Here is a 55,681-nt window from a genome sequence, read left to right as displayed (position 1 = left end):
TCCACAGGGGGAGGGTCCTCCGCGCGGGGCCAATAGGCCACCGCCCAGGCGAGGTTGGCCGCGAAAGTCATGGCGTAGCAGGTCAGGGCACTCAGCCAGGCCGATCCGGGTACCGGCCCCGGCCCGGACAGGAGGCGTATGAGGAGGAGTTGCTGGATCACGGAGTAGGGCAGGGTGATCACGTAGGGGATGAGCAGGTAGCCGGTGAGTTCCAGGCGGCCGGCGAAGCCGATGGCTCCCGGTCTCCAGAGTTCGGGCAGGCGGGTGATGGCGCTCATGTGGCCCTGGGCCCAGCGGGTGCGCTGCCGCAGCAAGCGGCGTGGATCGGTCAGCCCCTGCTGCGATACGAACGCCCCCGTACTGGAGACCACCTTCCAGCCCCCGGCCGCGAGACTGATCCCCAGGTCCAGATCTTCGGTCAGCGACGCCGACCACGGCTCGGGGCCGACGCTGTCGAGGGCCGAGAGGCGGGCGAACTGCGCGTTTCCCGCCATGCTCACGGTGCAGGTGGCGATCCTGCCGAGCTGAGTCAGCGCGCTGAGGCCCCAGAACTCGAAGTCCTGGATCCGCAGCGCCCAGTGGCTTCGCCCCCGGATGCTGACGACCAGCTGGGCACCGCGGCACCATCGGCTCCGCCTCCCCTGAGCCCGACGGCGGCGGGGCCGCCGTCGGGTCCGGCGGTCAGCAGGAGTAGTACTGCGTGACCTGGGACGTCGCCGCGTAGACGCTCGGTTCGAACGCGCCCTGTACGTTCATGTCGTACCACTTGCTCGGCCACATCGTCGGGCTGTCGTACGTCGTGGTCCTGTAGAGCTCCTGGCCGTTCGCGTTCTTCAGGGCGAAGCGTGCGTGCCAGATGTCACCGCTCAGCGTGAAAGTCGTCTGCGTCCTTGCGGTGAAGGTGAGTTTGCCGTCCGAATAGAGCTTCAGCTCGCCGCCGCTCTGGTGGCAGTCGCCTGCGCTCAGGTCGCCCCAGGTCCACCATTTGTAGTCCGCGGTGATGCCTTGCTTGACGGTGCCCGCGGTGGCGGGGCCCGTGTCGGCCGACGCGGTCGGCGCGGCGAATGCCGTGAAGAGGAGCGCTGCCGCCAACAGCTTTTTGAGGGAACGCATGGTGTTCTCCGTTCGGGATGTGTCAGCCCCTCGGAGTGCTCAGCCGGAGCCGAATCCCACGGAGCGGGCCGGCCGGGGTGGCGGACCTGTCTCGTCCCAACTGCCGCCCGTTCCGACGATCGCGAGAAGCTGCGTGCAGGCGCCGTCGGCGTAGACGAAAGCGGTCGCGTCGGTGTCGTTACTGGCGTGGGACGCGCCGCCGTCGAGCGGGAGGCAGCGGTCGTTCGGAGGGTCGGAAAGCCCGTCGAGGGTTCCCGTGTCGAACCTCATGTACGTGAAGGTGCCGCTCGCCGCCCGGGCGTTGGCCGGTACGGCCACGAGCAGCAGCAACGCGCCGCCTGCGGCGAGAGCGGCTCTGCGGAGGTGCATGGCTGTGGTGATTCGTCGGGGCGCGTGCATGTGTGAACGTTCCCTTTCCCTTAATGGGGGTGGAAGGGGAGCGTCCATCTTTTTGGGGAGTTGGGGAAGGGGTGTTGACGTGTGACCACTCGGATGGGCGATTGGGATTATTTATCGGGAGTTCAGGTCACCGTGAATGAGGGCGTGGGAGAAGGAGTGGTATGCGGTTGAATTGAAGTGGAGGGTGGGGCTGTTGGGGTTCTTGGAGTCGCGTATGGCTATGACGGTGGGGGAGAGGGCTATCTCGACGCAGGTCTCGTGGCCGGAGCTGTAGCTGCTCTTCCTGAACGTGATCAAAGGGTCTCCTTGATGATCCTTGCGATGAAAGAGCGATACGCGTCCGGGGGGAAGTGGAGGATGGGGCTATTGGGATTCTTGGAGTCCCGTATGGACATGAAGTCGTCGGCGTGGCATATTTCCACGCAGTTTTCGACGGTGGAGCTGTAGCTGCTCTTCTTGAACGTGTTCAAAGGGTCTCCTTGATGATTTTTGCGATGAAGGAGCGGTACGCCTCAGGAGGGAAGCGCAGCATGGGGCCGTGAGGGATTTTGGAGTCACGTATGGCTATGACGTCATCGGAGTCGGATATCTCCACGCAGTTGTCTCCGCCGTTGCTGTAGCTGCTCGTCCTGAACGTCATCCTCAAGTCCCCTCCCCGGCGATCCTCTGGATGAAGTCGCGGGTCGCATCTGTGTCCAGCGCGCGTGCTCGCAGGTGGTTGAACGCGGCGTCGTATCGCCCGATGTGGGCATCTTCTTCCAGGTAGATGCAGGTCGTCAGCGGCTCTACGGCGATGACCGGTTCACCTGCGTCGAAGTGGAAGACCGTGTACGAGCCGTCGATTCCAGTGTGCGCTCCCGAGTCGAACGGGAGAACCTGCACGTCAATATTCGGCTGCTCCGACATGCTGAGCAGGTGCGCGAGCTGCTTCTGGAGCACCTCGGGGCCGCCCACCTTGCGTCGTAAGCATGCCTCGTCGAGGACGCACCACATGGAGAGAGGCTCCGTCGCGAATTCTTCGGCTGTGCGGTTGTTCAGGACGGCCTGTCGCTTCATGCGGAGTTCGGTAAAAGTCCGCACTTCACGCGAGGTACTCCACTTGCTGCTTCCTTCGATGACGGCGTAGGCGTAGTCGGAGGTCTGCAACAGGCCCGGAACGATCGAAGCCGCGTATACATCGGCACGGGTCGCGATCTCCTCCAACTCGATGAAGTCGGCGAACGGCGCGCGGATTGCATCCTTGTACTGCGTGAACAGGTTCTTCTGTCGGCTGGTGGCCGCAAATTTCGCGATCTTCCTGGTCTCCGCGATCTGTACGGGGTCCGTAACCCCGTACACGTCGAGAAACTTGTCCAGGTCCGGTCGCTGCTTCCCGTGCTCGATCTTGCTCAGCGTCGGTGCTCCGGACAGGCCGAGCAGCTTGGCCGCATCCACCAAGGTCAAGCCGGCTCTCGTGCGCATCGTCTTCAGGATCGAGCCCAGCCGACGGCGCATCAGTGTTGGCGTGGCATCGGACACGTGATCACCTCCTCCGAATCGTGACTCTATCGACAGCAACGTGCCTGCCAGATGCAGCCGTTCACTCAGTCGTGGCAAATTGGGGTAGAAAACTTGCGCCTCAAATATTCAGGTTCCATCGTGGTGTGTGGGCCGAGCTGCAACTACGGCCTCGGCCGGACGAGTTGGGGATGGGGTGCGGTGATGGCGTATCGAAACGGTGTCTTCGTGGTGGACACGCGCGAGGGACGGATCGTGCAGGTGATCGACAGCGTCGGTAAGCGCGTGTTCGTGCGGGCGCCGGGCGGCGGCGCCGAATGGGAAGTGCCCTTCTCTGCCCTGCGGTTGGCGACCCGGGAGGAGCGGGACGAGGCCGGGCTCTGGCCCACCGGGACCTGGTCGCGGAGTCGTTGCCCGGAATGCCCGGTCCTGGAGCGAGCCTGGCGGGAGGCCGCCGCCGGAGGCGACAAGATGAGGGAGGCGACCGTGCTCGTCGCGCTGCGCGGGCATGAGCGGGTGGTGCACATGCTGCTGGGGGTGCGGGCGTGAGCGCGGGAGTGGCGTGCCCGCACAACGGGGGTTGGGTGCACGCCAACGGCCTTGTGCAGTGCCGCAGTTGCGGCGTCCGTCGGTTCGCCGACTACCGTGCCGTACGTCCGCCAGGGCTCGCCGAAGCCGTCACCAGCCCCCGCCCGGAAGCCGCGAACGCGGACCGCGCGGCCGCGCAATGGCTGATGAGGCGCACCCGGCGGCGCCAACCACCCGCATACGACAAGTGGTTGATCTCACCCGTTTGGGTGGACGAAGTGTTGATCAGGTGTAATTAGGGGGCGATATCGGGAAGTTACCCGGCTGTCGGAGCTGTGACCCGGGGAGGGAAGCCGTCGTGGAGCAGGAAGAAGAGCCGTACGAGCCACCGGAGTTGATGGAGGTCGGCGAGTTCGTCGATCTGACGCTGGGCACATCCACCGGGACGTACTTCGAAGGCGGTTACGCCCCCTGGTACGTGCGGCCGAGCTGACCGGGCGATGAGCGGAGAGATGTGGTTCGCGGTCGTTCCCGACGGAGAGTCGGGGGCGGCCGTGGCGGGGGCGTTGCGCCGTCGGGCCGCCGAGGTGATCGACCACCACTCCGGGCGGCCATGGCTGGTGGGGAGCTGGCCGGCCGGGCAGGCGGTGGTGGCCGCGGTGGGCGAGGCGCGGCTGGCGGTGATCGGGCGGTGTCCCGTCACCGCCGAGGCGCTGCGGGTCCGGCTCGGACGGGTGCGGGAGATCGCGGACGTCGAGGGGGCGCTGGCGGGTCTGGAGGGCAGCTTCCACGCGGTCGCCTCCGTCGGTGGCCGGGTGCGGGTGCGGGGGAGTGCCTCGGGGGTGCGGCGGGTGTTCCGCGCCCGGCTGGACGGGGTCACGGTGGCGGCGAGCCGTGCGGACACGCTGGCGCGGGCCCTCGGCTCGGGTGTGGACGAGCGGAGGCTGGCTCTCCACCTGCTGTCGTCCCCACCGCCCTGCCCGCTCGACGCGGGGCCCAGCCTGTGGCGGGGTGTCGAGGCGCTGCCGTCCGGGAGCTCCCTGCTGATCGAGGAGGACGGGCGCGCCGAGGTGCACCAGTGGTGGAATCCTCCGGAACCCCATCTGCCGCTGGCCGAGGGGGCCGTGGAGGTGCGGCGGGCGCTCACGGCGGCCGTGGACTCCTGCACGGCGGACGCCAAGGCCGTGAGCTCGGACCTCTCCGGCGGCATGGATTCCACGAGCCTGTGCTTCCTCGCCGCCCGCGGCCCGGCCCGTCTGGTCACGTTCCGCTGGGAGAGCGTCGACGCGGCGAACGACGACGCGGCCTGGGCGCAGCTGGCGGCCGCCCGGCTGCCGGGCACGGCCGAGCACGTCGTTCCCGAACGGTCGCGCGCACCCCTGTGGTTCAGCGGTCTGACCGACCTCGGGGCGACGGCCGACGAACCGGGCAGCTGGGTGCGGGACGGCACCCGGCTCACCACGCTCGTGGAGCTGATGACCGAGCGGGGTTCGCAGCTGCATCTGTCGGGCGGTGGTGGGGACGAGCTGTTCTGCGCGCTCCCTCCTTACGCGCGCGACCGTTTCCGTCGCCACACGCTGCCCACGCTCAGCCTGGTGCGCAGGCCGCGCGCGCTCCGCCGGTGGCCGCTGTGGTCCCTGTTGCGGGGGCTCGCGGACCGCAGCACGTTCAGCCAGTGGCTCGCCGCCTGGGGCGACGGGCTCACGCAGGGCGCCCGTTCGTCCACGGCCTGGGGGCCGGCCCTGCGCATGCCGCCCTGGGCCACGCCGGACGCGGTCCGGGCCGTGCAGTGCCTCCTGCGCGCGGCGGCCGCCGACGTCCCGGAGCCGCTCGCGGCCCAGCGCGGCCAGCACATCGCGCTGTCCTGCGTGCAGGCGTGTGGGCGCGGCTTCCGGCAGGTCGACCAGGTGACGGCGGCGCAGGGCCTGCCGTACGCCGCGCCCTATCTCGACGACCGCGTGATCGAGGCCGCCCTCTCCGTACGGATCGCCGAGCGCGGCGCCCGCGACCGCTACAAACCCCTGCTCGCCACGGCCATGGCCGACCTCGTGCCGGACACCGTCCTGGCGCGCTCCACCAAGGGCGAGTACAGCGCCGACTTCTACCTCGGCCTCCGCCGCAACAAGGCCGAACTCGCCGAGATCGTCACCGAGTCCCGCCTGGCCCGCGCGGGCCTCCTGGACGCGTCGGCCCTGCGCGCGGGCCTGCGCCACCCCGAACTGTCACCGGAGGTGATGCGCTCCCTCGACAACACCCTGGCCTGCGAGATGTGGCTGCGGTCGGTTCTCGACGGCGGTGGGGCGCCGAGTGGGCCGTAGCGCGCGTCAGTTATCCGCTGACCGTGGTCCCGGTGGGGCTCGGGGGAGCGTGGGTGGCGCCGCGTCGCGCGCCGGGCGTCGCGCGCCTGGTCGCGTTCCGGGCCCGGTCCCGCAGCCAGCCGGTGCGCGCGCCGAGTACGCCGAGGCCGAGGGCCACCAGGTGCCCGGCGTCGGCCAGTTCGTGATCGACGACCCAGGCGACGGTGAGCAGCGCGGTGAGGGCCGGCAGCCCGTAGCGGCGGGCCCGGCGCCCGCCCAGGGCGAGCAGGCAGGAGGCGGTCGCCACCAGCCCGTAGCTGATCCCGACGTCACGCGCCCTGGCCAGGACGCCCGGCAGGTGCGCGAGGTGCATAAGCCACATGGCGCCCTCGGTCAGCAGGGTCGCCACGAGGTGGCCCAGCAGGAACACCCCGAACCCGCGCAGCGTCCCCCACCGCCACTCCGCCAGCCCGAGCACGGCGGCGACGGCGGCGATCCCGAGCAGCACGGGCACCCCGTCGACCACCAGCCCGCTGGTGAACAGCGTCCACCACTTGCCGACTTCGAGGTGGTGGATGTTGCTGCTGTTGTGCCGGATGAACCGGGCCTGCTCGCGTCCCGACTGGCTCGACATCCACGCGGCGGTGGCGAGCAGCACGGCGACGTACGCGTAGGTGGCGGGCAGCCGCCGTAGGGCCTGCCCCATGTTGTTCCCGGCCATCCACTTCACCCCGTATGCCTTCTCGGACCGGGGAACTGTAGTCCAGTGGGCTGTCGTGGCGCGGTAAGGAGGGGTGTGACCTGGGGAAAAGGGTTTGGGGGTGGGGCGCCTGCGGAGCTAGGTTTGGGCGGATAGTTCGATTCGTGGGGTAAAGGGATTCAATGCGCAAGATCATGGGGGGTGCGGTGACCGCCGCGCTCACGGTCGCGGTGCTCAGCGGCTGCTCGTCGGCCGACTCGTCGGCGGAGGACAAGGAGAGCGGCAAGAAGAGCGAGGCGGCGGGGGCTCCTTCTTCTTCCGCACCGGCTCCTTCCGCCGCGTCCTCGTCCGGTTCCTCCTCGGCTCCGAAGGCCAAGGACTCCGGCGAGTGGAAGAAGGCCGACACCAGGATCGGGAACGCCGGAACGGCCTGTGAGCTCCCGGTGTCGTTCATGGCGACGAAGGCGTGGAAGCCGTCGTGCCTCTCCCGCGAGGACGGCGAACTGCTCGGCAAGTTCTCGGGTCACAAGACCTTCCGGGGCGCCCTCGAACTCAGCGCGAAGCCGGCGGGCAACATCGGCTTCATCCGCGTGTGGACCGCGGACGCCATGAACGACAAGACGCCGCGCCAGGTCCTGGAGGCGTTCATGTCCGAGGAGAAGAAGGTCAAGGACCAGGAATACACCGAGACCAAGGCCGGCGAACTGCCCGCGGCCGAGGTCCTCTACAAGGTCGACAGCATCCTCTCGGACGGACCCAAGCAGGAACGCGCCCTCGCGGTGACGACGCCGAAGGGCGTCATGGTCTTCCACCTCGGCGGGTTCGACACGCAGGAGTACCAGGAGATGCTGCCGGCGTACGAGACGGCGAAGAAGACGATGACGCCGGCGAGTTAGGGCGTACCCGGGAGCCTTGCCGCTCGCCCCCGGGCGCTGACTAGGTCGCCGACGCCAGGGTTTGGACGACGGACGCGACGGTCGTGAAGAGGGCGTCGGTGACGCCGCTGTCGTCGGCCGCGTGGTCGGCGGCCAGGGCATGGGCGGGAGCGGCCAGGACGATGGCTCCCAGGGTGAGGGCCGCGATGGTGGCGGCACGGCGGATGATCTTCACAGAGGCACTCCTGAACGGGAACGGTGACCGGTACTCCGGATCGCCAGGCGAGGCTGCCCCACCCGCTGAGCCGTATGCCTCCACCCGGGGGCGCGCGGGGGCCTGCCAGGGCGTGTCCGTCCCATCGGACCGCTCGCCTGCCCGCGAGGCGCTTCCCGGGTGCGTTCCATGGGTGCGGCCTCAGCCGCCGGACGGCCGGCGCCGGCCGTACCCGATCACGGCAGCGTCAGGATGCGCGGGCCCTCGTCCGTGATGGCGACCGTGTGCTCGATGTGGGCCGCCCGGCTGCCGTCCGTCGTGAAGAGGGTCCAGCCGTCGTCGCCCGTGCGGTAGCTGTCGCGGCCGCCCGCCATGAGCATGGGCTCTATCGCCAGGACCAGGCCGTGGCGGAGGGGGAAGCCGCGGCCGGGGCGGCCGCGGTTGGGGACCGGGGGGTCCTCGTGCATGGCACGGCCGATGCCGTGCCCGCCGAAGTCGGCGGGCATGCCGCAGCGGGCCGCCTGGGCGACCGTGCCGATGGCGTGCGCGATGTCGCCCATGCGGTTGCCGGGGACGGCGGCGGCTATGCCGGCGTCGAGGGCCCGCTGGGTGGCGTCGATCAGTTCGAGGTCGCCGGGCCGGGGCGTGCCGACCGTGAAGGTGATCGCGGCGTCGCCCGTCCACCCGTCGAGCCGCGCGCCGCAGTCGATACTGACCAGGTCGCCGTCCCGCAGCCGGTAGTCCGTGGGGACGCCGTGCACGACCGCGTCGTTCACCGACGCGCAGATCACCGCCGGGAAGGGGGTGGGCGCGAACGACGGCCGGTAGCCGAGGAAGGGCGAGTCCGCCCCGGCCTCGCGCAGGACCGCGCGGGCCGCTCCGTCCAGCTCGCGCAGGGACACCCCGACGCCCGCCGCCTTCCGCACGGCGGCCAGCGCGTGGGCCACGACGCGCCCCGCCTCGCGCATGGCGTCCAGCGCCTCGTCGGTCTTGATCTCCACCATGTCCGTGCGGCTCCTCGTTCTGTGGGGTCTTTGCCGTCTCGGCTGTCGCTGCCGTCTCGTCGTTCCTGACGAAGCGTTATTTCTATACCGGTATTAGTATCACGGTCATGGTGAGAACTCCTTTGACTCCCTGGGAACGCGAACGCGGCGAACGCTTCGGCGCGCTCCTGCGCCGTACGCGCGGCGACCGCAGCATGGTGGAGATCGCCGCGGCGGCGGGCGTCTCCGCGGAAACCCTCCGCAAGATCGAAACCGGCCGCGCGCCGACCCCGGCCTTCTTCACGGTGGTGGCCCTGGCCGCGGCGCTCGACGTATCCCTCGACGAGCTGGCGGCGGCGTCGGTCCCGGAGGAGGAGTGGGAGGCGCTCTCGGCTTGAGGGGGGTGTGTCTCCCCCGGCTACCGTTGGGAGGTGCCCCCAGCGGCGGGCTTTTCCGCTGGCCCGCTGCTTCCTGGCTGCGTCTGATGTGGGGCTCCGCCACGTGGGGGGGGCGCTGCCCCAGCCCCGAGCTGCGGGCCCGTCAGCGCCTGCGGCGGGCTCTTTCCCCCACCCCGCCCCTTCCCGGCTGCATCTGATCTGCGGCTCCGCCGTGTGGGGGGCGCTGCCCCAGCCCCCGAGCTGCGGGCCAGTTTGGCGTCTGCGGCGGGGCGCCCTTCGGGCGCGTCCTCAAACGCCGGACGGGCTGAAAGAACGGCGCACCCGGCGAAAAAGAGAGACGCCCCCCGACGGTCTACGCACCCACCGGCCGTGAACGTACCCACCGGCGGAGGGGGTGGGGCCGGAGGGTGAGGTTCTGGAACGCGGTGCGTTGTCACGGCACTCAATGCGTATGGCAGTGCCATGCACCGCGTTCCAGGTCCTCAGCCCGGAGGTCACACCCCCGGTCCAGCCACAACCCAGCCCGGCCGGCGTTTGAGGCCGCCCGCCGCAGGCGCAACGAGCCCGCAGGCGCAACGAACCGCAGGCAAAGGCGCACCCGCATACAAAGGCGCACCCGCATACAAAGGCGCACGCCTCACCCCGCCGCACAAACCACATCCCCCGCCCGATCCCCCCGCACCAAGAACCTCGTCACCGCCGCATCCCCACACGCATTGCCGCCGTCCAGATAGACCCCATGCCCACCCCCGTCCACCGTCACCATCCGAGCCCGCCCGCCGAAGGCGGCCCGCATCTTCAGGGCGCCCGCGTACGGCGTCGCGGGATCGCGCAGGTTCTGGATCATCAGGACGTTGGACGGGCCGTCCGGTGTGATGCGGGTCGGCTTCTCGGTCGGTGGGGTCTTCCAGAAGGAGCAGGGGGTGATGCCCGCCGGCATGCCCGCCGTGAGGGGGTGCCGGGCGCGGTCCGCGGCGACGGCGCGGGTGTAGGCGGCGACCGAACGGGGCCAGTTGGCGACGTCGTTGCACAGGACGCCGGTGGCGACGGCGGCGTCGGCCTGGGAGAGGGGCTTCGGCATCGGGTCGGGGACGGTGAGGGGGCCGGTGCCGCGGGCGGCGCGGATGAGGTCGGCGAGCTTCGGGAACGCCGCGTCGGAGTAGAGGCTGTTCTGCATGACCTGCCGCAGGAGGTTCCCGGTCAGCTCATGACCCGTGTCGGCGAACTTCCGTGGCGTACGGTCGAGTTCGGCAGCCAGCGCGAGGAACATCGGCCGTACGTCCGCCGCCTTCGCGGCCAGCCGGTCCGCGCCGCGCGCGGGGTCGGACGCCCAGGCGGCGAAGTCGGGGAAGCGGTCGTCGGCGCCGCGGGACATGTTCGCGAGCCAGCCGCGCTCCACCCGCTCCGGGTCGGGGTCGCCGCTGCTGTCGAGGACCCAGCGGTCGGTGTGCCGGGGGTACTTCTGCGCGTAGACGGCGCCCACGTACGTACCGTAAGAGACGCCCCAGGCCGACAGCTTCTCCTCGCCCAGGGCCTGGCGGAAGCGGTCGATGTCGCGGACCTCGTTGGCGGTGGAGAGGCTGCGCACGAGCGCGCCGCCGTTGCGGGCGCACGCGTCGGCGATTCGGCGGGCGCGGGCGACGGTGGCGCTGATGTCCCCGTCGCTGCCGGGCCAGGGGCGGAAGTCGACCAGCCGCCGGTCGTCCTCGGGGATGCCGCAGTCGGCCTGGGTGCTGTCGCCGGTGCCGCGCGGGTCGAGGCTGACGATGTCGTACGCGCCACCGGTCTCCGTACGCAGCCGCTTGCCCGTCCCGGCCAGCCACGCACGCCCCGAGCCGCCGGGGCCGCCGGGTATCAGGAGCAGGGTGCCGCGCCGCGCCTGCGGGTGGTCGCTGCGCAGGCGGGACACGGCGATGTCGGCGGTCGGGCCGTCGGGGTCGCTGTAGTCCAGCGGCACTTGAAGGGTGGCGCACTCGCGGCCGTCCTTCTCCGCGCAGGGCTGCCAGGCGAGTTGCGGGGCCTGCGCGGCGGCGTGGGCGGGAGCGGTCAGCGTGGCGGCCAGGGCGGTCGCGGAGAGCGTGGTCAGGAGAGCCTTACGGGTCATCGGTCGCATGGGGGGAAGCCTGCTGCGCGGGAGGGGACTTGCCCATCCGGCCAGCCATTCCCCTAAGGGTGGGGAGAGCCCCAGGAGACCCCCCTGCGCCGATTCCATGTCCGATGGGTGCACATTCAACTCACTTGCCAGTAGCTTGTGTTCGAACGGGGGAAGGGGAACACATCATGGAACGGACACCCTCCGGGCTCACCGGAACAGTTCGTGCGCTGGCCGCGGGTGACGTCACCTCGCGCGCGCTCGTGGAGGAGGCCCTGCGGCGGATCGAGGAGACACAACCCGTACTGAACGCCTTCCGGCGCTTACGGGCCGAGGCCGCGCTCGCCGAGGCCGACGCGGCGGACCGGCGGCTGGCCGCGGGGGAGCGGGCCCCGCTGCTGGGCGTGCCGCTGGCGGTGAAGGACGACATGGACGTGGCCGGGCTGCCGACGGCGTTCGGCTGCGCGGGCCGCTTCCCGCCGCGGGCCGCGGACAGCGAGGCCGTACGCAGGCTGCGCGCGGCGGGCGCGGTGATCGTGGGCAAGACGAACGCTCCGGAACTGGGCCAGTTCCCCGTCACGGAGGGCCCCGCCTTCGGCGCCACCCGCAACCCGTGGAACACGCGGCACACACCCGGCGGTTCGTCCGGCGGGGCCGCGGCGGCCGTCGCCGCGGGCCTGGTGCCGGCCGCGCTGGGCTCGGACGGCGCCGGATCCCTGCGCATCCCGGCGGCCTGGACGCACCTGATCGGCATCAAGCCGCAGCGCGGCCGGGTCTCGACCTGGCCGGAACCGGAGGCGTTCCACGGCATCACCAGCCACGGCCCGCTGGCCCGTACGGTCGCGGACGCGGCGCTGCTGCTGCACGTGGTGAGCGGCTCGCACCGCGGTGACCTGCACCGGCCGCCCTCCGTCGGGCTGCTCGCGGCGGCGGGACGGGAGCCGCGGCGGCTGCGGATCGCGCTGTCCTTCCGGCCCGCGTACGCGGTGGCACGGCAGTGGCTCGACCCGGCCGTACGGGAGGCCACGCTGCGGGTCGCCGGGCGGCTGGCGGCGCTGGGGCACGACGTGGTCGAGGAGGACCCGCGCTACGGGCTGGTCGGGCTGAGCTTCGTGCCGCGCTCGATGGCCGGTATCCGCGACTGGGCCAAGCGGGCGCCCGACCGTACGCTGCTCGATCCCCGCACGCACGTGAACGCGCGGAACGGGCTGCTGCTCGGCGGCCCCGTCCTGCGGGCCGCGCGGGCGGCGGAGGGGCCGCTGCGCCGCCGGGTCGGCGAGATCTTCGGGCGCTTCGACGTGGTCCTGACGCCGACGACGGCCGTGCCGCCGCCACGGATCGGCGCGCTGGACGGCCTCTCCAGCCGGGAGACGGACGCACGGACGATCGCGGCGTGCCCGTACGCCTGGCCGTGGAACGTCCTGGGGTGGCCGGGGGTGAGCGTGCCTGCGGGGTTCACGGCCGACGGGCTGCCGCTGGGGGCGCAACTGCTCGGCCCGGCCTCCGGCGAACCGCTGCTCATCTCGCTGGCCGCGCAACTGGAGGCGGACCAGCGGTGGTTCGAGCGATGGCCGCCGGGGGCGGGGGCGCTCCGGGCGGTGCGGGAGGGGGCGTCCTGAGGGGGGCCTGTCGGAGGCTGGTCTTGTGCTTCGGGTGCGGGCCCGGTGGGGGCTTCGTTTCCCCTGCCCCGCCCCTTCCCGGCTGCGTCTGATATGCGGCTCCGCCGCGTGGGGGGGCTGCGCCCCAGACCCCGCAACACGCTTCGCGCGTTGTCCTCAAACTCCCCCAGCTACCTCCCCCGGACGGAGTCTGGGGGAGGTAGCTGGGGGAGGCGACGATCCACCGCCGGAAGCCGTGCGCCGGAGACTCAGCCCACCCGCCGTACTCGCCCCTCCCCGCGGTCGTCCGACGTGGCGAACGCGACGGCCCCGGCCAGGAAGCGCCCGACGGCGTCGTCGGTCATCCACGCCATGTGCGGTGTGACCAGCGCGTCCGGGTGGTCGCGCAGGAGGTCGCCGGCGGGCAGCGGCTCGATGTCGAAGACGTCGAGCGCCACCCCGCCGAGGAGCCCGTCGGCGAGGCGCCGGCGCAGCTCGGCCATGTCGATCAGCGACGCGCGTGCGGTGTTGACCAGCAGCGTCCGGGGGCCGAGCAGGGCGAGCCGGCGCGCGTCGACGATCTCCCGGTTCCCCGGTGTGGCCCGCAGGTGCAGGCTCACCGCGTCCGCGCCGCTCAGCAGGGTGTCGAGGGGCATGAGGGCGACTCCGGCCGCGCGGGCCGTGGCCTCGTCCAGGGACGGCGACCAGGCGGCGACCCGCATGCCGATGCCCTGTGCGAGGCGGGCCACCCGGGAGCCGATGCGCCCCCAGCCGACGACCCCCAGCAGTTGCCCGGACAGGTCGCGCCCGGCGGCCGGCCGCCAGCCCCGCGCGGAGCCGACGGCCGTCGGCACCCGGTGGGCCAGCGCGAGCAGCATGGTCAGCGTGAACTCGGCCACGGAGTCCGCGGCGAGGCCCGGGGTCTCGTAGACCGCGATCCCTGCGGACCGGGCCGCCTCGACGTCCACCGCCCGGCCGACCGGCCCCGCGACCACGACCTCGCGGGGCCGCTCCGCCAGCAGCACCCCGGTGTCCAGCGGCCGGCCGCGGAAGAAGTGCACGACGGTACGGGCTCCGCGGATGCGCTCGGCGAGCCGCGACGGAATGGTGCACGGATCGGTGAAGATCTCGATCGCCTCGCTGCCGGGGCAGCGGCGGACGATCTCGGCCAGTCGCGGATACCCCTGGCACTCGGGCATCACAAGGCGTCCCACGGGTGATTCCTCCCCTCCCCGTACGCGTACGGTGCCGCGCGGCGGATCAGCGCGTCGCGAGGCGGACGCGGCAGGTCCACCACCACGTCGACCGGTCGGTCATCCGGCGCCCGGCGACCTCGCGCAGCCGGGTGAGGCCCAGCGCGTCCTCGTCGACACCCTGCTCGCGGAGGGCGGGGATGCCGCCCTGGCTCGCCGCGAAGTCGACGAAGCGGTCGGCGCCGCCGGTCTCCTTCATGTGCAGGCACACCTCGTTGACGTGCCGGAAGAGGCCGCTGTCGCGCAGCCGCCCGAGGTGCTCGCTCTTGGCGAGGAAGGTGGGGCGCAGGCCGCGCTCCCGCTCCAGCGCGGTGTGGGTCGCCTCGAACTCGCGGTAGGCGGCGTCGACCTCGGGGTCGACGGCCGGCGGCCAGTCGAAGTCGAAGGCCGCCAGCACCGCGCCGGGCCGCATGATGCGGGCGATCTCCGGGAAGGCGCGGGCCGGGTCGAACCAGTGCAGGGCGTGGCTCACGGTCACGATGTCCGCGCAGGCGTCCGGCAGCCCGGTCTCCTCGCCGGTCCCCTCGACGACCTTGATACCGCGCCGGGCGGCGACGGCCCGCATCTCGGCCGAGGGCTCCACCCCGGTCACCTCGGGCCAGATGGTGGACGACAGACCGGTGCCGCAGCCGAGGTCGACCACCGACGGGTTCTCGGCCCCGGACCACTGCCGCAGCAGATCCGCCAGCTCCTGGGGCGGCTTCGGACGGACCCGGTCATAGAATTCCGCGAACTTGCCGAAACGCTCCGTGGATTCGGGAATTGAATTCGTCATGAAAATGACGCTAACACAGGCCGTAGGTGGCCCCCGCGTGACGATGGGAATAGTCAAAATTCCGTCAACTGATGCATGGATACGGCTCGTTGAGGAACCCCCGTGGAAATTGGCGGCCGGTGATTTCAGGATTTCGATAATGCCGTGAGGTCAGTCCGACAGGCGCAGCATGGCCTCGTGGTCGGGCGTGCCCGGCGGGGCCTGATAGACGACGAGCCGCTGGCCGTCGCTGCGCGCCACGTCGAAGGCCTCGTACGTCAGGGTCATCAGCCCCACCGCCGGGTGGCGGTGCACCTTGCGCCCGTTGGTGCGCGCCTGCACGTCGTAGCGCTGCCACAATGCGGCGAATTCCGGGCTCTGCGCCGTGAGTTCGTCGACGACCTCGGTGATGTCCGGCGCGCCCGGGTGCACGACGACCGCGGCGCGCAGATGGGCGACGACGCCGTGGGCCACGTCGTCCCAATTCTCGTACAGGGCACGGGCGGTGGGGTGCAGAAAGGCGTAGCGCGCGGTGTTGCGCTCCGGCTCGGGCCAGTCCTCGATGCCGGGGAAGAGGCGGAGGCCTGGCCGGTTGGCGACCAGTAGTCCGCTTGAACGGCTCAGCAGGCAGGCCGGGTAGGGGTGGGCGATGCCGGGCATGCGGCGTACGTCGTCGCGGACCGTGCGGTGCGCCTCGCCCGGCCGGGCCCCGGGCGCCGGTGTGCCGCGCCGCCCGAGCGCCGCGAGGTGGCGCCGCTCGTCCTCGGTGAGGCCGAGGACCCGCGCGATGGCCTCCAGGACCGCGGGGCTGGGCCGTTGCTGCTTGCCCTGCTCCAGGCGCCGGTAGTACTCGATGCTGACGCCCGCGAGGATCGCGACCTCCTCGCGCCGCAGCCCGACGGTGCGCCGGCGGCCCGCCGACGGGGGCAGGCCCGCCTGCTGCGGGGTGACCCGGCCCCGCCGGCTCCGCAGGAAATCGCCCAGTCCGGTTGTGGTCCCCTCCGGCGCATGACCCATAAATGCATTATGCATTGACCGGTGCGGGGGAAGGGGGCCCTGTCAGGGCCCCTCTTGGCCGGGTCTCCCCGCCAACTGTGCTCCGGCGGCAGGCTGGGCGCACCGCGGCGATCCGCGGACCCGGCGACGACGGGGCGCGAGGCCCCCGGAGAGAGGACGGTGGACAGACCATGTCCACTCAGGCTGAACTCACCCGTAGAGGACGGACTCTCGTCCTGGCGGTCTGCTGCACGAGCGTCTTCATCGGCAACCTCAACAACACGGTGCTCAACGTGGCGCTGCCCGCGATGCAGCGCGACCTGCACAGCTCGCTGTCGGGGCTCCAGTGGACCACCGACGCGTATCTCATCGTGCTGGCCGCACTGTTGATGCTCGCAGGATCCGCCGCGGACCGGCTCGGCCGCCGCCGCGTCTTCCGGACCGGCCTGGCCCTCTTCACCCTCGGATCGCTGCTCTGCGGACTGGCGCCCGGCCTGAACTGGCTCATCGGCTTCCGCGTACTCCAGGCGGTCGGCGCCTCGATGCTCAACCCGGTGGCCATGTCCATCATCACCAACACCTTCACCGAACCGCGCGAGCGCGCCAAGGCGATCGGCGTCTGGGGCGCGGTGATGGGCGTGGCGATGGCGCTGGGCCCGATGGTGGGCGGGGCGCTCGTCCAGGGCATCGGCTGGCGGTCGATCTTCTGGATCAACCTGCCGATCGGCCTCGCCGCGCTGATCTGCGCCGCGCGCTACGTGCCCGAGTCGCGCGCACCCCGGCCCCGCCGGGTGGACCCCGTGGGGCAGATCCTGGTCATGGTGCTGCTGGGCAGCCTGACGTACGCCATCATCGAGGGCCCCGGCACCGGCTGGACCGCGCCGCGCACCCTCGCCTGCGCGATCGCCGCGCCGGTCGCGCTCATCGCCCTCGTCGCCTACGAGAAGCGGCGCGTCGAACCCCTCGTGGAACTGCGGGTGTTCCGCAGCGCCGCGTTCAGCGGGGCGAGCGTCATGGCGGTGTGCTCGTTCTTCGTGCTCGGCGGCTTCCTCTTCCTCAACACCCTCTACCTCCAGAACAACCGCGGCATGTCCGCCCTGCACGCCGGCCTCTACATGCTGCCCATGGCCGTCATGAACATCGTCACCTCGCCGCTCTCCGGGCGGCTGACCGCCGGCCGCGGCCCCCGGCTGCCGCTGCTGCTCGCCGGTGCCGCCACCACCGCGGGCGGGGCGCTGCTCGCCGCCGGTGCCGCCTTCACGACCGACGGGCTGCTCTTCACCGCGTACGTCCTGATCGGCATCGGCGCCGGGCTCGCCAACACGCCCATCACCAACGCCGCCATGGCCGGCATGCCCAAGGAGCAGGCGGGGGTGGCCGCGGCGATCGTCTCCACCGGCCGGCAGTTCGGCCAGGCGCTGGGCGTCGCGGTGCTCGGCGCGGTGCTCACCACCGGGCTGCGCGACGGCGGTACGGGCTACGCGCAGGCGGTGCGCCCGGGGTACTGGATCGTCACCGCCTGCGGCGTGGCCATCCTCGTCCTGGCCCTGGTCGCCACGCGCCGCACGGCGCCGCGGGCCGCGGCCGCCGTCCCGGCGGGCGGGTGGCAGCAGCCGGCGCCGGCCGCAGTCACCGAGGCGCGGCGCTGACGAACGGGCGGCGGTGCGCGCGGGTCCGGCGGGGCGGTCGCCCCGCCGGACCCTTTTACAGCACGGCTGGCTGTGGGGTTTTACGGAGCCAGGACGTCCAGCTCCGCCATCGCGCCCGCCGTGATCTCGCGGGTGAGGGCCTCGGCCCGGACCGGGTCGTGTTCGCGCACCGCCTCCGCGACGCGTACGTGCAGGGTCACCGCCGCCGGGTCGGGGTCGGTGAACATCACCTCGTGCCGGGTGCGGCCGGTGAGGACCTCGGCGACGACGTCACCGAGGCGCGCGAACATCTCGTTGCCCGAGGAGCGCAGGATCACGCGGTGGAAGGCGACGTCGTGCACCAGATAGCGGTCCAGCTGCTGGCCGCGCGAGGTGGCGACCATGCCCAGGGCGTGCTCGGTGAGTTCGGCGCACTGCGCCGGGGTGGCGAGGCGGGCGGCGAGACCGGCCGCGACGGGCTCCACGGCCGAGCGCAGCACGGTGAGCGAGCGGAGCTGGCGCGGCCGGTCGGCGCCGGCGAGCCGCCAGCGGATGACCCGCGGGTCGTAGACGTTCCACTCCTCGGTGGGGAGTACGGTCACGCCGACGCGGCGCCGCGAGGTGACCAGCCGCATGGACTCCAGGACGCGGACCGCCTCGCGGATGACCGTGCGCGAGACCTCGAACCGCTCCTCCAGCTCGTCGGTCCGCAGGACCGTGCCCGGTGCGTACTCGCCTGCCGTGATCGCGGGCCCGAGGGATTCCAGCACGCGCGCGTGCAGCCCCTGCCCCTGGTTTTCCATAGGGTCAGCCTACGGTTCGCGAGGACCGGCAATTAAGTATGACTTTTAGGTCACAGGGGCTTGAATACGTCGTACCAATGAGTTTGAGTGGGCCGCGTCGCCGATGGCGTCGAGGTCGCCGAAGACAGCGAGGTAGCGATGCAGGCCCCCCACGCCCCCCACGTCGTGGCCGTCATGGGAGTGTCCGGCACGGGCAAGACCACGATCGGCCCCCTGGTGGCGGACGCCCTCGGCGTCCCCTACGCCGAGGGTGACGACTTCCACCCGGCCGCCAACATCGCCAAGATGTCGTCCGGCGTCCCGCTGGACGACGCCGACCGCGCTCCCTGGCTGGACGCCGTCGGGGCCTGGGCGCACAGCCGCGCCGGGCTGGGCGGTGTCGTCAGCTGCTCCGCCCTCAAGCGGGCCTACCGGGACCGGCTGCGCGCGGCCGCCCCCGGCATCGTCTTCCTCCACCTCAGTGGCGACCGCGCGCTGATCGCCGGGCGGATGGCCGCCCGCAAGGGCCACTTCATGACGGGCCGGCTCCTGGACTCGCAGTTCGCGGCCCTGGAGCCGCTCGAAGCGGACGAGGCGGGCGTCGTCGTGGACGTCGAGCCCGCGCCCGAGGCCGTCGCCGAGCGCGCGACCGCCGCACTGCGGCGGCTGTAGCCCCCCGCATCCCCCTCCCACCCCTTTAGGAAGCCCCGTGAGCACTCTCAGCGTCGAGATGCTGGCCGCGGCCCCCGCCGGACCGATCACTTCGGCGGGTCACGCACAGCTCGGGATCGCCGTAGTCGTCGGCATCGCCGTCATCGTCCTCCTCATCACCCGCCTGAAGCTGCACGCCTTTCTGGCCCTGACCATCGGCTCGCTGCTGCTCGGCGCGACCGCGGGCGCCCCGCTGGACAAGGTCGTCACCAGCTTCACCAACGGGCTCGGCGCGACCGTCGCGGGCGTCGGCGTCCTGATCGCGCTCGGCGCGATCCTGGGCAAGCTGCTCGCCGACTCCGGCGGCGCCGACCAGATCGTGGACACGATCCTCGCCCGCGCGAGCGACCGGACCATGCCCTGGGCGATGGTGCTGATCGCGGGGATCATCGGGCTGCCGCTCTTCTTCGAGGTCGGGATCGTGCTGCTGATCCCCGTGGTGCTGCTGGTCGCCAAGCGCGGCAACTTCTCCCTCATGCGCATCGGCATCCCCGCGCTGGCCGGGCTGTCCGTGATGCACGGCCTGGTGCCGCCGCACCCCGGGCCGCTCGCCGCGATCGACGCCATCGGTGCCAACCTCGGTGTGACCCTGGCCTTCGGCGTGCTCGTCGCCGTGCCGACCGCCGTGATCGCGGGGCCGCTCTTCTCCCGCTTCGCCGCCCGCTGGGTGGACATCGCGCCGCCCGAGAAGCTGATCCCGCAGCGCCCCTCGGAGGAGCTGGAACGCCGCCCCGGCTTCGCCGCCACCGTCGGCACGGTCATGCTGCCCGTCGTACTGATGCTGGCCAAGGCGCTCGTCGACATCGTCGTCGACGACCCGAAGGACCACGTCCAGCGCGTCACCGACGTCATAGGCTCGCCGCTGATCGCCCTGCTCGCCGCCGTGCTCGTGGGCCTGTTCACCCTCGGCCGCGCCGCCGGCTTCGGCCGGGACCGGCTGGCCACGACCGTAGAGAAGTCGCTGATCCCCATCGCCGGCATCCTGCTGATCGTCGGCGCGGGCGGCGGCTTCAAGCAGACCCTGATCGACGTCGGCGTCGGCCGCATGATCCTCGACATCTCCCAGGACTGGTCCGTCCCCGCGCTCCTGCTGGCCTGGCTGATCGCGGTCGGCATCCGCCTCGCGACGGGCTCGGCGACCGTCGCCACGATCTCGGCCGCGGGCCTGGTCACCCCGCTCGCCGCCGACATGAGCACCACCCACACGGCCCTCCTGGTCCTGGCCGTCGGCGCGGGCTCGCTCTTCTTCAGCCATGTGAACGACGCGGGCTTCTGGATGGTGAAGGAGTACTTCGGCATGGACGTCGGCCAGACGATCAAGACGTGGTCACTGATGGAGACGGTGATCTCGGTGGTGTCCCTGGGATTCGTGCTGCTGCTGTCGTTGGTGGTGTAGGGGCCGACGCGATTCCTCAACGCGCAGCGGCGACCGCCCTGTTAGACCGGGCTGCCCTGCGGCCGCTGGAGCCCCTGCCTTCGGGCGGGGGCTGTCGCATGTTCCCTTCCTGCGAGGGGCGGCGGTCAGATGGCGTCGTCGAGGAATCGGAACAGCACTGCGGCCTCCGCGCGGAGCTCGGTGGCCCGGTCGGTGTGTGCGAGGGACGTCAACTCCGCTGCCGCGTCGAGCCGTTCCTTCGCCTCGGCTCGTACGATGTCCACGATGTTGTGCTCGTTGAGCTCACGGCGCGCGACTTCGGCGGCACCGGCGCCGACAGGTGAATGCTCCAGGGCCACACCGCGCAGTTCCGATTCGGCCACGGGCACCGCCTCGGCGTTGTCCAGCGCGGCGAGAGCCGAGCGCAGGACCCTCACCGTGACCTTGTCACGGGCGCGCATTGCTTCCGGCAGCGCTTGACGCATACGAACACGCAACGACATACGGGTGATCGTAGGACAGGCGGGGCCGGCCCTACAACGAGATATCCGCGTACCGCCGGGCGCGGCGGGCCCTGTGCCTACTCGCTCTGTGACAGCCGCACCTACGCAGAAGGGCGCCGCCTTTTCCCGACCCGATGAAGGACCCGGTGCGGGAGCGTCGGTGGGAGGGACATAGGCTCCGATCATGGAGGGGCACGAAGCGCTTCGGCGCCGTATTCGTATGTGGTTGGTCGTCTTCATCGTCGGCCTGGTGCTGAGTGGGCTGACCGCTTTTCCGCTGGTCACCGAAATCCGTTGGCTGGACGAACTGTTGCGGTCCGGCGGATCGCCGGTGCCCGGGCAGTTGCCGGGGCTGGTGGACTGGGTCGGCAGGGCGCGCGAGGGGCTGGAGGCGACCGACGCGAAATATCCGTTCGTGCTGTACGGAACGGACTGGCTGGCCTTCGCCCACCTGGTCATCGCGGTCGCCTTCTACGGCCCCTACCGTGACCCGGTCCGCAATATCTGGGTCATCGAATTCGGAATGATCGCGTGTGCCGCCATCGTCCCGCTGGCCCTGATCTGCGGGACGGTCCGGGGAATTCCGTTCTACTGGCAGCTGATCGACATGTCGTTCGGATTCTTCGGGGTGATCCCGCTGCTGATCCTCCGGCGCATGATCAAGCGGCTGGAGGCGTACGAACTCGCGGCGTAGCCGCAGGTGTGGCCGGCCCCCGTGCGGGGGCCGGCCACCGGGGGATCAGTGGGCGGTGCCCGACGACCAGATCGCCTGGCTGCCGTCGTAGATCACGACGTTGCCGTCGTCCTGGACGGCCAGGCGTGAACCCGGGTGGCCCGCGGTGCGGGAGTTCCACACCGCGCGGCCCGAGCGGGTGTAGACGACGAAGTTGCCGTCCGTCTGGAACTGGGCCGTCCAGCCCTGGCCGACGGTGCCCGTGGACCAGCGGGCGCGGCCGAACTCGTCGTAGATGACGAGGTTGCCGTCGGACTGCATGACCAGCAGGGCCGTGTCGGAGCTCACCGACTGGTCGTGGCCCAGGGCGAACGGCGCGTAGAGCGTCTGGCTCGCTCTGATCCCCGCCTCCGCCGCCTGTCTGGCGACGCCCGACGAGGCGTGTTCCGAACGGGCGTGTTCCGAAGAGGCGTGGCCCGTAGAGGCGTGGTTCGAAGGGGCCGCGCTCGCCTGCCCGGCGAGTGTCATGGCGGCGAGTGCGGAGGCTGCGAGAAGTGTGGCGGCTTTCTTCCTCACCGGAGAACTCCTTGCGTCAGGTGGTTCCTCCAAGCCGTGCCCGACCGGGCACCGCACCCGGACTCTGGCAGCAAGGCCGCGGCGGAAGGATCCACCGTGCACGCCAATGACGTGTTCGTGGCACTGTTTGGCCGGAAACGTTCAGGTTCCGCTCTCGGCTCGACCCTGCGCGGAGCCGGACTCGACGCCCCGGCCCAGCAGCGTCTCGCACGTCTTGCGGCAGTCGGCCGTGGTGAAGATGAGCCGGCCACCCACTGCGGCGCGGCTCACGCCGCCATCACACCACGGTTCCCGTGAGCCCTTCGGCCAGATCGCGCAGCAGGGTCAGCGCCGCCCTGACGGAGGGGCGGCTGCCCGCCTGCCGACGCCACACCGCGTAGATCCGGCGGCCCGGAGCGGGGTGCAGGGGAATGGCGCGCACATTGTGGGGGAGCGGGCCCCGGCCGAGCCTGGGGACGAGTGCCGCTCCGACTCCCGCGGAAAGAAGCGCTATTTGCGACTGGAATTCCTCCACGTGATAGGCGACATCGACCGGCAGCCCCCGGTCGGTGAAGGTGCGTTCCAGCCAGCTGTGACACATGGCTCCGGGGGAATGGCTGATCCAGCGCAGGCCCATCAGGTCGCCCACCTCCAACAGGGGGCGGTCGGCGAGTGGGTGGTCCGCGTGCAGGAGGACGTCACCGACGTCCTCTCCGATCTCGTAGGTCGCCAGCCCGCCGGGGACCATCAGGGGAACGTTGTGCCAGTCGTGCACGATCGCCATGTCGATCTCCCCTTCGGCGACCAGACTCAGCGCACTGGTCGGATCGGCCTCCAGCAGACGGCAGTCGAGCCCCTGGTGCAGACGGCCGAGCTCGGCCAGCATGGGCGGGATCAAAGACCGGCAGGCAGTCGGGAAAGCCGCCAACTTCATTGTTCCGAACGGCACTTGCCGCTGGGTCTCCAGCCTCGATTCCGCCTGTTCCAGCAAGGCGATGACCTGACGCGCGGCCTCCACCAGGGATTCGGCGGCCGGGGTGAGGGTCACATGCCTGGCGTGCCTTTCCAGCAGGGCCGTGTGTGTTTCGCGTTCCAGCTTGGCGATCTGTTGCGAGACGGCCGACGGGGTGAAGCCGAGGGCCGCGGCGGCGCCGGTGATGGAGCCGTGGACCGCTACCGCGTGAAGGGCCCGCAGCCTGTTGATGTCGAGCATGAAGCCACACTAAAGCATGCCGTTCATGAAGTTTTACGGTACACCGAGCTTTTTTAGCCGAACCCCTGTAGTAGCGTGACGCCCAGGAATTCCAGTGGTCGGCAGTATGCGCCATTTCCGCACAAGTATCGACCCTCCCTCAAGCAATTTAGGAAGCACCGGTGGAGCACGCAGAAAACGGCCCGACGGCAATTATCGTCGACGGTTATGCGACAGGGAATTACCTTCCTGCGGCATTCAAGCGACACGGGGCACAGGTCCTCCATGTGTTCAGCAACAGGTCGGTTCGTAACGCGCTGGCGGTGCCGGATCTCTCCCCGTACGTCACGTCGCTCGACGCCGACGACGAGGAGGTGCTGCTCAAGGAGCTGCGCCAGTGGTCGCCGGTGTGCGTCGCGACCGGCAGCGAGATGGGCGTCGAGCTGTCCGACCGCCTGAGCGAGCTCCTGGGGCTGGAAGGAAACGGCACCGAGCACTCCGCGGCCCGGCGCGACAAGTTCGAGATGCTCGAGACGCTGCGCCGCGCCGGCATCCCCTGCGCCCGGCAGCTCAAGAGCGCCGACCCCCGGGAACTCGCCGACTGGGCCGACGAGCTGGACTCCTACCCCGTCGTGGTGAAGCCGATCAGTTCCACGGGATCGGACGGCGTGACCTTCTGCGCCGACCGGTCGGCGGTCCTGGCCGCCGCGCAGAGCATTCAGGCCTCCGCGGACCTCTTCGGCCGGCATAACGCCGAAGTCCTGGTGCAGCAGCGCATGGACGGCACCGAGTACATCGTGGACGCGGTGAGCTGCCGGGGCGAGCGTTTCCTCACCGGTGTGTGGCGCTACGAGAAGCGCATGCTGGAATCGGGCCGCCGGATCTACGACAAGGACGTCCTGCTCTCTCCCGAAGACCCCCTGGTCGAGGAACTCAAGTCCTACGTCTACACGGTGCTCGACGCGCTCCGCATCGATTTCGGCGCGGCGCATGCCGAGGTCATGATGACCGACGACGGTCCGATGCTGGTCGAGGTCGCCGCGCGCACCAACGGCAACTCCCACCCGGAGTTCCACGACTCGTGCATGGACGCCAACCAGGCCGATCTCGTCGCCCTCGCGGCAGTGCACCCCGATGAATTCCTGCGGAAATACGCCGGGCGTACCTACCGGAAGCTGGCGGAGGCCGTGGTGCACAATGCCATGACCTCCCTGAGCGGAAAAATCGCCGGTTTCGACGCGGACGCGGTAGCGGCCATCAGCTCCCTCGATTCGGTTTTCAAGGTCATTGTGAAGCCGTCCGCGGGGGATCAGCTCATTCCCACCCAGGATCTCTCCAGCAGCCCCCTGCGGATCTTTATGTCCCACCAGTCCCGCGACAGCATCCTGGACGACTACGAGCGAATCCAGCAGATTAAGGACCGGATATTTCTACTCTCGTGACGCCGGAGTCGCCCTCGGCCACCGGCAAAAGGCCTCTGCTGGCTCTCATGGGCACCAGGCTGGTGTCGTTCATCGGCGTCGCGGCCTATTTCATCCTGAGCTCGTGGCTGGCGCTGCAGTGCGGCGCCGGCACGCGGGGCCAGGCGCTCCTGGCCGGGGCGCTCGCCCTCCCCTCCCTGGCCCTCGGCCTCTACGGAGGGGTGCTGATCGACCGCTGGGAGCGGCGGACGCTCGCCCAGTGCGCCGAGCTGCTCAGGGCGGCGGCGGCGGGCGGGCTCGCCCTGTTCGCCTCGACCGGCGAGCTGAAGATGTGGCACCTGTTCGTCACCACCTTGATCATCGGTGTCGGGAACGCCATCACGCTCCCTTGCTACGGCGCGCTCCTGCCGGCCGTCTCCGTGGACGACCGGCTGGTCCGCACCAACGCGCAGTGGCAGATCATGACGCAGATCGGCACCATCGCCGGGGCGCTCATCGGCGGAGTTCTCGTCGACGCCCAGGGGGGTTCCGCGCTCTGGATGCCGGCAGTGGCATACCTGGGAGCGGCGGCACTGCTCTTCCTCGTCCCCGCGGTCAAGCCCGCGCGCAGGGAGGCGAAGGGCGGCCTGGTGGCCGAGTTCCGGTCGGCCTTCACGATCCTCAAGACGGACCGGAAGCTGCTGCTGGTGACCGCGTTCTCCGTGGCCCCGGTGGGCTTCCTGGCCGCCGCCAACACCCTGCTCGCCCCGTTCGCCCAGAACGACCTCGGCACCGACGCCGCGGGGTTCGGGGTGCTGGACAGCGCCTGGGGCATCGGAGCCCTGGTGGCCGGTGCGCTGGTCTCCCGGATGTTCGGTGAGCGAAACTATACGAATCTGTCCAAAGCACTGCTGCTCACAGGGCTGTTCGCGGTCCTGTTCGCGCTCGCTCCCGGCTTCCGCTCGGGACTCGCCGCCGGGGTGCTGCTGGGCCTCTTCCTCAGCTGCGCCAACATCATGTTCCCGGCGTTCGTCCAGCGCGACGCCCCCGCGGCCGACCTGGGGAAGATACTCAGCACGGTTTTCGCGGCGTCCTCCGCGGTGCAGCTCTTCTTCGTCGCCTGGGTCGGCATCGCCGGGACCTCGGTATCGGCCCGCGTCATCCTGCTCGTACTCGCCGTCCTCATGACGGCCATGGGCGCGCTGCTGCACTGGCTGATCCGCGACCCGGGCGCGACCTCCCCCGTCACCGACTGACACCCGTTCCGATACCCGTTCCACGCGCCGTCACGGCGCTCACCAGTGGGCTCGCAACCGCGTGGGAACCCTCTGCGGTTCCCACCGCCCATGGGCTCACCTTTGCACGAGAAAAGAACCACCATGTCACAGAGCGCCTCCACGTTCACTGCTGTACCGCAGGAAATCGACCACTCCCTCGCACTTGAACAGCTCCGTGAGGTGCTGTCCAAGGAGAACTACGAAGGAGCGGTCAAGTGCGGCATGCGGCTGTACAACGCGCTCCCGGACCGGGTGAACCTGAGCCGCAACGTCGTGATGGTCGCCTACGGCGGCGGCAAGGACAGCTCCTACACGCTGGCCTTCGTCCGGACCATGCAGCTCATCATCTCCCAGATCCACGGTTCGACGTTCCGCATGCGCGTGGCGACCAACCGGCACGCGGGAATGCCGCAGGCCGTGATGGACAACATCGACCGCGCCTATCAGGCTCTCCATCTCTACAACGACCCCAGCGCGGAACTCCTCCTGATCGACGGTCAGCTGGTGCGTGAATTCGACGCGAACCTGCCGCAGACCACCGATGTCGTGGACCGGAACCGCACCGACATCCTCATGACCGGTCACCGCACCGCGGCCGACGCCCGGCCGACCTTCTGCAACGCCTGCAACCTCAGCATGGTCAACGCTTTCGGCCTTGCGGCGGGTTACAACGGCGGAGTCGACCTCATCATCACCGGTGACTCGCAGCAGGAACAGCGCGACTACTACCTGTGGGTCTCGCGACTCGCCCGCAAGTTCGGCCTGCAGGCGCCGCGCGGAATGCGCACCAGCTTCCAGGGATTCCTCGCCTCGCTCAACAACATTTCCCAGGCGTACTTCACCGACATCCACGGTGACCAGGCCGACGACGTGATCGCCGAGCACTCCATCACCACGGATGTGCGCACCGGCCTGGAGTTCTTCTCCATCTACGACGACACCGCCTATGCCTCCGGTGACCACTGGGAGCTGCTGACGGAGTACCTGGGCTTCCGCTTCGACGACATCGCCTTCAGCTTCACGGAGTCCGACTGCGGAAATCCCGCGCTCATGGCACACCTGCGTGCCCTCAAGTGCGAGCGGCGCTACGGCCAGACGTACGCCGAGGGCCTCGCCGAGTACGTCGAATTCGCGATATCGCTCATGCACAAGAAGGAATTCCCGCCGCAGCTCGTCGACATCATGCGCGAGCGGTACTCCGGTGAGGGGACCGCCGAGCGCATGCGCACGGCCATGAACGGCTACGCGGCCGAGGCGTACGGAGTCACCGAGGGCCAGCTCGTCGCCATGGTCTACGCCCCGTTCACCGAGAAGGGCCTGGGGCTGGACGACTATCTGGAGCGCGAGCAGCCGGAGCTGGTCGAGAGCACGTCGCTCATCCACCGCCTCCTGGGCGGCAGCCTGGAGCCGGCCGAGCCGGACGAGAAGGCGATGGCCGCCCGGCTGGAGGAGACGACCGGCCTCGAACTGAGCCAGCTCCGCGTGCTCTACGGCAGCTCCCTGCGGCTGCCCTCCACGGAGTCCAAGGGCCTCGAACTGATCGATGCCATTCTCGACGGCGACCCGCACAAGGCCGTGGTCCAGACCCGGCAGACCCCCGACGGTCCGCTGGTCTCCGAGCTCCTCTCGGGCCGCTGACGTGGAAACCGTTGCCACCGGTACCGACTTCGTCCAGCTGGGCGCGACCCGGGACGGGCTCGACCCCTACCTCGACTGCGCCCGTCGGCGTTCGCTCCGTGCCGTACTGGTCGAGACACCCGCGTATCTGCGCTGGCGGGAGCTGCTCGGCCGCCGGCCGTTCGACCTGGAGATCGCGGTCGAGGAGCCGCAGGACCCCGAGCAGGTGCGCGAGGCACTCGCCGCCGCCGGGGTGCGGCCGGCCCTGCTGCTGGCGGGGTTCGAGCGCTACGTCTACACCGGCTTCGCCCTGGCGCGCTCGCTGCGCGCCCTGCCCTGGCCCTCGGCGGGAGAGGACTTCCGGCCGCTGGACAAGCAGGAGCTGCGCACCGCCGTCCGCCGTGTCGCCGGGCACCTCGCCCAGCCGCGTCAGCTGCTCCTGGGGGCGGAGACCGACGGGGAGACCGAGGAGATCGGCTACCCGCAGGTGATCAAGCCGGTCGACGGGGGCGGAGGGCTCGGCGTCCTCCTCGTCCGGAGCGCGGACCGGCGGCCGGCCGCGCTGAAGTACATCGAGAGCCTGGCCAATTACGGCGGCGGCGAGTTCGCCGGGGTCGTCACGGAAGAGTTCGTCGAGGGGCCGGAAGTCTCCCTGCAGGGTGTGGCCCACGCCGGGCGGCCGACGCTGCTGAGCGTCTGCGAGAAGCTCACCGCGATAGAGGACATTCCCGACGCGCCCGACCTGGCGGGCTTCCGCGAGGTCGGACACATCGCCCGGCACGGCAGCACCGTCAGCCCGGAACTCCTGGACCTCGCGCGGTCCTGCCTCGACGCCACCGGCTACCGCGAGGGTCCCTTCCACATCGACGCCATCCTGGGCCCGGACGGACCCGTGCTGGTCGAGATGGGATTCCGGCTCTCCGGCGGCGGCCTGGTCGCCCTGATCGAGCGGGCGACCGGCGCCGACTGGGCGGAACTGGCCTTCCGCACCCACCTGGACGGCGCGGATCCGCACAACGAGGTCCAGCCGGACAGGGCGAGGAGCGTCGGCCAGATCCGGGCCGTCTCGGAGGACCAGCTGACCGCCGCCACCGCACTCGCCCCCGCCGGGTGCTCGGTGGAGACCGTCCCCGCCGGGCCCGCGCCTTCCCTCGCGGAGCTGACCGCCGACGAGCTCACCGTTCTCGCGTCGGACATCACGCGCCACAGCGGATCCGTCGGACGCGTCCTTGTCACCAGCGCGCAGGACGGCGACGTCCGCTCCGCGCTCTCCTCACTAGTCGAAAACCGAAGGCGAGACTGACCGATCATGTGCCGACTCATCCTGGCCACAGGGGAGTTCTCCGCGAGCGAGATCCTCGGAGCCGCCGAAGCGATGAGCTGTGGCCGCACCGCCGATCACGACGGCCCCACCCGAGTGCACCCCAACGGATGGGGAGCGCTGTGGCGCAGCCCCGATGCCCCGCACGGCATCGGGATGCACCGGGACGTGCGACCGCTCACGGAAAGCCATCATGAATCCCCGGTGTCGAAGCTCGACACCGACTTCCTCGCCGTTCACGCACGGCACGCGACCCTCGAGAAGAACCACGGGATCCAGTTCACGCACCCGTTGACGCGAGAGGGGGAGACCACCTGGCACTTCATGCACAACGGTTTCCTCCCGACCGTCCACGAGCGCCTCGGGCTGCCGGAGTCGGAATTCGACTCGCGCGAATACTTCGACTACATCGTTCCCGACGGGAGCCGCCGGCTCGACGAGCAGGAGACGCTCGCCCGGCTGGGCGCCATCCCGCCCGGCGGAAGCTCCGGCAACGCGATCGCCGTGAGCCAGGACGTCGCCTACGTCATCCACTGGTCGTCCCCCGGTTCCTCCCCCAGCTACTTCGGGATGTTCCGGCTGCGGACCGACCGCTGCACCGTGATCGCCTCGGAGATCATCCCCGACCTCGCCCCGGCGGGCGACTGGGAGCCCCTCCCGGCCGGAAGCCTCACCGAAATACCTCTCGACCGCGCCTCGCGTCCTTCCCACCAAGGAGAAACCATCTATGTGTGACACCGGCACGTGGGACCGCGTGGTCATCGACGCCACCGCCCAGCAGCCCGACCACGAACTGCTGCGCAAGCTGGTGACCGGAGAGATCCCGGTCGTGGTCCTGCGCAACCTCCTGCCCGCCGACGCGTTCGCCAAGAACCGCGAGCGCGTCGGGGAGCTCTTCGCCAGCGCCTCCACGACGAACTACGCCAACGGCACGCTCACGACGATCGGTCCGTACCTCGCCAAGTACCTGTCCGAGCTGGACACCTACTTCCAGGCGAGCAAGGAGGCGGGGGCGATGCTCGACAGCGTCACCTTCGACCTGGCCGAGCAGGTGCGCGACGGCTTGCGCAAGGCCTTCGGCCTCGGCTCCCTGGAACCGGCCCGCGAGCCCGACGGCCGGGAGTACGCCGCCTCCGTCGTCCGCATCCACGCGGACGGCGTGCGCAACCCGCTGCACAACGACAACATCATGCGCGACGCCGCCGGCACGGGGATCGCGCTGGCCGGCCTCACCTACCAACTGAGCTGCGTCGTCTGCCTCCAGGAGTGCGAAGAGGGCGGCGAACTGCGCATCTACCAGCGGCCCTGGCAGTCCGACGACGAGCAGTTCAAGATCGACGGCGGGCTCGGCTACGACGAGGCCGTGGTGGACGGCCACCCCGGCCACGAGTTCAAGCCCCAGGCCGGCGACGTCTACGTGATCAACCCGATGCAGTACCACTCGATCGAGCGGGTCTTCGGCTCCGACCGGATCACCATGGGGTTCTTCATGGGCTTCACCGGCGAAGAGCTCGACTCCGCGGTGGTGTGGGGATGACCGGGCCGTCGACGGCCTCTTCGGCCGCCACGTCCGGTCCGCAGTCCGCGGCAGCACCCGGCACCGAGCCGGAACCGGCCGCGGAGAAGCTCCTGCGGCTGCTTCAGGAGGGCGACGCCCGCCACCGGCTGATCGAGCACGAGCCGGAGGGCCGCACCGATGTGGTCAGCGCCATCCGGGGCAACAGCCTCGGCCAGGCGGCCAAATGCATCGTGGTGCGGGTCAAGAAGACGAAGAAGACCTCGCACTACGTCCTCGCCGTCGTGCCCGGGGACACGCGACTGGACCTCGACCGGATCGCCGAGCTGTGCGAAGCCCGCTACGTGTCCTTCGCCGACCAGCCGACCGCCGAGCGCCTGACGGGCTGCGCCACCGGGACCATCGTGCCGTTCGCGTTCGACCCGCGGCTGGAGCTCGTGGTGGACCCCGGGCTGCTGCGGCACCCGGAGATCTTCTTCAACGCCGCGGAGCTCCACCAGTCCCTGGCCCTGGACACCGAGGACTACGTCCGCCTGGCCGCGCCCCGGGTGGAGTCCATCGCCGAGGCGGCCCCGGCGGCCTCCGGAGACTGAGGCACGCGTGACGGGGAGGAGAGCGGCTGGCCTCCGCCCCGCCGTGAAGCTCCAGGACGGTGGCCCGTACGCGACGCGTGCGGGCCACCGCTTCGGTGTCCGCGGCTGTGACCGCGGCCGGGCCCGGCTCCCGCCGGCTCCCGTCGGCTACGCGGGCGTGCGGCAGGCCGGGTGGCCCCAGCCCTTCTCCAGCTTGGTGATGTCTTCCCCCGCCGCGTACGGCGTTCCGCACGGGCAGCGGCCGGAGAACTTCGCCTTGATGGTCCGCGTTCCGCCGCCGGCTCCGCCACGGGGTGCCGACTTCGACCCGGCGGACTTCTTCGCCGTGCGCGCCGGGGTGCTGCGGGCCGGCGCCGGTACGGGCATGGCCTCCGCGCCCAGTGCCGTACCGGCCGGCTGCTGGGTCGCGGCCGCGTCGCTGGCCGCCTGGTCGGCGATCGCGTTGAGGTGATCGCCGTCCTCGCGGTGCGCCGGGACGTAGCGGAACTCCACGTCCCGGCCCGTCAGCAACTCGTCGATCCTCTCGACCAGTTCACGGTTGGCGACCGGCTTGCCTCCCGAGGTCTTCCAGCCGTTGCGCTTCCAGCCGGGCAGCCACTGGGTCACCGCCTTCATGGCGTACTGGGAGTCCATGCGCACCTCCAGGGGCGTCCCGGGCGGGACGGTCTCCAGGAGGTCCTTCAGGGCGGTCAGCTCCGCCACGTTGTTGGTGGCGGTGCCCAGCGGCCCGGCGGCCCAGCTCTGGGGGTGCCCGTGCGGGTCGGCGAGGACCCATCCCCACGCGGCCGGGCCGGGGTTCCCCTTGGACGCGCCGTCGCAGGCGGCAATGATGCGGTCAGACATCCTCCGATCATGCCAGTGCTTGCGCGGGGGGCGGAAAACGAGCGGGTGGGCGAGGCTGGGGGTGCGGTGCGTTGCCGGGTGCGGCGGCTTCCCCAGCCCCGCCCCTTCCCGGCTGCATCTGATCTGCGGCTCCGCCGCGTGGGGGGCGCGTGCCCCAGACCCCCGGCCGCAGGTCCGTTGACGGCCCTTGAACTTGCCGGGGCCCACCTCGACACCGCCGCCGCACTGGACGCCCTCACGGCCTCTGAGGGCCTCATGAAATCCGGTGGCCGCTACGGGGACACTCTCCATCCCGCCGTGGCCGAGGCGCGTCACCAACGAGCGGCAGCGTGGGCGATCATCAAAGCCGTGTTGCCGGACGACGGGGGCAACGTGGATGCCGCATCACTCGGGCAGTCCGCGAACGGCACCGCTCACCGCTCCGCACAGTCCGTGCGCGCCAGTGAGGCAGCCCGTAAACGGTGGGACCGGGCGCGAGCGGCCGAGGCGGCGCTGTGAGGCGCGCACGACGGTCGCGCGGGCCTGACGGGACCACCGCCGCGACAGTCTGCGTCTGCAACGAGACGTACGATGCCTACCGTTGCCCCGCCGACAAACATGAGGTGACGACGTTCCCGGCCTACATCGTGCGCATGTTCCGCGCCGAGGAGTTCGGTGTTCGGTGCTCGTCACTGCGGAATGGCCGCGACGAGTGCCGCTGTCACCCCTCTTGGCGTTGTCCTGGCACGGCCGACCCCGCATGGGCGTCCCTCCTCGCCGCCTTCGACTCGTAGGCGAGGGTCGCGGCTGACTATGGAGCGAAGGGCACCAACTCGCCACGATGTGGCCCTACTTGAAGATCTCCAATTCGTAGCCAACGGCCCGACCCCTACCCCTGTTTGGGGTGGGGTCGGGCCTTTTGTCGTTGCGGCAACACACAGCGCCCGCCACGTAATCACGCTGGGTCAAATACCAGGCCTTCGAATGTCCGGTTCATGGCTTCCAGCCCAAGCCGGCTCGGGCTGGAATGTCACGGAGAGTCATAAGGAAAGCCCCGGTCCGCTGACGGCAGACCGGGGCTCCCGCCCTCGATCCGACTCAACCGGGCCGGGGGCAGGAAGTGGCTACAGGGCCCCGGGCGTGTCCTTGACGCTGGACACGAACGAGGACCAGGAGGCAGCCGAGAAGACCAGCGCGGGCCCATGCGGGTCTTTGCTGTCACGGACGGGAATGACGCCGGGGAAGTCGTCGGACACTTCGACGCAACTCGATTGCGCGTTGCTGTGCTTGGACTTCCGCCACGTCGCACCTTCCAAATCAAGCCTGTTCATGATGCTCCGCCATTTCGAGGATCTGGCGCCGTGACGCGTCAGTGGCTAGTGCCTTGTTTGAGATGTCCTGAAAAGCCTTGTCGTAGCGTCCCACTTCGCTTGGTCTGTCCAAGTAGAGGTCTCCTGTGTAGCCGTCTGAATAGACGGTTGGCGGTTCGGTCTCCTTGCCGCTTCCAGTGAGGGGGAAGCGCAAGATTTGAAACTGGCCCGTCATTACGCCTTGGTGAATCCCGACGCTGAAAGGCACGACCCTGACCGTGATGTTTGGCAGTTTGCTTACCTCTGCCAAGTACAAGAGCTGTCCTGCCATGACGGTATGCCCGCCGACGGCGCGCCTTACTGCTGCCTCGTTGACCAGCACGTTCAACGTGGGGGGCGTGGTTACCCGCGTGAGCAACACGCGGCGCTTGAGGCGTAGTTGTACGCGGCGCTCTATCTCTTGCAGATCCTCGCTGGGGCCGCCCTGCCCTTCTCGGATGATGGCTCGGGCATACTCTTCTGTCTGGAGCACGCCCGGAATTAGTTCCGGCTCGTACCAATCGACACGCGATGCGGCCTCTTCGAGCCCGATGTAGAGGTCAAAACCATCCGGGATCACATCACCGTATGCATGCCACCAACCTTTAGCCTTTGTCTCTTTCGCCAGCCCGACGAGCGCTTCGGTTAGTTCCCTTGAAGCGCCGTAGAGATCACACATGGCTTTGACTTCGACACCGCGCGATGAGACGCGTCCTTGTTCAACCCGCCATAGCGTAGTTGACGAGCGCTCCAATTCCTCCGCTGCCCTCTTCGCGGTAAGTCCTGCCTTCTCGCGCAACTCGCCCAAGATTCGCCCGAGTTGCCGCCTTGGCACTGTTGAACCTGTTGGCCCGTCTGGTTCAGCCACACCCGCCCCTTTCACTTCCGGTGAATGCCTTCCGCTCGCCAAATGAAAACATCTCCACGTGCGGACTGCAATGCACGTCAACTTACTGGAATGGCGCGTCTGAAAGGTTGCAGACAGCGCGTTGCAGGAGCATTCTGAGGGCTCCCAACCGGGGCCATGTGCCCTACATGGCCCGGGAGATGAGGAGACGTGTATATGAACTCCCCACCCCAACGAGGGACTTCAATCCGGACTGTGCGGCTGACGGACGTGCAGACCGGAACTGGTAAGGGTCTACTGGTCTCGCTGCCCCACACGTCCGGCGGTGCCGGTGTCGTCGTCGGAGGCGTCACGGACCGGTGCCCCACGTGCGTCAGGCTGCGGAACAGGCGCCACGCGGCATGGCGGGCCGGAGACTTCGCGGCCGAACTCCGCGCGCGTCAGGAGTGGTTCGACCACTATGACCAGGAGCACACCGGACGCTGGGAGGAGGAGGTGGGTCATGTCTGAGCGCCGATTCGTCGTCACCCGCTCCGGCACCGCGCGTTGGGTGCCCGACCCGGGGGACCTGGTCAAGGACGTTGCCAATGACCGCGTGGGAAAGATGGTTGCGTGGGATGGAGCGCTGCACCGGGTCACGCTCTGCCCGGTAGGCGGCGGGGACTTGTGGGACACCACCGACTATCGGCACCCCACAAACGGCGACCGGGTGAGGGCCCGAGCCCTGCTGTGCAACCGAGAACGGCAGGGGTGGTGAGCTGGCGGTGCCGGACGTCCGATCTGTACCTGGACAACGTCAACGCCGCCATCGGCGGGTTGCAGTGGGCGAAGGCTAGCGCGACCCCGCAGCGATCACGGAAGCCGAGGACCGGCTAGCCGGGCACCGCACCGGGTGGGAGAAGCACCGCGCCGAGGTCCACGGCGAGTGATCCGAAGATGGCACAGGGCGCCCCAACTGCCGACCCAGGATGGCCTAGTTATGGGGGCGCTGTTCGTGGCACTGATCGCCCTTTCGGCGTGTGCCGTCATCTGGCTCGCCGTCTACGGCGCCCCCGGGCGCACCTAGACCGCCTGCCCCTCTGCGGCGCTTCCCCCCGAGGCGCTATGCCGATGGCAGAGGGGCAGGCACCAAGGGTTCGTCCGGCTGTACGGGGGACAGTCGGACGACACCAAGCTCCGCCCCGCCGGATGTGGGGGATGCGCCTCTTACCCATCACCTATCCCGGCAGGGGCGGGAACCACGCCCGTCCGGTCGGCTCCTCGGCAGGTCCAGCCGGACGGGTCCCGCACCATCCCGTTAGAGCGGAGGTAGGCAATGCCCGAGAACTGCTCATACTGCAACGGCATGGGAAAGACCATCGTGATCGACCCGAACGACGGAAAGCCGTACGAAGTGATCTGCCAGATGTGCTCAGGGTCGGGCGAAAAGCAACAGTGGGACGCCCAACAGGCCCTACCCCCCGCGCAATCGGCTGTACCGTGCCCCTGACGCACCAGCCCGCAGAAGGGGCAACAGATGAACAGTGCTCCGAACGAGGAAGAACCCGTCGAGTGGACGGACCCGAAACAGGCTCACGTGGTCGAGCACTTCCGCAACGAGGTAGCCGAAGCCGTTCGACAGGGGCGGCGTGGATGCTCGAACTGCAACGGCCTCGGAAAGATCATCATGGTGATAGCCGGGGAGCCGAAGAGCTACCCGTGCTCATGCAGCGCCGCATCCTAGTGCCGTAGGTTGCCCCGCTCGCGCGTTTCTCCCCCGAGGCGTGCGGGCGGGGCTTCCTCCTGTCGGGCGAACGCTTGCCCCTGTGTATCCCAAGGGGTGTACGGTTCCAGCTACCTCCCCCAGACTCCGTCCGGGGGTGCCCCCAGAGGTGCCCCCAACGGGCTGAATTCGCTGGTTACGGTCCGAGGAAGCCGGCCCGTTGGGGGTGTCTCCGGGGTCTCGTCGGGCTTCTCGGGCTAGGGGCGCAGCCATCCCACGTACTCCCGCACGTCCGCCGGGTCGTCCGTGGCCAGGCCGACATAGCCGTCCGGGCGTATCACGAACAGGCCTGTTCCGTACGCCGACTTGGCGTGGCCGTCCGTGTCCACCAGGTCCGCCTCCGGGCCCCCGACGCGGCAGGTGCGCATCCGCGCGGCGGAGGGCAGGCCGGGAGCCTGCCCCGTCAGGTCCAGCAGGGTGAAGTGCGGGCCCCGGAAGGCGTCGAAGAGGCGGACGGGGGCGCCCGCGACGTCGTGGCAGGGGGCGTCCGGTGCGCGGTCGCCCGCGTGGAGGCCGTCCTCGGGCACCTGGCGGCGGCGCTCCTGGGTGAGCGGGCTCTCGCGGTAGGCGATGTTCAGCTGGAGGGTCTCGGAGCCCCGGGGGGTGAGGCCGGAGCCGGCGGCGCGGTCCGCCGCGTTCTGCCGGGTGGACAGGCTCAGCACGTGCGCCGCCACGGGCACCCGCTCGGTGTCGTACGAGTCGAGCACGGTGCCGGGCGCGCCACGCAGCACGGCCTCCAGCTTCCAGCCGAGGTTGTACGCGTCCTGCACGCCGGTGTTGAGCCCCTGGCCGCCCGCCGGGGCGTGGATGTGGGCGGCGTCCCCGGCGAGGAGGACCCGGCCCGTGCGGAACCGCTCCGCCATGGCGGCGTTCGCGCGGAACGCGGAGGACCAGCGGACCTCGCCCACCCGCAGCCCCGGCAGCCCGGTGCGCTCGGCGAGGAGGCGGGTCAGGGCCTCGGGCGTGGCGTCGCGCTCGGGGTCCGGCTCGTGGGCGGTGTCGTTGAACCCGGCGATGAGCTGGAAGGTCTCCACGCCCTCCAGCGGCCGCAGGGCGATCATCCCGCCGGGCGCCGTGGGCCACATGTGCCAGTGGTCGCGGTCGATCCCCTCCACCATGAAGTCGGCGAGCAGCACCGGCCGCGCGTCGACGGGGGTGCGGGTGAAGGGCGTGCCCAGCGCCCTGCGGACGGTGCTGCGGCTGCCGTCGGTGCCGACCAGATAGCGCGCCCGCACGCTCTCGGTGGAGCCGTCGGCGTGCCGCAGGGTGGCCGTGACGCCGTCCTCGTCCTGGTCGAAGCCGGTCAGCTCGGTGCTGAACTCCACCTGGCCGCCCAGCTCTTCGAGCCGGGCGTAGAGCAGCTCCACCGTGCGCCATTGGGGGAGCATGCGGGTCTCGGGATACGGCACGGCGGGCGTGGGCTCGCCCCGCTCGACGAGATCCCAGGTGCGCAGCCGCTCGGCGCCCTCCCAGGTCTGCACCGGCGGGCACGGCCCGGCCTCCGCCAGATATCCGGGCATGAGGCCCAGGTCGTCGAACGCCTCCAGCGTGCGCGGCTGGATGCCCGCGCCCCGCGAGCCCGGGAAGCCGCGCTCCGAGCGCTCGACGATCCGGTGGCGGACGCCCCGGCGGGCGAGGTCGGCGGCGAGGACGAGACCGGTCGGGCCCGCACCGGAGATCAGCACCTCGGTGTCCATGGACTCGGAATCGGGTGCTGAATCGGATGCGGAATCGGGTGCTGAACCGGACGTGGTCGTGGTCATGACGGTGCCCATCAAGGACCCCCCTTAACGACGTTAAATTCGCTGTACCCCCAGAGTGAACTGAACGGCGTTAAGCTGTCAAGGTGGCAACCCGAATCGACCGTGCCCTCGTCGCGCGCACCGCGCTGGACCTGCTCAACGAGGTGGGCCTCGAAGGCCTCACCCTGCGCAGGATCGCCAAGGAGCTCGACGTCCAGGCCCCCGCGCTCTACTGGCACTTCAAGAACAAGCAGGAGCTGCTCGACGAGGTGGCGACGGAGATGTTCCGCCGCATGGCCGTGCCCATCGCGTACGTCAAGGGCGACAACTGGCAGGAGCGGATGGCCGCGGCCGTCCGCGAGCAACGCCGCCTCCTGCTCGCCTACCGCGACGGCGCCAAGGTCTTCAGCGGCACGCGCTTCACCGACGACAGCTACGCCACCCCGCTGGAGAACATGCTGCGCGACCTGATGGAAGCCGGGTTCACCCAGCGCGCGGCCGCCCGCGCCTGGTTCACGCTCAGCACATACACCGTCGGCTATGTGATCGAGGAGCAGTCCGTCCACCCCACGCCGAAGAGCGACGCCCGCGACCCCGCCTACGACAAGGAAGCGCGCACCCGCCGCCTGGCCGGGCACCCGCTGGCCGACGAAGCGGGCTGGGAGTTCTTCGAGGACCTCGACGCGGGCTACGAGGACGGGCTGCGCGTCGTCCTGGCGGGCATCGAGGCCACGCTGCTACCGGGCGGCCGCGCCACCGCTCTCGGGGAGGCCGGAGGCCCCGCGCAGCAGTGACCGCCGCAGCGCCGGCGTGAACCGCCGCTCCACCCAGCGGTTCAGCACCCAGGCCAGCCCCAGCATCAGGCCGATCGTCAGCGCGAACGTCCCGTACGCCGGAACGCCTAGCTTCCGGTGCAGCACCCCGATCGCCACCCACCCCAGGTGCTCGTGCACCAGATAGAAGGGGTAGGTCAGCGCGCCCGCCACGGTCAGCCAGCGCCAGTCGGCCCAGTGCGCCTTGCCGAGCGCGATCAGCGCCACGGCCGCGTAGCCCACGGCGACGACGGCGATGATGGCGTACGCCGAACGGTAGGAGAAGTAGTGCGGGTTCGGCGGGTGCCACAGGCCCGCCACCGCGTAGTGCTGGCCGATCAGGAAGCTCACCCCGACGATGCCCCAGGCCGCCGCGTCATGGCCGTAGCGGTGGATCAGATAGAGGCCGACGCCGCCGATGAAGAACGACGAGTACTCCGGCATGACCACCACCCGCAGCACCTCCACGTGCGAGGCGGTCGTCACCACCGTCGCCAGCGTCCACACCGCGCAGAAGAGCACGACCCGGCGGCGCGTCGCCCCCGGCAGCACCACGAACAGCGCGAACAGCGCGTAGAACCGCACCTCCGCCCAGAGCGTCCAGCACACCCCCAGCACCCGCTGCGCGCCCGCAGGCTGCTGGAGCATGGTGAGGTTCACCAGGAAGTCGCTCGGCGAGACCGTCCGGTACGCCACCCACGGCAGCGCGAACACCAGCGTCACCAGCGCGATCGCCGTCCAGTAGGCGGGATACAGCCGGGCCACCCGGGAGGCGAAGAACGAGCGCAGCGGGCGGCCCCAGCCGCTCATGCAGATCACGAAGCCGCTGATGACGAAGAAGATCTCCACGCCGAGGCAGCCGTACGCGAACACGCCGGACAGCGTGGGGAATTCATGGCGGGGCGAGGAACCCCACGCCCGGCTGACGTCACCGTCCCGGCCGCCGTAGTGGTACAGCGCCACCATCAGCGCGGCGATCAGCCGCAGCCCGTCCAGCGCCCGCAGCCGGCTGCCCGGCTTCCCCTCCCGCGGGGCGGTCCCGGGAGCGGCGGTCGCCGTTCGCGTCCTGGGCAGGGCCGGAGCCGTCATGCCGTCACCGTGGCCTTCGTCGTCCGTGCGGACTTGCGGGTCAGCCGCCGCTGCACGGCCCGCGCGCGGCGGGCCACCTTCCGTACGGTCGGATTGCGCGGCAGGAAGGCGAGCTGGGAGGGGACCGCCCCCGGCAGCGCGAGGGCGGTGAGGCGCCGCCGCTTGAAATAGCGGCGCGTGCGCGCGTCGAGGTGCGCGGCCAGATACCGCTCGGCCGCCTCCCGCATACCGGGCAGGACCTGCGGCTGCATGGCGAATCCGACGGCCGCCAGCAGCCCCTGGGTCTCCTCGGCAGACGGCCGCCGGTGCGCCGCCGTGTCCTCCAGGGCGGGCAGCAGCGCGTCGACGAGCGTCACCGGGACGCGATTGCTGTTCTGGTACGGAGTGAGCCGCTCCAGCAGCAGGTCCGTGCCGGTGCGGGCGACCGGCAGACCGTGGAACGTGCTCGCCGTCAGCAGCGCCGTCGAGAAACAGCCGACCACCAGCGCCGGCCGGATCCGCCGGAAGAGCACCTCCGCCAGCACCGGGGTCTCCAGCACCGTCAGCCGCACACCGAGGCGCTCCGCCTCCTCCTCCAGCATCCGCGACCAGCGGGCCGGGGCCGAGGGGTGGGGCTTGAACACCAGCTGCCGGTGACCGCGCCCGGCCGCGCCGCGCAGCATGCGGACGTGCAGCCGCTCCTCCTCCTCGGGCGTGAGGATCTCCAGCGCCGACAGGTACTGGCCGAGCAGCAGCGCCGCACCCTCCGGAGCGGTCACGGGAGGCGCGGCGGCGGCGAGTTCGTCCAGCACGGCGGTGAAGACGGCGGTGGGTACGATCTCCGGCTCGACCCCGAACTCGCTCAGCAGCAGCGGGCGCAGGCCGGGCACCAGGTCCAGATGGAGGAGCCGGCGGACGCGGGTGCCGACGAGCGGGTCGAGCTTGCTGCGCGTCGGGCCGTAGCTCATCAGCCCGTCGGCGTAGACCTCCAGCGGGGCGTCCGTGAAGCACAGGGCGAGCGCTTGTGCCGGGCTGACCTGGATCGACTCGACGATCAGCTCCAGATCGTCGTCCCCCAGGCCCCACAGCAGCCTGAAGTGCCGTTCCCACAGCGGCGCGTCGTCCGGGCGGGGGGTCCAGCCGTTGGGGTGGAAGGGGCTGATCGCCGCGTTCCACGACAGCACCCCGTCGAAGCGGGCGCGCAGCACCTCGAAGCCGGGCGCCTCGTCCGGCGCCGGGGTGGTCTCCGGGACCGCCGCCGTGTTGGCGACGAGCAGCAGCCTGCGGTCGGCGGGGGGGAAGCACCCGGTGTCCAGGGCGGCGGTGAGCGTCGCGGCCCCGTAGAGGGTCGACGCCAGGAAGATCTGGGTGCGGGGACGGCCGTGCATCAGGCGGAGACCCCCGGGGCTGTGGGGCGGCGCCGCAGGCGGCGCAGCCGGGCGGCGCGGTCGTAATCCATCGAATTCAACGCGTCCTTGACCAGATCGGGGGGCATGCGCCGGAGCGCGGCCGCGCTTCTCGAACGCAGTGTGCGGGCCACCGCGGGTTCGAAACGTTCGATCGCGCCGAGGTGGTGGGAAATGATGGCGCAATACGTCCGGACGGCTTTCGGGAGAAAGGCGTCCGCGTCCTTGTCGAGTGCCGTCTCCTCGATTACCTGATCGAACGCGCGAAGGAAATCGAGCTGCCGCACATCGCCGATCTGGGTCAGTGAAGTCGCCACGCCCCGGCGGTAGAAGACACCCAGCAGCCCGGTCACGGCGAAGGTGCGCGCCTCGCGGTGCAGCCGCCAGATCCACGGGCGGTCCTCGGCGGTGCGCAGGCCGTGCCGGAAGTGCAGCAGCCCCTCGTCCAGCAGCCGCCGGTGGTAGATCCCGGCCCAGGCGTAGGGGTAGTCGACGGACGTCGAGCGGTCGGCGGGCAGGATCGCGCCGCGCGGGTCGAGCACCACCCCGCGCCGTCCGTGCGGCGCGCGCTGCACGGTGCGGACGCGGCCCGTGCACTGGACGTGGTCGGTGCGGACGAAGTCGACCGCCAACTCCTCGATGGCGTCCAGGAGCCGGGGGTAGTGGCCGGGGGCGAGCCAGTCGTCGCCGTCGAGGAAGGTCAGGTACTCGCCGTTCGCCGCGTCCAGCCCGCTGTTCCGGGCCGTGGCGAGGCCGCCGTTCCGCGCGTGCCGCACGACCCTGGCGCCCGGCAGGTCGCGCGCGGCGCGGTCCAGGAGCTCCGGGGTGCCGTCGGTCGAGCAGTCGTCCACGAGAATGAATTCGAAATCCTCGCGGGTGTTCGCTTGCAGGCTCCTCAGTGTGTCGGGCGCATAGGTCTGCACATTGAAGAACGGCACGATGACGGAGAGCTTGACCACTCACCGGACATTAGGTGGCCCCCCGGCATTCGTCTTGTCCTGGGGCGGGCGCGAAGGTGAACGAAGCGCGGCGGAATGATGAACCCGCCGCGCGGACAGGCCGATTCGCCGATCGTCGGTGTGCTGTTTACCGGTTGTTGCACCGGCGTTGGGCAGCCAAACGGAATGGATTTCTATCGTCGGCGACGTGCCATCACGAGCTGTCTCTTCTCCGGCCGCGCCGCGGATCGCCGTGCTCGCCGACTCCGACACCCGGTGGAAATGGGGTGCGCTCACCGCCCACCGCCTCGCACCGGGCGCCCGGCTCGACGGCCTGCTGCTCAGGGGCCGCGCGACGCCCACGGTCCGCCAGCTCGCCGAGGTCGGTGTGCGGGCGGAGACGCTGCGCGAGGTGACGGCGGCGGAGTTCGTCCGCACGGCCGGCCGTGAGCGGTACGACATCGTCGTGCTGGCCTGTGTCGGTGGCGCAGTCCAGGCCATGCTCCACGGGCTCGCGCACGCGTGGGGGGCCGCACCGGAGCGCCCGGTCGTCGTCACCGGCTACGTCGGCGTCGTCTACGAGAAGCTCGCCGACGGCCTCCTCCTGCGGCACGGCGCGGACGTCGTCCTCGCCAACTCCCCGCAGGACGCGGAGCGTTTCCGCGCGGTGTACGAGGGCGTGGGGGCGCCCGCGGACAGTGTGACGGAATGGGCGCTGCCGTTCCTGGCGGACGGGAGCGACGAGAAGGCGGAGCCCGAACCCCGGCCTTTCACCGTGGTGTTCGCCGCCCAGCCGTCCGTGCCGGAGAGCCGCGCGGACCGCGCCTACCTCCTGAACCGCGCGGCCCAGCACGCGCGGAAGCACCCGCGGCGTGACGTCCTCATCAAGCTCCGCAGCAAGCCCGGTGAGCACACCACGCACATCGAGGAACTCCCGTACCAGAAGCTGGCCTCCCGGATCCCCGGCGGACTGCCGTCCAACTGCCGTCTCGTCTACGGCCACATGGGCGAGGTGCTCGACCGCACCGACCTCCTCGTCACCGTCAGTTCCACGGCCGCCCTGGAGTCGCTCCACCGGGGTGTGACCACGGCCGTCCTCACCGACCTCGGCATCCGCGAAGCCCTCGGCAACCACCACTTCCTCGGGTCCGGCTGCCTCGCCTCCTGGGACCGGCTCGACGCCGGCCACCTCCCCGAGGCCGACGCGGACTGGGTCGCCCGCCAGGGCGTCGCCGCCGTCGGCCCGTACGCCCACGGCACCGTGCACGACGCGGCCCGGCGGCTCGTCGCGGGGCTCGTCGCCCGGTCCGCGCTCCCGCCGCTCGCCCCGTACTACACGGCCGCGACCGCCCCCGGCTATCTCCCCGCGGTCCTCGCCCGCCACGGCCTCGACCCGGAGGGCCGGCCGCTGCCCGGCACCGCCCGGCCACCCGGCGAACCGAGCGCCCTGCGAAGGGCGGTGCGGGAAGCGGCGCGTGGCGCGTACCGCCACGGCGTGCAGCGCGTCGCGCCCGTCATCCGGCGGCTGGGGGAGCTGTGAGTCCTGTGGAAGGAACCGATGTGAGCGCTGCCGTCGTCCTGGCCGTCATCCCCGCCCGCGGGGGATCGAAGGGGGTCCCCGCCAAGAACCTCGCCCCTGTCGGCGGCGTCCCGCTCGTGGCCCGCGCGGTGCGCGCGTGCCGGGCGGCCCGGCTGGTCACCGACGTCGTGGTGTCGACGGACGACTCCGGCATCGCGGCGGTCGCGCGGGAGGCCGGGGCGGTCGTGGTGCGGCGGCCTCCGGCCATCGCGGGGGACACGGCGTCCAGTGAGGCGGCGGTGCTGCACGCGATGGACGCGTACGAGGCGATGTACGGGCGCGGGGTCTCCACCGTCCTGCTGGTGCAGTGCACGAGTCCGTTTCTGACCGCCGGGGACGTCGAGGACGTCGCCGCCGCGGTGGTGGAGCGGGGGGCCGATACGGCGCTGACGGTGGCCCCGTTCCACGGCTTCGTGTGGCGGGAGGAGGGTGCTCCTTCCCCGGCCCCGCCCCTTCCCGGAACCGGCGGCAAGCCCCCGGGCCCCCGGACCCGGGGCTCCGCCCCGGACCCCGGCCCCCGCGAGCTGGAGTTCGTGGACCGCGTCGGGGCGATGCCCCGGCCCGTGGAGGCGCAGTGGGGCCACCCCCGGGCGGAGTCCGAGGGAGGCTGCCGGGGGAGTTCGAGGACGCTCCCGGCGGGAGCTTCCGCCGTCGGCGGCAACGGTGCGGCAGGCGGGGGCCCGGCGCACGCGGCCCCGGTCCCGGGAAGGGGCGGGGCCGGGGAACGAACCCCGGCCACCGACGGCGCGCCGTCCGTGCCCGCGCCCCCGCGGGGCGGACTCGGTGTCAACCACGACAAGGCGTACCGCCCCCGCCGTCAGGACCGCCCCCAGGACCTGCTGGAGACCGGCGCCGCGTACGCCATGCGCGCCGACCGCTTCCGCGTGGAGCGCCACCGCTTCTTCGGCCGCACCGAGCCCGTCCGCACCGACCCCGCGCGCGTGCTGGAGATCGACGACCCGCACGACCTCGCGCGGGCCCGGGCGCTCGCGCCCCTGCTCGACGCGCCCGCCGCCGGCGCGCTGCCCTCGCGGGAGGACGTCGACGCCGTCGTCATGGACTTCGACGGCACCCAGACCGACGACCGGGTGCTCATCGACGCGGACGGCCGCGAGCTCGTCGCCGTGCACCGCGGCGACGGCCTCGGCGTCGCGGCCCTGCGCCGTGCCGGGCTGGCCCTGCTGATCCTGTCCTCCGAGGCGAACGCGGTCGTCGCCGCGCGCGGCCGCAAGCTCGACGTGCCGGTGCTGCACGGCGTCGACCGCAAGGACCTCGCCCTCAAGCAGTGGTGCGACGAGCGCGGCATCGCACCCGACCGCGTGCTCTACGTCGGCAACGACGTCAACGACCTCCCCTGCCTCGACCTCGTCGGCTGGCCCGTCGCCGTCGCGAGCGCCCACGACGCCGTACGCGGCGCCGCCCGCGCGGTGACCTCCGCACCCGGTGGCAGCGGGGCCCTCCGCGAGATCGCCTCCTGGCTCCTCGGCCCCACCCTCTGATCTCCCCGATGTCCCCCTCGATGTCCCCGAGCCCTAAGGAACCTCCCCAGATGAGCCCCGCCCCGCGCACCCGCACCCTCGGCAGCAGGACCGCCGGCCCCGGCCACCCCGTCTACATCACCGGCGAGATCGGCATCAACCACAACGGCAGCCTCGACAACGCCTTCGCCCTCATCGACGCCGCCGCCGACGCCGGCTGCGACGCCGTGAAGTTCCAGAAGCGCACCCCCGAGATCTGCACCCCGCGCGACCAGTGGGACGTCGAACGCGACACGCCGTGGGGCCGGATGACCTACATCGACTACCGCCACCGGGTGGAGTTCGGCGAGGAGGAGTACCGCCGGATCGACGAGCACTGCCGGGAGCGCGGCATCGACTGGTTCGCCTCGCCCTGGGACACCGAGGCCGTCGCCTTCCTGGAGAAGTTCGACCTGCCGGCCCACAAGGTCGCCTCCGCCTCGCTCACCGACGACGAACTCCTGCGGGCCCTGCGCGCCACCGGCCGTACGGTGATCCTCTCCACCGGGATGTCCACGCCGAAGCAGATCCGGCACGCCGTGGAGGTGCTCGGCAGCGACAACATCCTGCTCTGCCACGCCACCTCGACCTATCCGGCCAAGGCCGCCGAGCTCAACCTCCGGGTGATCCACACCCTCCAGGCGGAGTACCCCAACGTGCCGATCGGCTACTCCGGCCACGAGACGGGCCTCCAGACGACGCTGGCCGCCGTCGCGCTCGGCGCCGCCTTCGTCGAGCGGCACATCACCCTCGACCGGGCGATGTGGGGCTCCGACCAGGCCGCGTCCGTCGAGCCGGGCGGCCTCCAGCGGCTCGTACGCGACATCCGCGTCGTGGAGGAGGCACTGGGGGACGGGGTGAAGAAGGTGTACGAGAGCGAGCTGGGGCCGATGCGCAAACTGCGCCGCGTCGCGGGCGTCGTCGCCCAGGGCGACGGCGAGCGGGCCGCCGACCGCGAACCCGCCACGGTCTGACGGGCCCTTACGGTGACCGCGCCCGCCGGGCCACCCGCCCGCACCCTCGCCTTCGTCGAGAGCCCGGTGCAGCTCCTCAACGTCCTCGAATGGGCGCACGTCACCGGCGGCCCGGCGACGGGCACCACCGTGCCCGACCCCCGCGACGGGGACCGGCCGCTCCGCGACGGCATCCCGCGCCAGCCGAAGGACCGCGACCTCGCCCCGGTCCGCCCCGCCGGCACCGGCCTCGTGGTCGTCGTCCTCGCCCCGCACGACCCCATGACGCGGGGTCAGCTGCGCCGGATGGCCGAGCTGGCGCGCGACCAGGGGCACGAGCTGCGCTGGGAGGAGGCGCGGGGCGGGGCGGGGGCACCGGTGCGGACCGTCGGCGGTCTCGCGGGGGCCCTGCGGAAGGCGCACCGGATCGTCATCGGGGATCCGTTCTCACGCTATGTGCAGCTGCTGCTGACGATCACCCGGGCCCGGGAGCTGGTCGTGGTGGACGACGGAACCGCCACCATGGAGTTCGTGTCCCAACTCGCCCGTGGGGAGCGCCTCGTGCGGTGGCACCGGCGCGGCAGCCGCGGGGCGCGTGACATCGCCTTCGCGCCGGTCTCCGCTTCCGCGCGCCGTCAGCTCACGCCGAACGACCGCCGGGCAGTAGAGGTGTTCACCTCGATGCCCGTCGAGCCGCCGCCCGGCGTGGCCGTCACGCGCAACGACTTCGCCTGGACCCGTGCCACCTTCGGCCCGCCCCGGCTCACCCGCGGCACCGACCTCGTCGGGACCTCGCTCGTCGAGACCGGGGTCGTGCACCCGGACCGCTATCTGGACGCCGTCGCCGCGCTCACCCGCACCCACGGCGCCACCCGCTACTTCGCGCACCGCCGGGAGAGCGCCGACAAGCTGCGCCGCATCGGCTCCCGGGTGGGCCTGGAGGTCGTACGCCCCGAGCTGCCGCTGGAGCTGATCGCGCGGCGGGGCCCCATCGGCCGCACGGTGCTCAGCTTCCCCTCGACCGTGGTGCACACCCTGCCGCTCGCGCTCGCCGGCACCGGCGTCACGGTCGCCGTCTGCGACATCGACCCCGTCTGGCTCACCGACAACGCCTCTCCCAGGGCCGAGGGATTCCTCTCCGAGGTGACGGGCACCGCCCCTGATGTGCGACGACTTCCGATCATGCCGCTGACGGCCCCCTGAGCCGTAATAATTGGTCATACCCTGCTCGTGACCCATCCATGCGGCTGAACTTTTCTAGATCTGGGGGCAGTTGCCCGGGTGAGGGCTCTACCCTTCACTGCGTGAACCATCTGATGCCTTTGGACGCCGAACCCGACACCGTCGACGCCAAGCTGCCCGGTGCACTCCCGTCCGCGCTCCGCGCCGAACTCATCGCGTTCCGACGCGACTTGCACATGCACCCGGAGCTCGGGAACCGTGAGTTCCGTACCACCGCGGCGGTCAAAGCGAGGCTGGAGAAGGCGGGTCTCAAGCCCCGCACCCTCTCCACAGGCACCGGCCTCTTCTGTGACATCGGACGGGACGCCGTGCGGGAGGCGGGCCGGCACACCACCACCGCCCGGGGCATGCTCGCGCTGCGCGCGGACCTGGACGCGCTGCCCATCCCGGACACCAAGACGGTCCCGTACCGCTCGACCGTGCCCAGAATGGCGCACGCCTGCGGCCACGACGTGCACACCACCGCCGTGCTCGGCGCCGGGCTGGTCCTCGCGGAGCTGGCCGCGCGCGGGGAACTGCCGCACCCGGTCCGGCTGATCTTCCAGCCCGCCGAGGAGGTGCTGCCCGGCGGTGCCCTCGACGCCATCGAGTGCGGCGCGCTGGACGGCGTGGGCCGGATCATCGCGGTGCACTGCGACCCCAAGGTCGAGGTCGGGCGGATCGGCCTGCGGCAGGGCGCGATCACTTCGGCGTGCGACCGGCTCGAGGTCTCGCTGGACGGCCCCGGCGGCCACACCGCGCGGCCGCACTTCACCACCGACCTGGTGACCGCCGTGGCCCGGGTGGCCACGGACGTCCCCGCGGTCCTCGCGCGCCGGGTCGACGCCCGCTCGGGCCTCTCCCTCACCTGGGGCCGGATGGAGACCGGGCACGCCCCCAACGTCATCCCGCAGCACGGCGAGCTCTCCGGCACGGTCCGCTGCCTGGACCTGCACGCCTGGCGGGACGCGCCGGACCTGGTGCACGCCGCGATCGACGAGGTCGCCACGCTGCACCGCGCGAAGTCGGAGATCAATTACGTCCGGGGGGTGCCACCGGTCATCAACGACCCGGAGGTCACCGAACTCCTGCGGCGCGCCATGACGGCGCGCCGCGGCCCGTCCTCGGTCGAGGACACCGAGCAGAGCCTGGGCGGCGAGGACTTCTCCTGGTACCTGGAGCACGTGCCCGGCGCGATGGCCCGGCTCGGGGTCCGGTCGGTGGGCGATAACACCCGACGTGACCTGCATCGGGGTGATTTCGACGTGGATGAGGGGTCCATCCAGGCCGGAGTGGAGCTCTTCACGGCCGCCGCGCTGCTGGACGGCGACTCGCATTGAGTGATCGATCAAAATGATCGATCAATTGGAGGATCCCACAAAACGGCCCCAGGGGCTTCCCGGCCGCATTCGGGGCGTTCGCCGGGCGTTTCAGGCACATTTCCCGGCGGTTCCTGATCATTCAGTAGGCAATCGGGTCAAGAGGCGTTCGCATCGGTCCGATAACGGCTTTCAAGCACCCCTTTTATCTCCATCTACGCGCGTTACGATGCCCGCGAACCAGCGCCGACGGAGGCGCTTCGAGTGAAGGGGCCCTTCGTGCGTCGGGTATCCACAATCGCTGTCGCCGGTGTTACCACCGCGGCACTCGCATTCACTCTCACCGCCTGTGGTGAGTCCTCCACCGAATCCGGTGGAGGGAAGGGCAAGGGAGTGGGTCTCGCCTTCGACGTCGGTGGTCGTGACGACCACTCCTTCAACGAGTCCGCGGCCCGTGGCCTGGACAAAGCTATGAAGGACCTCAAGGTCGACGGCAAGATGATGACCGCCAAGAACGGCGAGACCGAGGCGGAGCGCGAGCAGCGCCTCAGCTCGCTCGCCGAGAAGGGCTACAACCCGGTCATCGGCGTGGGGTTCAACTACAAGAACTCGATCGAGAAGGTCGCCAAGGACTACCCCAAGACGTCCTTCGCGGTCGTGGACTCGATCGCCGCGGGCCCGAACGTCGAGAGCATCACCTTCGGCGAGCAGGAGGGCTCCTACCTGGCCGGCGTGGCCGCCGCGCTGAAGTCCAAGACGAAGAAGGTCGGCTTCATCGGCGCCACGCAGAACGCGCTGATCCAGAAGTTCCAGGCCGGCTTCGAACAGGGCGCCAAGGACACCGACTCCAAGATCGACGTCCGCTCGGACTACCTGTCGTCCACCGACAAGGGCTTCAACGACCCGGCCTCCGCCAAGGAGAAGGCCAAGGGCATGCTGGAGCAGGGCTACGACGTGATCTACAGCGCGGCGGGCCTGTCCGGCAACGGCTCCATCGAGGCCGTCTCCGAGCAGAAGGGTGCCTGGGCGATCGGCGTCGACTCCGACCAGTACCAGCAGCCCGGCCTGGAGAAGTACAAGAACTCCATCCTCACCTCGGTCGTGAAGAACGTCGACGTGGCGGTCTACGACTTCATCAAGAGCGTCCAGGACGGCAAGCCGTTCACCGGTGAGCGCAAGTACCTGCTCAAGGACAACGGCGTGTCGCTGGCCACCTCGGGCGGCTTCATCGACGACATCAAGTCGAAGATCGACGAGGCCAGGAAGAACATCGTGGACGGCAACATCAAGGTCAAGACCAGCTGAACCCGTGACCCGAGGGGCCGGCGCGAACCGGTCCCGACAGGTCGCGGGCCCGGCGGTGGGGAAGGCCTCCCCGCCGCCGGGCCTCCCTGTGCGTACCGTCGGCCGACGGTATGCCTCTGGCCAACGCTACGCGCGTAGCTATCCGTTGACGCGTGTAGCGTCGGCGCCGCCCTCCCCCGGAGCCCGCCCGCCCCCGCACGGCCGGCCCGGTTCCTCCCGCTCCCTTCCCCGAGGAGAGTGCGCCATCAAAGCGTCCAGCAGTACCGCCCCCGCAGTAGAACTCGCGGGCATCACCAAGCGGTTCCCCGGTGTCGTCGCCAACCACGACATCCACCTCACGGTCCGCCGCGGCACCGTCCACGCCCTGTGCGGCGAGAACGGCGCCGGCAAGTCGACCCTGATGAAGATCCTCTACGGCATGCAGAAGCCGGACGAGGGCACCATCACCCTCGACGGCGAGCAGGTCTCCCTGCACAGCCCGGCCGACGCCATCGCGCGCGGCATCGGCATGGTGCACCAGCACTTCATGCTGGCCGACAACCTCACCGTGCTGGAGAACGTCGTCCTCGGCGCCGAGAAGCTGCACGGCATCGGCGGCAAGGCCAAGGCGAAGATCAAGGAGATCTCCGACGCCTACGGGCTCGGGGTCCGCCCCGATGCCCTGGTCGAGGACCTCGGCGTCGCCGACCGCCAGCGCGTGGAGATCCTCAAGGTCCTCTACCGCGGCGCCCGTACGCTGATCCTCGACGAGCCGACCGCCGTCCTCGTGCCGCAGGAGGTCGACGCGCTCTTCGACAACCTCCGCGAGCTCAAGGCGGAGGGCCTGACGGTCATCTTCATCTCGCACAAGCTCGGCGAGGTGCTCTCCGTCGCCGACGACATCACCGTGATCCGCCGCGGCACCACCGTCGGCACCGCGGTGCCGAGCGAGACCACCCCGAAGCAGCTGGCCGAGCTGATGGTCGGTGAGGAACTGCCCTCGCCCGAGACCCGCGAGTCCACCGTCACCGACACGCCGATGCTCACCGTCGAGGGGCTGCACCTGTCGGCCACCGACCCCGACGGTGCCGTGCGCGCCGTGCTCGACGGCATCTCCTTCACCATCCACAAGGGCGAGGTCCTCGGCATCGCGGGCGTGGAGGGCAACGGTCAGGCCGAACTGGTCGAGGCCATCATGGGCATGCGCGACCCCGACGGCGGCACCGTCGCGCTCGACGGCTCCGACATCAGCCACGCGCCCACGCGCAAGCGGCGTGAGGACGGCATCGGCTACATCCCCGAGGACCGCCACCGGCACGGCCTGCTGCTGGAAGCGCCGCTGTGGGAGAACCGCATCCTCGGCCACGTCACCGAGAAGCCCAACAGCAAGGGCGCGCTCCTCGACCTCAAGGCCGCCCGCGCCGACACCGAGCGCATCGTCCGCGAGTTCGACGTGCGCACCCCCGGCATCGAGGTCACCGCGGCCTCCCTGTCCGGCGGCAACCAGCAGAAGCTGATCGTCGGCCGCGAGATGAGCCACCTGCCCAAGCTGCTCATCGCCGCGCACCCCACCCGGGGCGTGGACGTCGGCGCGCAGGCGCAGATCTGGGACCAGATCCGCGAGGCGCGCCGCGAGGGCCTGGCGGTGCTGCTGATCTCCGCCGACCTGGACGAGCTGATCGGGCTCTCCGACACCCTGCGGGTGATGTTCCGCGGCCGTCTGGTCGCCGACGCCGACCCCGCGAGCATCACGCCCGAGGAACTCGGTTCCGCGATGACGGGCGCCGCCACCGGCCACCTCGAACACGAGGAGGGCGCCGAGGCCGAGGCCGGGGCCCCGGCGGCGGCACAGGAAGAAACGCAGGACGACGACGCGTCGGCGGACGCGCGCGAAGGACGCGAAGAAGAGGAAGGGGGCGAGGGCAAGTGAGCATCACCAAGAAGGCCGACCGGGACAAGATCGTCCTGGGCCTCGCCGCGCCGGTGCTGGCCATCGTCGCGGCCGTGGCCATCACGTCGGTGATCATCGGGGCGACCGGCAAGGACCCCTTCCACGCCTACCAGGTGATGGTCGACTACGGGTCGAAGAGCGACTCGCAGGTCTGGATCATCAACAAGGCGGTCCCGTACTACCTGTCCGCGCTGGCCGTCGCCATCGGCTTCCGGATGAACCTCTTCAACATCGGTGTGGACGGCCAGTACCGCGTCGCGGCGTTCTTCGCCGCGGTCGCCGGCGGCGCCATGACGATGCCGGGCTTCGTGCAGATCCCCGTGATCATCATCGTGGCGATGGCCGTGGGCGCGCTCTGGGCGGGCATCGCCGGCCTGCTGAAGGTGACCCGCGGCGTCAGCGAGGTGATCAGCACGATCATGCTCAACGCGATCGCGGGCTCGGTCATCGCGTACTTCCTCCAGGACGGGCGGCTGGCGAAGAAGGAGGGCAACATGATCCACACGCCCTACCTGCCGGGCTCCGCCCACTTCTTCGAGTTCCCGACCCAGCCCAAGCCGGTCTACGGCTTCGTGGTCATCGCGGCCCTGGCGGGCGTCGCCTACTGGTTCGTGCTCAACCGCACGCGCTTCGGCTACGACCTGCGCACCGTCGGCCAGTCCGAGAGCGCGGCCCAGGCCAGCGGCGTCAACGTCAAGCGCATGGTGATCACCTCGATGCTGATCTCCGGCGCCGCCGCGGGCCTCGTCGGCATGCCGACCCTGCTCGGCGTCTCGTACAACTACGGCACCGACTTCCCCGTCGGCATCGGCTTCACCGGCATCGCCATCGCGCTCCTCGGCCGCAACCACCCCATCGGCATGGCGCTGGCCGCCCTCCTGTGGGGCTTCCTCGACCGCACCAGCACCCAGCTGGAGTTCGAGGGATACGCGCAGGAGATCGTCGGCGTGGTCCAGGGCGTCATCGTCCTGTGCGTCGTCATCGCCTACGAGGTCGTCCGCCGGTACGGCCTGAAGACCCAGCAGCGGAAGGTCGGCGAGGAGCTCGCCGCCCAGGCCCGCGAGAACGACAAGGCGGAGGTGTCCGCGTGAGCACGACCCTCACCGATGCTGTCAGCAACGCGCTGAGCGGCAAGAACAAGCCCGGCGGCCGGAGGCTCACCACCCCCGTCGTCCTGCTGGGCATCGCGGCGGCACTGCTGCTGCTCTCGGCGCTGCGCGCGGTCACCAGCGCCGGTGACCTGACCTCCTCCGGCCAGTTCGGCGGCGCGCTCGCCGCGGCCGTGCCGATCGGCCTCGCCGGTCTCGGCGGCCTGTGGGCCGAGCGCTCGGGCGTCGTCAACATCGGCCTCGAAGGCATGATGATGCTCGGCACCTTCTGCGCGGGCTGGATGGGCTGGCAGCACGGCCCCTGGATCGCGGCGCTCGCCGGTGTACTCGGCGGCGCGCTCGGCGGCCTCGTGCACGCCGTCGCGACCGTCACCTTCGGCGCCGACCACATCATCTCCGGTGTCGCCATCAACATCCTGGCGCTCGGCGTCACGCAGTACCTCGCCAAGATCACCTTCGGCGCGGAGGGCAGCGCCGCCCAGCAGGCGGGCGGCAACGACAAGCAGTCGCCGGTCATGCCCGACATGCCCAACTTCTCCGTCCCGGGCCTGTCCGACTGGCTGAACAGCGTCGAGAAGCACCACTGGTTCTTCGTCTCGGACCTCGCGGGCGTCGTCGACGGCCTGGTCACCGACGTGTCCTGGCTGACGATCGTCGCCGCGCTGCTCTTCGTCGGCACCTTCTTCGTGCTGTGGCGCTCGGCCTTCGGCCTGCGCCTGCGCTCCTGCGGCGAGAGCCCGGTCGCCGCCGAGTCCCTCGGCGTCAACGTCTACAAGTACAAGTACGTGGCCGTGATCGTCTCCGGCGCCCTCGCGGGCCTCGGCGGCGCGTTCCTCGCCATCGGCACGCACATGTACTCCGACGGCCAGACCGGCGGCCGCGGCTACATCGGCCTCGCCACCATGATCTCCGGCAACTGGCGGCCGGGCGGCATCGCGATGAGCGCGGGCCTGTTCGGCTTCATGGACAGCCTCCAGCTGCGCTCCGGCGGCTCGACTGTTCACGCGCTGCTGCTGCTCCTCGCCGTGCTGCTGGCCGGCCTCGCCGCCTGGCGGTTCAAGGCGGGCAAGCGCCAGGTCGCGATCGTCTCCGGCGCCCTCGCCGCCGCGCTGGTCGTCTGGTACCTGCTCACCAAGTCCGTGCCGGGCGAGTTCGTCGACGCCACCCCGTACGTCGCGACGCTGCTCGTGCTGTCCTTCTCGGCGCAGCGCCTGCGGATGCCCAAGGCGAACGGCAAGCCGTACCGGAAGGGACAGGGCAAGTGAGCACTCCCGTCGACTGGGAGTACCTGCGGACGCGGGCCCGGGACGCCATGTCCCGGGCCTACGCCCCGTACTCCGGCTTCCCCGTGGGCGCCGCGGCGCTCGCCGACGACGGCCGCACCGTCACCGGCTGCAACGTCGAGAACGCCGCCTACGGTGTCGCCCTGTGCGCCGAATGCGGGCTGATCTCCGACCTGTTCTCCTCCGGTGGCGGACGGCTGGTCGCCTTCACCTGTTGCGACCGCAAGGGCAATGTGCTGATGCCGTGCGGCCGCTGCCGCCAGCTGCTGTGGGAGCACGGCGGCCCGGAACTGGCGGTGGACACGACCACCGGCATCCGCCCGCTGTCCGACCTGCTGCCCGATGCGTTTGGCCCTGCTGACCTGGATCGCTGAATATGTCCTTAAGCGCCGCACCGCGTATGACTGCTCATGCGCGGTGCGGGTCACTTTCCGGCATCGCGTCCGGGAAGCCTGAGGACGCACGAACTTAAGGAAAATCTGCTGATGGACGCCATTTCCGTAATCCGCACCAAGCGCGACCGCGGTCGTCTCACCGACGAGCAGATCGACTGGATCATCGACGCGTACACCCGCGGCGAGGTCGCCGACGAGCAGATGTCCTCGCTCGCCATGGCCATCCTGCTCAACGGCATGGACCGGGCCGAGATCGCCCGCTGGACCGCCGCGATGATCAAGTCCGGCGAGCGGATGGACTTCTCCTCGCTCCCGATGCCCACCTCGGACAAGCACTCCACCGGCGGCGTCGGTGACAAGATCACCCTGCCGCTGGCCCCGCTCGTCGCCGCCTGCGGCGCGGCCGTGCCGCAGCTGTCCGGCCGGGGCCTCGGCCACACCGGTGGCACGCTCGACAAGCTGGAGTCCATCCCCGGCTGGCGCGCCCTGCTGTCGAACGACGAGATGATGCGGGTCCTGCGCGACGTCGGCTCGGTCATCTGCGCCGCCGGCGACGGCCTGGCCCCGGCCGACAAGAAGCTGTACGCGCTGCGCGACGTGACCGGCACGGTCGAGGCGATCCCGCTGATCGCCTCCTCCATCATGTCGAAGAAGATCGCCGAGGGCACGGGCTCGCTCGTCCTCGACGTCAAGGTCGGCTCCGGCGCCTTCATGAAGAACATCGACGACGCGCGCGAGCTCGCCTCCACGATGGTCGGCCTGGGCACGGACCACGGTGTGAAGACCGTCGCCCTGCTCACCGACATGTCGACCCCGCTCGGCCTGACGGCGGGCAACGCCCTCGAGGTCCGCGAGTCCGTCGAGGTCCTGGCGGGCGGCGGCCCGGCCGACGTCGTCGAGCTGACCCTCGCGCTGGCGCGCGAGATGCTCACCGCGGCGGGCCTGCCGGACGCCGACCCGGCCAAGGCGCTCAAGGACGGCTCCGCCATGGACCACTGGCGCCGCATGATCCAGGCGCAGGGCGGCGACCCGGACGCGGTCCTGCCGGTGGCGCGCGAGCAGCACGTCGTCACGGCGACCTCCTCCGGTGTCCTCACCGGCCTCGACGCCTACGCCGTCGGCGTCGCCGCCTGGCGCCTGGGCGCGGGCCGCGCGCGCAAGGAGGACGCGGTCCAGGCCGGCGCGGGCGTCGAGCTGCACGCGAAGCCGGGCGACGAGGTCAAGGAGGGCCAGCCGCTGATGACCCTCCACACCGACACCCCGGAGAAGTTCGCGTACGCGCTCCAGTCCCTGGAGGGCGGCGTCGAGATCGCCGCTCCGGGCACGGCCTTCACGCCGAACCCGATCGTCCTGGACCGCATCGCGTAAGCGGTCGGACGCACACGCACCGGGCACCGACGGCACCGTGGACGTCCGCGAGCACACCCTGCCCTGGCCGCACGCCCCGTTCGGCCCGGTCGCCGAGGTCCGCGAGGCGTCGGGAA

General features: G+C 70.7%; 57 protein-coding genes (1 of these 57 cut by a window edge). 31 read left to right on the top strand and 26 right to left on the bottom strand.

The window, feature by feature from the left end; genetic code table 11:
- From AB0435_RS20265 to AB0435_RS20235, 7 genes are all read right to left on the bottom strand, one after another.
- Nucleotides 1-608 carry the 5' portion of a glycosyltransferase gene (locus tag AB0435_RS20265; RefSeq protein ID WP_366427602.1) on the bottom strand. Its footprint begins 61 nt before the window's first position, so the window shows 608 of its 669 coding nt (coding positions 1-608); the start codon lies at nt 606-608; the stop codon falls past the left edge of the window.
- A 73-nt stretch (nt 609-681) separates the two neighbouring features.
- Complete coding sequence (locus tag AB0435_RS20260) at nt 682-1,113, bottom strand: DUF6294 family protein (RefSeq protein ID WP_366427593.1); 432 nt, start codon at nt 1,111-1,113, stop codon at nt 682-684.
- Between the two features lie 39 nt (nt 1,114-1,152).
- A complete protein-coding gene (locus tag AB0435_RS20255; protein ID WP_366427592.1) occupies nt 1,153-1,482 on the bottom strand; it encodes a hypothetical protein in 330 nt (109 codons plus the stop codon).
- A 141-nt stretch (nt 1,483-1,623) separates the two neighbouring features.
- Nucleotides 1,624-1,809: a DUF397 domain-containing protein gene (locus AB0435_RS20250; RefSeq protein WP_366005670.1), complete on the bottom strand. Its 186-nt coding sequence runs from the start codon at nt 1,807-1,809 to the stop codon at nt 1,624-1,626.
- Nucleotides 1,806-1,982 carry a DUF397 domain-containing protein gene (locus tag AB0435_RS20245; protein ID WP_366427591.1) on the bottom strand — a complete coding sequence of 59 codons (177 nt, stop codon included), beginning with the start codon at nt 1,980-1,982 and terminating at the stop codon, nt 1,806-1,808. The genes AB0435_RS20250 and AB0435_RS20245 overlap by 4 nt, the downstream gene beginning before the upstream one ends.
- Nucleotides 1,979-2,152: a DUF397 domain-containing protein gene (locus AB0435_RS20240; RefSeq protein ID WP_366005668.1), complete on the bottom strand. Its 174-nt coding sequence runs from the start codon at nt 2,150-2,152 to the stop codon at nt 1,979-1,981. Before AB0435_RS20240 ends, AB0435_RS20245 begins: the two co-directional genes overlap by 4 nt.
- Before the next feature lie 2 nt (nt 2,153-2,154).
- On the bottom strand, nt 2,155-3,030 hold the full coding sequence (locus AB0435_RS20235) for a helix-turn-helix transcriptional regulator (protein WP_366005667.1): 876 nt from the start codon (nt 3,028-3,030) through the stop codon (nt 2,155-2,157).
- A gap of 183 nt (nt 3,031-3,213) precedes the next feature.
- Between AB0435_RS20235 and AB0435_RS20230 the strand changes: the two genes are divergently transcribed.
- From AB0435_RS20230 to AB0435_RS20215, 4 genes are read left to right on the top strand one after another with little or no spacing between them, the layout of a single operon-like run.
- Nucleotides 3,214-3,558 (top strand): hypothetical protein, encoded by a 345-nt coding sequence (locus AB0435_RS20230; protein WP_366427590.1) that lies wholly within the window; start codon nt 3,214-3,216, stop codon nt 3,556-3,558.
- Nucleotides 3,555-3,836 (top strand): DUF6255 family natural product biosynthesis protein, encoded by a 282-nt coding sequence (locus AB0435_RS20225; RefSeq protein WP_366005665.1) that lies wholly within the window; start codon nt 3,555-3,557, stop codon nt 3,834-3,836. Before AB0435_RS20230 ends, AB0435_RS20225 begins: the two co-directional genes overlap by 4 nt.
- Before the next feature lie 59 nt (nt 3,837-3,895).
- Nucleotides 3,896-4,030: a lasso RiPP family leader peptide-containing protein gene (locus tag AB0435_RS20220; protein WP_366005664.1), complete on the top strand. Its 135-nt coding sequence runs from the start codon at nt 3,896-3,898 to the stop codon at nt 4,028-4,030.
- Nucleotides 4,031-4,037: 7 nt separating this feature from the next.
- Entirely contained in the window at nt 4,038-5,855 is a 1,818-nt protein-coding gene (locus tag AB0435_RS20215) for an asparagine synthase-related protein (RefSeq protein ID WP_366427589.1), read from the top strand.
- Between the two features lie 10 nt (nt 5,856-5,865).
- Here AB0435_RS20215 and AB0435_RS20210 read toward each other — a convergent pair whose 3' ends face one another.
- Complete coding sequence (locus AB0435_RS20210) at nt 5,866-6,555, bottom strand: rhomboid-like protein (protein WP_366427588.1); 690 nt, start codon at nt 6,553-6,555, stop codon at nt 5,866-5,868.
- 161 nt (nt 6,556-6,716) lie between these two features.
- Between AB0435_RS20210 and AB0435_RS20205 the strand changes: the two genes are divergently transcribed.
- A complete protein-coding gene (locus tag AB0435_RS20205; protein ID WP_366427587.1) occupies nt 6,717-7,430 on the top strand; it encodes a lipoprotein in 714 nt (237 codons plus the stop codon).
- A 40-nt stretch (nt 7,431-7,470) separates the two neighbouring features.
- Here the strand turns inward: AB0435_RS20205 and AB0435_RS20200 are convergent, their stop codons facing one another.
- Both AB0435_RS20200 and map read right to left on the bottom strand, forming a co-directional pair.
- On the bottom strand, nt 7,471-7,644 hold the full coding sequence (locus AB0435_RS20200) for a hypothetical protein (protein ID WP_366005660.1): 174 nt from the start codon (nt 7,642-7,644) through the stop codon (nt 7,471-7,473).
- Between the two features lie 215 nt (nt 7,645-7,859).
- On the bottom strand, nt 7,860-8,627 hold the full coding sequence (gene map, locus AB0435_RS20195; RefSeq protein ID WP_366005659.1) for a type I methionyl aminopeptidase: 768 nt from the start codon (nt 8,625-8,627) through the stop codon (nt 7,860-7,862).
- Nucleotides 8,628-8,734: 107 nt separating this feature from the next.
- Here map and AB0435_RS20190 point away from each other — a divergent pair, with 107 nt between their 5' ends.
- Nucleotides 8,735-9,004, top strand: a complete 270-nt coding sequence (locus tag AB0435_RS20190; RefSeq protein WP_366427586.1) for a helix-turn-helix transcriptional regulator — start codon at nt 8,735-8,737, stop codon at nt 9,002-9,004.
- Between the two features lie 637 nt (nt 9,005-9,641).
- Here the strand turns inward: AB0435_RS20190 and AB0435_RS20185 are convergent.
- Nucleotides 9,642-11,117, bottom strand: a complete 1,476-nt coding sequence (locus tag AB0435_RS20185; RefSeq protein ID WP_366427585.1) for an alpha/beta hydrolase — start codon at nt 11,115-11,117, stop codon at nt 9,642-9,644.
- 167 nt (nt 11,118-11,284) lie between these two features.
- On the opposite strand from AB0435_RS20185, the gene AB0435_RS20180 reads away from it, so the two are divergent.
- Nucleotides 11,285-12,715 (top strand): amidase, encoded by a 1,431-nt coding sequence (locus tag AB0435_RS20180; RefSeq protein ID WP_366427584.1) that lies wholly within the window; start codon nt 11,285-11,287, stop codon nt 12,713-12,715.
- Nucleotides 12,716-12,963: 248 nt separating this feature from the next.
- Here the strand turns inward: AB0435_RS20180 and AB0435_RS20175 are convergent, their stop codons facing one another.
- From AB0435_RS20175 to AB0435_RS20165, 3 genes are all read right to left on the bottom strand, one after another.
- The gene (locus AB0435_RS20175; protein ID WP_366427583.1) at nt 12,964-13,908 is read right to left on the bottom strand and encodes an NAD(P)-dependent oxidoreductase; all 945 of its coding nucleotides are present in this window, start codon (nt 13,906-13,908) and stop codon (nt 12,964-12,966) included.
- Between the two features lie 46 nt (nt 13,909-13,954).
- The gene (locus AB0435_RS20170; RefSeq protein WP_366427582.1) at nt 13,955-14,722 is read right to left on the bottom strand and encodes a class I SAM-dependent methyltransferase; all 768 of its coding nucleotides are present in this window, start codon (nt 14,720-14,722) and stop codon (nt 13,955-13,957) included.
- Nucleotides 14,723-14,872: 150 nt separating this feature from the next.
- The gene (locus tag AB0435_RS20165) at nt 14,873-15,718 is read right to left on the bottom strand and encodes a helix-turn-helix transcriptional regulator (RefSeq protein WP_366005653.1); all 846 of its coding nucleotides are present in this window, start codon (nt 15,716-15,718) and stop codon (nt 14,873-14,875) included.
- 170 nt (nt 15,719-15,888) lie between these two features.
- Between AB0435_RS20165 and AB0435_RS20160 the strand changes: the two genes are divergently transcribed.
- Nucleotides 15,889-17,346, top strand: coding sequence for an MFS transporter (locus AB0435_RS20160; RefSeq protein WP_366427581.1), 1,458 nt, complete (start codon nt 15,889-15,891; stop codon nt 17,344-17,346).
- 80 nt (nt 17,347-17,426) lie between these two features.
- On the opposite strand, the gene AB0435_RS20155 is transcribed toward AB0435_RS20160, so the two are convergent.
- Nucleotides 17,427-18,128 (bottom strand): FadR/GntR family transcriptional regulator, encoded by a 702-nt coding sequence (locus AB0435_RS20155; RefSeq protein WP_366427580.1) that lies wholly within the window; start codon nt 18,126-18,128, stop codon nt 17,427-17,429.
- Nucleotides 18,129-18,266: 138 nt separating this feature from the next.
- On the opposite strand from AB0435_RS20155, the gene AB0435_RS20150 reads away from it, so the two are divergent.
- Nucleotides 18,267-18,779 carry a gluconokinase gene (locus AB0435_RS20150; RefSeq protein ID WP_366005678.1) on the top strand — a complete coding sequence of 171 codons (513 nt, stop codon included), beginning with the start codon at nt 18,267-18,269 and terminating at the stop codon, nt 18,777-18,779.
- Nucleotides 18,780-18,816: 37 nt separating this feature from the next.
- Nucleotides 18,817-20,214 (top strand): gluconate:H+ symporter, encoded by a 1,398-nt coding sequence (locus tag AB0435_RS20145; RefSeq protein WP_366427579.1) that lies wholly within the window; start codon nt 18,817-18,819, stop codon nt 20,212-20,214.
- A gap of 125 nt (nt 20,215-20,339) precedes the next feature.
- On the opposite strand, the gene AB0435_RS20140 is transcribed toward AB0435_RS20145, so the two are convergent.
- The gene (locus tag AB0435_RS20140; RefSeq protein ID WP_366427601.1) at nt 20,340-20,654 is read right to left on the bottom strand and encodes a hypothetical protein; all 315 of its coding nucleotides are present in this window, start codon (nt 20,652-20,654) and stop codon (nt 20,340-20,342) included.
- A gap of 226 nt (nt 20,655-20,880) precedes the next feature.
- On the opposite strand from AB0435_RS20140, the gene AB0435_RS20135 reads away from it, so the two are divergent.
- A complete protein-coding gene (locus tag AB0435_RS20135; RefSeq protein WP_366005649.1) occupies nt 20,881-21,390 on the top strand; it encodes a hypothetical protein in 510 nt (169 codons plus the stop codon).
- A gap of 45 nt (nt 21,391-21,435) precedes the next feature.
- On the opposite strand, the gene AB0435_RS20130 is transcribed toward AB0435_RS20135, so the two are convergent.
- The 3 genes from AB0435_RS20130 to AB0435_RS20120 form a co-directional block, all read right to left on the bottom strand.
- Nucleotides 21,436-21,945, bottom strand: coding sequence for a hypothetical protein (locus AB0435_RS20130; RefSeq protein ID WP_366005648.1), 510 nt, complete (start codon nt 21,943-21,945; stop codon nt 21,436-21,438).
- Nucleotides 21,946-22,086: 141 nt separating this feature from the next.
- Nucleotides 22,087-22,215, bottom strand: a complete 129-nt coding sequence (locus AB0435_RS20125) for a hypothetical protein (protein ID WP_366005647.1) — start codon at nt 22,213-22,215, stop codon at nt 22,087-22,089.
- A gap of 7 nt (nt 22,216-22,222) precedes the next feature.
- Nucleotides 22,223-23,137, bottom strand: a complete 915-nt coding sequence (locus AB0435_RS20120) for a LysR family transcriptional regulator (RefSeq protein WP_366005646.1) — start codon at nt 23,135-23,137, stop codon at nt 22,223-22,225.
- A 161-nt stretch (nt 23,138-23,298) separates the two neighbouring features.
- Here AB0435_RS20120 and AB0435_RS20115 point away from each other — a divergent pair, with 161 nt between their 5' ends.
- From AB0435_RS20115 to AB0435_RS20085, 7 genes are all read left to right on the top strand, one after another.
- Complete coding sequence (locus AB0435_RS20115; protein ID WP_366427578.1) at nt 23,299-24,558, top strand: ATP-grasp domain-containing protein; 1,260 nt, start codon at nt 23,299-23,301, stop codon at nt 24,556-24,558.
- A 47-nt stretch (nt 24,559-24,605) separates the two neighbouring features.
- A complete protein-coding gene (locus AB0435_RS20110; protein ID WP_366005644.1) occupies nt 24,606-25,772 on the top strand; it encodes an MFS transporter in 1,167 nt (388 codons plus the stop codon).
- Nucleotides 25,773-25,895: 123 nt separating this feature from the next.
- Nucleotides 25,896-27,431 carry a PqqD family protein gene (locus AB0435_RS20105; protein ID WP_366005643.1) on the top strand — a complete coding sequence of 512 codons (1,536 nt, stop codon included), beginning with the start codon at nt 25,896-25,898 and terminating at the stop codon, nt 27,429-27,431.
- 1 nt (nt 27,432) lies between these two features.
- Nucleotides 27,433-28,713 (top strand): ATP-grasp domain-containing protein, encoded by a 1,281-nt coding sequence (locus AB0435_RS20100; protein ID WP_366005642.1) that lies wholly within the window; start codon nt 27,433-27,435, stop codon nt 28,711-28,713.
- A gap of 6 nt (nt 28,714-28,719) precedes the next feature.
- Nucleotides 28,720-29,466 carry a hypothetical protein gene (locus AB0435_RS20095; protein ID WP_366005641.1) on the top strand — a complete coding sequence of 249 codons (747 nt, stop codon included), beginning with the start codon at nt 28,720-28,722 and terminating at the stop codon, nt 29,464-29,466.
- A complete protein-coding gene (locus tag AB0435_RS20090) occupies nt 29,459-30,268 on the top strand; it encodes a hypothetical protein (protein WP_366005640.1) in 810 nt (269 codons plus the stop codon). The genes AB0435_RS20095 and AB0435_RS20090 overlap by 8 nt, the downstream gene beginning before the upstream one ends.
- Nucleotides 30,265-30,840 (top strand): YbaK/EbsC family protein, encoded by a 576-nt coding sequence (locus AB0435_RS20085; protein ID WP_366427577.1) that lies wholly within the window; start codon nt 30,265-30,267, stop codon nt 30,838-30,840. The genes AB0435_RS20090 and AB0435_RS20085 overlap by 4 nt, the downstream gene beginning before the upstream one ends.
- A gap of 147 nt (nt 30,841-30,987) precedes the next feature.
- Here AB0435_RS20085 and AB0435_RS20080 read toward each other — a convergent pair whose 3' ends face one another.
- From AB0435_RS20080 to AB0435_RS20070, 3 genes are all read right to left on the bottom strand, one after another.
- A complete protein-coding gene (locus tag AB0435_RS20080; RefSeq protein ID WP_366005638.1) occupies nt 30,988-31,683 on the bottom strand; it encodes a ribonuclease H in 696 nt (231 codons plus the stop codon).
- A gap of 1,103 nt (nt 31,684-32,786) precedes the next feature.
- The gene (locus AB0435_RS20075) at nt 32,787-32,993 is read right to left on the bottom strand and encodes a DUF397 domain-containing protein (protein ID WP_366005637.1); all 207 of its coding nucleotides are present in this window, start codon (nt 32,991-32,993) and stop codon (nt 32,787-32,789) included.
- Nucleotides 32,980-33,846 carry a helix-turn-helix transcriptional regulator gene (locus AB0435_RS20070; RefSeq protein WP_366427600.1) on the bottom strand — a complete coding sequence of 289 codons (867 nt, stop codon included), beginning with the start codon at nt 33,844-33,846 and terminating at the stop codon, nt 32,980-32,982. Before AB0435_RS20070 ends, AB0435_RS20075 begins: the two co-directional genes overlap by 14 nt.
- 267 nt (nt 33,847-34,113) lie before the next feature.
- On the opposite strand from AB0435_RS20070, the gene AB0435_RS20065 reads away from it, so the two are divergent.
- A complete protein-coding gene (locus AB0435_RS20065; RefSeq protein WP_366005635.1) occupies nt 34,114-34,368 on the top strand; it encodes a hypothetical protein in 255 nt (84 codons plus the stop codon).
- A gap of 1,449 nt (nt 34,369-35,817) precedes the next feature.
- On the opposite strand, the gene AB0435_RS20060 is transcribed toward AB0435_RS20065, so the two are convergent.
- Nucleotides 35,818-37,317 carry an FAD-dependent monooxygenase gene (locus AB0435_RS20060; protein ID WP_366427576.1) on the bottom strand — a complete coding sequence of 500 codons (1,500 nt, stop codon included), beginning with the start codon at nt 37,315-37,317 and terminating at the stop codon, nt 35,818-35,820.
- Between the two features lie 149 nt (nt 37,318-37,466).
- On the opposite strand from AB0435_RS20060, the gene AB0435_RS20055 reads away from it, so the two are divergent.
- Nucleotides 37,467-38,156 carry a TetR/AcrR family transcriptional regulator C-terminal domain-containing protein gene (locus AB0435_RS20055; RefSeq protein ID WP_366005633.1) on the top strand — a complete coding sequence of 230 codons (690 nt, stop codon included), beginning with the start codon at nt 37,467-37,469 and terminating at the stop codon, nt 38,154-38,156.
- On the opposite strand, the gene AB0435_RS20050 is transcribed toward AB0435_RS20055, so the two are convergent.
- From AB0435_RS20050 to AB0435_RS20040, 3 genes are read right to left on the bottom strand one after another with little or no spacing between them, the layout of a single operon-like run.
- Nucleotides 38,100-39,263 (bottom strand): acyltransferase, encoded by a 1,164-nt coding sequence (locus AB0435_RS20050; protein WP_366427575.1) that lies wholly within the window; start codon nt 39,261-39,263, stop codon nt 38,100-38,102. The two genes, AB0435_RS20055 and AB0435_RS20050, sit on opposite strands and share 57 nt — an antisense overlap.
- Nucleotides 39,260-40,630: a polysialyltransferase family glycosyltransferase gene (locus tag AB0435_RS20045; protein WP_366427574.1), complete on the bottom strand. Its 1,371-nt coding sequence runs from the start codon at nt 40,628-40,630 to the stop codon at nt 39,260-39,262. Before AB0435_RS20045 ends, AB0435_RS20050 begins: the two co-directional genes overlap by 4 nt.
- Entirely contained in the window at nt 40,630-41,607 is a 978-nt protein-coding gene (locus AB0435_RS20040) for a glycosyltransferase family 2 protein (RefSeq protein ID WP_366005630.1), read from the bottom strand. The genes AB0435_RS20045 and AB0435_RS20040 overlap by 1 nt, the downstream gene beginning before the upstream one ends.
- Before the next feature lie 226 nt (nt 41,608-41,833).
- On the opposite strand from AB0435_RS20040, the gene AB0435_RS20035 reads away from it, so the two are divergent.
- From AB0435_RS20035 to AB0435_RS19985, 11 genes are all read left to right on the top strand, one after another.
- Nucleotides 41,834-43,126: a DUF6716 putative glycosyltransferase gene (locus AB0435_RS20035; protein WP_366005676.1), complete on the top strand. Its 1,293-nt coding sequence runs from the start codon at nt 41,834-41,836 to the stop codon at nt 43,124-43,126.
- A gap of 20 nt (nt 43,127-43,146) precedes the next feature.
- Entirely contained in the window at nt 43,147-44,664 is a 1,518-nt protein-coding gene (locus AB0435_RS20030) for an acylneuraminate cytidylyltransferase (protein ID WP_366427573.1), read from the top strand.
- A gap of 50 nt (nt 44,665-44,714) precedes the next feature.
- Nucleotides 44,715-45,656, top strand: a complete 942-nt coding sequence (locus AB0435_RS20025; protein WP_366005628.1) for an N-acetylneuraminate synthase family protein — start codon at nt 44,715-44,717, stop codon at nt 45,654-45,656.
- Nucleotides 45,657-45,668: 12 nt separating this feature from the next.
- Nucleotides 45,669-46,838 carry a hypothetical protein gene (locus tag AB0435_RS20020; protein WP_366005627.1) on the top strand — a complete coding sequence of 390 codons (1,170 nt, stop codon included), beginning with the start codon at nt 45,669-45,671 and terminating at the stop codon, nt 46,836-46,838.
- A 113-nt stretch (nt 46,839-46,951) separates the two neighbouring features.
- Entirely contained in the window at nt 46,952-48,196 is a 1,245-nt protein-coding gene (locus AB0435_RS20015) for an amidohydrolase (protein ID WP_366005675.1), read from the top strand.
- A gap of 258 nt (nt 48,197-48,454) precedes the next feature.
- The gene (locus tag AB0435_RS20010) at nt 48,455-49,480 is read left to right on the top strand and encodes a BMP family ABC transporter substrate-binding protein (protein WP_366005626.1); all 1,026 of its coding nucleotides are present in this window, start codon (nt 48,455-48,457) and stop codon (nt 49,478-49,480) included.
- A 244-nt stretch (nt 49,481-49,724) separates the two neighbouring features.
- On the top strand, nt 49,725-51,389 hold the full coding sequence (locus AB0435_RS20005) for an ABC transporter ATP-binding protein (RefSeq protein ID WP_366005674.1): 1,665 nt from the start codon (nt 49,725-49,727) through the stop codon (nt 51,387-51,389).
- Nucleotides 51,386-52,501, top strand: a complete 1,116-nt coding sequence (locus AB0435_RS20000) for an ABC transporter permease (RefSeq protein WP_366005625.1) — start codon at nt 51,386-51,388, stop codon at nt 52,499-52,501. Before AB0435_RS20005 ends, AB0435_RS20000 begins: the two co-directional genes overlap by 4 nt.
- On the top strand, nt 52,498-53,784 hold the full coding sequence (locus tag AB0435_RS19995; protein WP_366005624.1) for an ABC transporter permease: 1,287 nt from the start codon (nt 52,498-52,500) through the stop codon (nt 53,782-53,784). Before AB0435_RS20000 ends, AB0435_RS19995 begins: the two co-directional genes overlap by 4 nt.
- Nucleotides 53,781-54,176 (top strand): cytidine deaminase, encoded by a 396-nt coding sequence (locus AB0435_RS19990; protein WP_366005623.1) that lies wholly within the window; start codon nt 53,781-53,783, stop codon nt 54,174-54,176. The genes AB0435_RS19995 and AB0435_RS19990 overlap by 4 nt, the downstream gene beginning before the upstream one ends.
- A 105-nt stretch (nt 54,177-54,281) precedes the next feature.
- Nucleotides 54,282-55,565 (top strand): thymidine phosphorylase, encoded by a 1,284-nt coding sequence (locus AB0435_RS19985; protein WP_366005673.1) that lies wholly within the window; start codon nt 54,282-54,284, stop codon nt 55,563-55,565.
- Nucleotides 55,566-55,681: the final 116 nt, after the last annotated feature.

This window comes from Streptomyces sp. NPDC051173 (genome assembly GCF_040689515.1).
Lineage (GTDB): Bacteria > Actinomycetota > Actinomycetes > Streptomycetales > Streptomycetaceae > Streptomyces.
This window is presented reverse-complemented; position numbering and strand designations above follow the sequence as displayed.

What these genes read in the sequence shown, in the direction of transcription:
- AB0435_RS20260 (WP_366427593.1), bottom strand. Translation starts at nt 1,113, where the DNA reads ATGCGTTCCCTCAAAAAGCTGTTGGCGGCAGCGCTCCTCTTCACGGCA.
- AB0435_RS20255 (WP_366427592.1), bottom strand. Translation starts at nt 1,482, where the DNA reads ATGCACCTCCGCAGAGCCGCTCTCGCCGCAGGCGGCGCGTTGCTGCTG.
- AB0435_RS20240 (WP_366005668.1), bottom strand. Translation starts at nt 2,152, where the DNA reads ATGACGTTCAGGACGAGCAGCTACAGCAACGGCGGAGACAACTGCGTG.
- AB0435_RS20230 (WP_366427590.1), top strand. Translation starts at nt 3,214, where the DNA reads ATGGCGTATCGAAACGGTGTCTTCGTGGTGGACACGCGCGAGGGACGG.
- AB0435_RS20215 (WP_366427589.1), top strand. Translation starts at nt 4,038, where the DNA reads ATGAGCGGAGAGATGTGGTTCGCGGTCGTTCCCGACGGAGAGTCGGGG.
- AB0435_RS20210 (WP_366427588.1), bottom strand. Translation starts at nt 6,555, where the DNA reads ATGGCCGGGAACAACATGGGGCAGGCCCTACGGCGGCTGCCCGCCACC.
- AB0435_RS20205 (WP_366427587.1), top strand. Translation starts at nt 6,717, where the DNA reads ATGCGCAAGATCATGGGGGGTGCGGTGACCGCCGCGCTCACGGTCGCG.
- map (WP_366005659.1), bottom strand. Translation starts at nt 8,627, where the DNA reads ATGGTGGAGATCAAGACCGACGAGGCGCTGGACGCCATGCGCGAGGCG.
- AB0435_RS20190 (WP_366427586.1), top strand. Translation starts at nt 8,735, where the DNA reads ATGGTGAGAACTCCTTTGACTCCCTGGGAACGCGAACGCGGCGAACGC.
- AB0435_RS20185 (WP_366427585.1), bottom strand. Translation starts at nt 11,117, where the DNA reads ATGCGACCGATGACCCGTAAGGCTCTCCTGACCACGCTCTCCGCGACC.
- AB0435_RS20180 (WP_366427584.1), top strand. Translation starts at nt 11,285, where the DNA reads ATGGAACGGACACCCTCCGGGCTCACCGGAACAGTTCGTGCGCTGGCC.
- AB0435_RS20170 (WP_366427582.1), bottom strand. Translation starts at nt 14,722, where the DNA reads ATGACGAATTCAATTCCCGAATCCACGGAGCGTTTCGGCAAGTTCGCG.
- AB0435_RS20165 (WP_366005653.1), bottom strand. Translation starts at nt 15,718, where the DNA reads ATGGGTCATGCGCCGGAGGGGACCACAACCGGACTGGGCGATTTCCTG.
- AB0435_RS20160 (WP_366427581.1), top strand. Translation starts at nt 15,889, where the DNA reads ATGTCCACTCAGGCTGAACTCACCCGTAGAGGACGGACTCTCGTCCTG.
- AB0435_RS20155 (WP_366427580.1), bottom strand. Translation starts at nt 18,128, where the DNA reads ATGGAAAACCAGGGGCAGGGGCTGCACGCGCGCGTGCTGGAATCCCTC.
- AB0435_RS20150 (WP_366005678.1), top strand. Translation starts at nt 18,267, where the DNA reads ATGCAGGCCCCCCACGCCCCCCACGTCGTGGCCGTCATGGGAGTGTCC.
- AB0435_RS20140 (WP_366427601.1), bottom strand. Translation starts at nt 20,654, where the DNA reads ATGCGCGCCCGTGACAAGGTCACGGTGAGGGTCCTGCGCTCGGCTCTC.
- AB0435_RS20135 (WP_366005649.1), top strand. Translation starts at nt 20,881, where the DNA reads ATGGAGGGGCACGAAGCGCTTCGGCGCCGTATTCGTATGTGGTTGGTC.
- AB0435_RS20120 (WP_366005646.1), bottom strand. Translation starts at nt 23,137, where the DNA reads ATGCTCGACATCAACAGGCTGCGGGCCCTTCACGCGGTAGCGGTCCAC.
- AB0435_RS20110 (WP_366005644.1), top strand. Translation starts at nt 24,606, where the DNA reads ATGGGCACCAGGCTGGTGTCGTTCATCGGCGTCGCGGCCTATTTCATC.
- AB0435_RS20105 (WP_366005643.1), top strand. Translation starts at nt 25,896, where the DNA reads ATGTCACAGAGCGCCTCCACGTTCACTGCTGTACCGCAGGAAATCGAC.
- AB0435_RS20095 (WP_366005641.1), top strand. Translation starts at nt 28,720, where the DNA reads ATGTGCCGACTCATCCTGGCCACAGGGGAGTTCTCCGCGAGCGAGATC.
- AB0435_RS20090 (WP_366005640.1), top strand. Translation starts at nt 29,459, where the DNA reads ATGTGTGACACCGGCACGTGGGACCGCGTGGTCATCGACGCCACCGCC.
- AB0435_RS20085 (WP_366427577.1), top strand. Translation starts at nt 30,265, where the DNA reads ATGACCGGGCCGTCGACGGCCTCTTCGGCCGCCACGTCCGGTCCGCAG.
- AB0435_RS20080 (WP_366005638.1), bottom strand. Translation starts at nt 31,683, where the DNA reads ATGTCTGACCGCATCATTGCCGCCTGCGACGGCGCGTCCAAGGGGAAC.
- AB0435_RS20075 (WP_366005637.1), bottom strand. Translation starts at nt 32,993, where the DNA reads ATGAACAGGCTTGATTTGGAAGGTGCGACGTGGCGGAAGTCCAAGCAC.
- AB0435_RS20060 (WP_366427576.1), bottom strand. Translation starts at nt 37,317, where the DNA reads ATGGACACCGAGGTGCTGATCTCCGGTGCGGGCCCGACCGGTCTCGTC.
- AB0435_RS20050 (WP_366427575.1), bottom strand. Translation starts at nt 39,263, where the DNA reads ATGACGGCTCCGGCCCTGCCCAGGACGCGAACGGCGACCGCCGCTCCC.
- AB0435_RS20045 (WP_366427574.1), bottom strand. Translation starts at nt 40,630, where the DNA reads ATGCACGGCCGTCCCCGCACCCAGATCTTCCTGGCGTCGACCCTCTAC.
- AB0435_RS20025 (WP_366005628.1), top strand. Translation starts at nt 44,715, where the DNA reads ATGAGCCCCGCCCCGCGCACCCGCACCCTCGGCAGCAGGACCGCCGGC.
- AB0435_RS20015 (WP_366005675.1), top strand. Translation starts at nt 46,952, where the DNA reads ATGCCTTTGGACGCCGAACCCGACACCGTCGACGCCAAGCTGCCCGGT.